63 protein-coding genes (2 of these 63 running past the window's edge) are annotated in these 53,904 nt (G+C 62.2%); 28 read left to right on the top strand and 35 right to left on the bottom strand.

The window, feature by feature from the left end; genetic code table 11:
* A protein-coding gene (gene ppk1 / locus DXY33_RS01195; RefSeq protein ID WP_115131403.1) for a polyphosphate kinase 1 crosses the window boundary here: on the bottom strand, positions 1-227 show its start. The gene continues 1,912 nt to the left of window position 1, outside the view; 227 of the gene's 2,139 nt are visible here — the first part of the coding sequence; its start codon is at positions 225-227; the stop codon falls past the left edge of the window.
* 45 nt (positions 228-272) lie between these two features.
* Complete coding sequence (locus DXY33_RS01190) at positions 273-1,526, bottom strand: MFS transporter (protein WP_244272346.1); 1,254 nt, start codon at positions 1,524-1,526, stop codon at positions 273-275.
* Positions 1,527-1,559: 33 nt separating this feature from the next.
* Between DXY33_RS01190 and DXY33_RS01185 the strand changes: the two genes are divergently transcribed.
* Positions 1,560-2,027, top strand: coding sequence for a GNAT family N-acetyltransferase (locus DXY33_RS01185; protein ID WP_115131402.1), 468 nt, complete (start codon positions 1,560-1,562; stop codon positions 2,025-2,027).
* Here DXY33_RS01185 and DXY33_RS01180 read toward each other — a convergent pair.
* Positions 1,988-3,058, bottom strand: a complete 1,071-nt coding sequence (locus DXY33_RS01180) for an anthranilate phosphoribosyltransferase family protein (protein ID WP_115131401.1) — start codon at positions 3,056-3,058, stop codon at positions 1,988-1,990. The two genes, DXY33_RS01185 and DXY33_RS01180, sit on opposite strands and share 40 nt — an antisense overlap.
* A gap of 72 nt (positions 3,059-3,130) precedes the next feature.
* On the bottom strand, positions 3,131-3,301 hold the full coding sequence (locus tag DXY33_RS01175; protein ID WP_114988783.1) for a cyanate hydratase: 171 nt from the start codon (positions 3,299-3,301) through the stop codon (positions 3,131-3,133).
* A gap of 228 nt (positions 3,302-3,529) precedes the next feature.
* Here DXY33_RS01175 and cynS point away from each other — a divergent pair, with 228 nt between their 5' ends.
* A complete protein-coding gene (cynS, locus tag DXY33_RS01170) occupies positions 3,530-3,982 on the top strand; it encodes a cyanase (protein WP_115131400.1) in 453 nt (150 codons plus the stop codon).
* Between the two features lie 51 nt (positions 3,983-4,033).
* On the opposite strand, the gene DXY33_RS01165 is transcribed toward cynS, so the two are convergent.
* From DXY33_RS01165 to DXY33_RS01145, 5 genes are all read right to left on the bottom strand, one after another.
* A complete protein-coding gene (locus tag DXY33_RS01165; protein ID WP_115131643.1) occupies positions 4,034-4,756 on the bottom strand; it encodes a HEAT repeat domain-containing protein in 723 nt (240 codons plus the stop codon).
* 7 nt (positions 4,757-4,763) lie between these two features.
* Positions 4,764-5,651 (bottom strand): formate/nitrite transporter family protein, encoded by an 888-nt coding sequence (locus DXY33_RS01160; RefSeq protein ID WP_115131399.1) that lies wholly within the window; start codon positions 5,649-5,651, stop codon positions 4,764-4,766.
* A gap of 35 nt (positions 5,652-5,686) precedes the next feature.
* Positions 5,687-5,821: a hypothetical protein gene (locus tag DXY33_RS01155; RefSeq protein ID WP_006851080.1), complete on the bottom strand. Its 135-nt coding sequence runs from the start codon at positions 5,819-5,821 to the stop codon at positions 5,687-5,689.
* 70 nt (positions 5,822-5,891) lie between these two features.
* Positions 5,892-7,433: a ferredoxin--nitrite reductase gene (locus tag DXY33_RS01150; protein WP_115131398.1), complete on the bottom strand. Its 1,542-nt coding sequence runs from the start codon at positions 7,431-7,433 to the stop codon at positions 5,892-5,894.
* A gap of 258 nt (positions 7,434-7,691) precedes the next feature.
* Positions 7,692-8,009 carry a hypothetical protein gene (locus DXY33_RS01145; RefSeq protein WP_136975403.1) on the bottom strand — a complete coding sequence of 106 codons (318 nt, stop codon included), beginning with the start codon at positions 8,007-8,009 and terminating at the stop codon, positions 7,692-7,694.
* Between the two features lie 42 nt (positions 8,010-8,051).
* Between DXY33_RS01145 and DXY33_RS01140 the strand changes: the two genes are divergently transcribed.
* Positions 8,052-8,699 (top strand): DNA mismatch repair protein MutS, encoded by a 648-nt coding sequence (locus DXY33_RS01140; protein WP_244275799.1) that lies wholly within the window; start codon positions 8,052-8,054, stop codon positions 8,697-8,699.
* Positions 8,696-9,484, top strand: a complete 789-nt coding sequence (gene cobA, locus DXY33_RS01135; RefSeq protein ID WP_115131395.1) for a uroporphyrinogen-III C-methyltransferase — start codon at positions 8,696-8,698, stop codon at positions 9,482-9,484. Before DXY33_RS01140 ends, cobA begins: the two co-directional genes overlap by 4 nt.
* A 20-nt stretch (positions 9,485-9,504) precedes the next feature.
* Here the strand turns inward: cobA and moaB are convergent, their stop codons facing one another.
* Positions 9,505-10,002 carry a molybdenum cofactor biosynthesis protein B gene (moaB, locus tag DXY33_RS01130; protein ID WP_115131394.1) on the bottom strand — a complete coding sequence of 166 codons (498 nt, stop codon included), beginning with the start codon at positions 10,000-10,002 and terminating at the stop codon, positions 9,505-9,507.
* 45 nt (positions 10,003-10,047) lie between these two features.
* Here moaB and DXY33_RS01125 point away from each other — a divergent pair, with 45 nt between their 5' ends.
* Complete coding sequence (locus DXY33_RS01125; RefSeq protein ID WP_115131393.1) at positions 10,048-10,284, top strand: MoaD/ThiS family protein; 237 nt, start codon at positions 10,048-10,050, stop codon at positions 10,282-10,284.
* Between the two features lie 3 nt (positions 10,285-10,287).
* Positions 10,288-10,716 carry a molybdenum cofactor biosynthesis protein MoaE gene (locus tag DXY33_RS01120; RefSeq protein WP_115131392.1) on the top strand — a complete coding sequence of 143 codons (429 nt, stop codon included), beginning with the start codon at positions 10,288-10,290 and terminating at the stop codon, positions 10,714-10,716.
* Here the strand turns inward: DXY33_RS01120 and DXY33_RS01115 are convergent.
* On the bottom strand, positions 10,680-11,543 hold the full coding sequence (locus tag DXY33_RS01115) for an NAD-dependent epimerase/dehydratase family protein (RefSeq protein ID WP_115131391.1): 864 nt from the start codon (positions 11,541-11,543) through the stop codon (positions 10,680-10,682). The genes DXY33_RS01120 and DXY33_RS01115 overlap by 37 nt on opposite strands.
* 59 nt (positions 11,544-11,602) lie before the next feature.
* Between DXY33_RS01115 and DXY33_RS01110 the strand changes: the two genes are divergently transcribed.
* Positions 11,603-12,412, top strand: a complete 810-nt coding sequence (locus DXY33_RS01110; RefSeq protein ID WP_115131390.1) for a hypothetical protein — start codon at positions 11,603-11,605, stop codon at positions 12,410-12,412.
* Here DXY33_RS01110 and glp read toward each other — a convergent pair.
* Genes glp through DXY33_RS01090 form a run of 4 tightly spaced genes read right to left on the bottom strand, consistent with a single transcriptional unit; the run spans position 12,397 to position 15,166 of the window.
* A complete protein-coding gene (glp, locus tag DXY33_RS01105) occupies positions 12,397-13,647 on the bottom strand; it encodes a gephyrin-like molybdotransferase Glp (protein ID WP_115131389.1) in 1,251 nt (416 codons plus the stop codon). The two genes, DXY33_RS01110 and glp, sit on opposite strands and share 16 nt — an antisense overlap.
* Positions 13,631-14,107, bottom strand: coding sequence for a cyclic pyranopterin monophosphate synthase MoaC (gene moaC / locus DXY33_RS01100; protein ID WP_115131388.1), 477 nt, complete (start codon positions 14,105-14,107; stop codon positions 13,631-13,633). The genes glp and moaC overlap by 17 nt, the downstream gene beginning before the upstream one ends.
* On the bottom strand, positions 14,104-14,802 hold the full coding sequence (locus tag DXY33_RS01095) for a carbonic anhydrase (protein WP_115131387.1): 699 nt from the start codon (positions 14,800-14,802) through the stop codon (positions 14,104-14,106). The genes moaC and DXY33_RS01095 overlap by 4 nt, the downstream gene beginning before the upstream one ends.
* Positions 14,803-14,854: 52 nt before the next feature.
* Positions 14,855-15,166, bottom strand: coding sequence for a hypothetical protein (locus tag DXY33_RS01090; protein ID WP_115131386.1), 312 nt, complete (start codon positions 15,164-15,166; stop codon positions 14,855-14,857).
* A gap of 278 nt (positions 15,167-15,444) precedes the next feature.
* On the opposite strand from DXY33_RS01090, the gene DXY33_RS01085 reads away from it, so the two are divergent.
* Positions 15,445-15,912: a nitrate reductase associated protein gene (locus DXY33_RS01085; RefSeq protein WP_115131385.1), complete on the top strand. Its 468-nt coding sequence runs from the start codon at positions 15,445-15,447 to the stop codon at positions 15,910-15,912.
* Here the strand turns inward: DXY33_RS01085 and DXY33_RS01080 are convergent.
* Complete coding sequence (locus DXY33_RS01080; RefSeq protein ID WP_115131384.1) at positions 15,893-18,124, bottom strand: nitrate reductase; 2,232 nt, start codon at positions 18,122-18,124, stop codon at positions 15,893-15,895. The two genes, DXY33_RS01085 and DXY33_RS01080, sit on opposite strands and share 20 nt — an antisense overlap.
* A gap of 82 nt (positions 18,125-18,206) precedes the next feature.
* The gene (locus DXY33_RS01075) at positions 18,207-19,748 is read right to left on the bottom strand and encodes a NarK family nitrate/nitrite MFS transporter (protein ID WP_006852085.1); all 1,542 of its coding nucleotides are present in this window, start codon (positions 19,746-19,748) and stop codon (positions 18,207-18,209) included.
* 262 nt (positions 19,749-20,010) lie between these two features.
* Here DXY33_RS01075 and DXY33_RS01070 point away from each other — a divergent pair, with 262 nt between their 5' ends.
* The 3 genes from DXY33_RS01070 (at position 20,011) to DXY33_RS01060 (ending at position 22,218) form a co-directional block, all read left to right on the top strand.
* Entirely contained in the window at positions 20,011-20,607 is a 597-nt protein-coding gene (locus tag DXY33_RS01070; RefSeq protein ID WP_256377182.1) for a molybdenum cofactor guanylyltransferase, read from the top strand.
* Positions 20,604-21,647 (top strand): GTP 3',8-cyclase MoaA, encoded by a 1,044-nt coding sequence (locus DXY33_RS01065; protein ID WP_115131382.1) that lies wholly within the window; start codon positions 20,604-20,606, stop codon positions 21,645-21,647. Before DXY33_RS01070 ends, DXY33_RS01065 begins: the two co-directional genes overlap by 4 nt.
* A gap of 79 nt (positions 21,648-21,726) precedes the next feature.
* Entirely contained in the window at positions 21,727-22,218 is a 492-nt protein-coding gene (locus DXY33_RS01060) for a redox protein (RefSeq protein ID WP_114988886.1), read from the top strand.
* Here the strand turns inward: DXY33_RS01060 and DXY33_RS01055 are convergent.
* The 3 genes from DXY33_RS01055 to DXY33_RS01045 are packed head-to-tail and all read right to left on the bottom strand — an operon-like array spanning position 22,206 to position 25,542.
* Positions 22,206-23,105, bottom strand: coding sequence for a transglutaminase family protein (locus DXY33_RS01055; RefSeq protein WP_115131381.1), 900 nt, complete (start codon positions 23,103-23,105; stop codon positions 22,206-22,208). The two genes, DXY33_RS01060 and DXY33_RS01055, sit on opposite strands and share 13 nt — an antisense overlap.
* Positions 23,078-24,073, bottom strand: coding sequence for an alpha-E domain-containing protein (locus DXY33_RS01050; protein ID WP_115131380.1), 996 nt, complete (start codon positions 24,071-24,073; stop codon positions 23,078-23,080). Before DXY33_RS01050 ends, DXY33_RS01055 begins: the two co-directional genes overlap by 28 nt.
* Complete coding sequence (locus DXY33_RS01045) at positions 24,067-25,542, bottom strand: circularly permuted type 2 ATP-grasp protein (protein WP_115131379.1); 1,476 nt, start codon at positions 25,540-25,542, stop codon at positions 24,067-24,069. The genes DXY33_RS01050 and DXY33_RS01045 overlap by 7 nt, the downstream gene beginning before the upstream one ends.
* A 316-nt stretch (positions 25,543-25,858) precedes the next feature.
* On the opposite strand from DXY33_RS01045, the gene DXY33_RS01040 reads away from it, so the two are divergent.
* The 6 genes from DXY33_RS01040 (at position 25,859) to DXY33_RS01020 (ending at position 32,798) form a co-directional block, all read left to right on the top strand.
* Positions 25,859-27,289 carry a sodium:solute symporter family protein gene (locus DXY33_RS01040; protein WP_115131378.1) on the top strand — a complete coding sequence of 477 codons (1,431 nt, stop codon included), beginning with the start codon at positions 25,859-25,861 and terminating at the stop codon, positions 27,287-27,289.
* A 17-nt stretch (positions 27,290-27,306) separates the two neighbouring features.
* Positions 27,307-27,435, top strand: a complete 129-nt coding sequence (locus tag DXY33_RS12785) for a hypothetical protein (RefSeq protein ID WP_255477651.1) — start codon at positions 27,307-27,309, stop codon at positions 27,433-27,435.
* A 161-nt stretch (positions 27,436-27,596) separates the two neighbouring features.
* Positions 27,597-28,712 carry an aspartate carbamoyltransferase gene (locus DXY33_RS01035; RefSeq protein ID WP_115131377.1) on the top strand — a complete coding sequence of 372 codons (1,116 nt, stop codon included), beginning with the start codon at positions 27,597-27,599 and terminating at the stop codon, positions 28,710-28,712.
* A 9-nt stretch (positions 28,713-28,721) separates the two neighbouring features.
* A complete protein-coding gene (asnB, locus tag DXY33_RS01030) occupies positions 28,722-30,746 on the top strand; it encodes an asparagine synthase (glutamine-hydrolyzing) (RefSeq protein ID WP_115131376.1) in 2,025 nt (674 codons plus the stop codon).
* Positions 30,747-30,840: 94 nt separating this feature from the next.
* On the top strand, positions 30,841-32,127 hold the full coding sequence (locus DXY33_RS01025) for a Zn-dependent hydrolase (protein ID WP_115131375.1): 1,287 nt from the start codon (positions 30,841-30,843) through the stop codon (positions 32,125-32,127).
* Entirely contained in the window at positions 32,124-32,798 is a 675-nt protein-coding gene (locus DXY33_RS01020) for a DUF1028 domain-containing protein (protein ID WP_115131374.1), read from the top strand. The genes DXY33_RS01025 and DXY33_RS01020 overlap by 4 nt, the downstream gene beginning before the upstream one ends.
* A gap of 84 nt (positions 32,799-32,882) precedes the next feature.
* On the opposite strand, the gene DXY33_RS01015 is transcribed toward DXY33_RS01020, so the two are convergent.
* The 7 genes from DXY33_RS01015 to DXY33_RS00985 form a co-directional block, all read right to left on the bottom strand.
* The gene (locus DXY33_RS01015) at positions 32,883-33,059 is read right to left on the bottom strand and encodes a hypothetical protein (protein WP_244275797.1); all 177 of its coding nucleotides are present in this window, start codon (positions 33,057-33,059) and stop codon (positions 32,883-32,885) included.
* A 122-nt stretch (positions 33,060-33,181) separates the two neighbouring features.
* Positions 33,182-33,349 (bottom strand): DUF4278 domain-containing protein, encoded by a 168-nt coding sequence (locus DXY33_RS01010; protein ID WP_114988753.1) that lies wholly within the window; start codon positions 33,347-33,349, stop codon positions 33,182-33,184.
* A 191-nt stretch (positions 33,350-33,540) separates the two neighbouring features.
* On the bottom strand, positions 33,541-34,281 hold the full coding sequence (locus tag DXY33_RS01005; protein WP_305791050.1) for a type 1 glutamine amidotransferase: 741 nt from the start codon (positions 34,279-34,281) through the stop codon (positions 33,541-33,543).
* A 14-nt stretch (positions 34,282-34,295) separates the two neighbouring features.
* Positions 34,296-36,005, bottom strand: coding sequence for an urease subunit alpha (ureC, locus tag DXY33_RS01000; protein WP_115009788.1), 1,710 nt, complete (start codon positions 36,003-36,005; stop codon positions 34,296-34,298).
* A gap of 3 nt (positions 36,006-36,008) precedes the next feature.
* On the bottom strand, positions 36,009-36,329 hold the full coding sequence (locus tag DXY33_RS00995; RefSeq protein WP_115131372.1) for an urease subunit beta: 321 nt from the start codon (positions 36,327-36,329) through the stop codon (positions 36,009-36,011).
* 10 nt (positions 36,330-36,339) lie between these two features.
* Positions 36,340-36,642 carry an urease subunit gamma gene (locus DXY33_RS00990; protein ID WP_115131371.1) on the bottom strand — a complete coding sequence of 101 codons (303 nt, stop codon included), beginning with the start codon at positions 36,640-36,642 and terminating at the stop codon, positions 36,340-36,342.
* A gap of 18 nt (positions 36,643-36,660) precedes the next feature.
* A complete protein-coding gene (locus tag DXY33_RS00985; protein WP_115131642.1) occupies positions 36,661-37,596 on the bottom strand; it encodes an urease accessory protein UreD in 936 nt (311 codons plus the stop codon).
* A 105-nt stretch (positions 37,597-37,701) separates the two neighbouring features.
* Between DXY33_RS00985 and ureE the strand changes: the two genes are divergently transcribed.
* The 8 genes from ureE to urtE all read left to right on the top strand — a co-directional run bounded on the left by ureE (position 37,702) and on the right by urtE (position 44,678).
* Positions 37,702-38,154 carry an urease accessory protein UreE gene (gene ureE / locus DXY33_RS00980; protein ID WP_115131370.1) on the top strand — a complete coding sequence of 151 codons (453 nt, stop codon included), beginning with the start codon at positions 37,702-37,704 and terminating at the stop codon, positions 38,152-38,154.
* Positions 38,151-38,822, top strand: a complete 672-nt coding sequence (locus DXY33_RS00975) for an urease accessory protein UreF (RefSeq protein ID WP_115131369.1) — start codon at positions 38,151-38,153, stop codon at positions 38,820-38,822. Before ureE ends, DXY33_RS00975 begins: the two co-directional genes overlap by 4 nt.
* Positions 38,822-39,427, top strand: a complete 606-nt coding sequence (gene ureG / locus DXY33_RS00970) for an urease accessory protein UreG (RefSeq protein WP_115131368.1) — start codon at positions 38,822-38,824, stop codon at positions 39,425-39,427. Before DXY33_RS00975 ends, ureG begins: the two co-directional genes overlap by 1 nt.
* 119 nt (positions 39,428-39,546) lie before the next feature.
* Positions 39,547-40,839, top strand: a complete 1,293-nt coding sequence (gene urtA / locus DXY33_RS00965; protein ID WP_115131367.1) for an urea ABC transporter substrate-binding protein — start codon at positions 39,547-39,549, stop codon at positions 40,837-40,839.
* Positions 40,840-40,932: 93 nt separating this feature from the next.
* The gene (locus tag DXY33_RS00960; RefSeq protein WP_115131366.1) at positions 40,933-42,087 is read left to right on the top strand and encodes a branched-chain amino acid ABC transporter permease; all 1,155 of its coding nucleotides are present in this window, start codon (positions 40,933-40,935) and stop codon (positions 42,085-42,087) included.
* 4 nt (positions 42,088-42,091) lie between these two features.
* Positions 42,092-43,219, top strand: coding sequence for an urea ABC transporter permease subunit UrtC (gene urtC / locus DXY33_RS00955; protein ID WP_115131365.1), 1,128 nt, complete (start codon positions 42,092-42,094; stop codon positions 43,217-43,219).
* Positions 43,216-43,971, top strand: coding sequence for an urea ABC transporter ATP-binding protein UrtD (gene urtD / locus DXY33_RS00950; protein WP_115131364.1), 756 nt, complete (start codon positions 43,216-43,218; stop codon positions 43,969-43,971). The genes urtC and urtD overlap by 4 nt, the downstream gene beginning before the upstream one ends.
* On the top strand, positions 43,968-44,678 hold the full coding sequence (gene urtE, locus DXY33_RS00945) for an urea ABC transporter ATP-binding subunit UrtE (RefSeq protein WP_115009797.1): 711 nt from the start codon (positions 43,968-43,970) through the stop codon (positions 44,676-44,678). The genes urtD and urtE overlap by 4 nt, the downstream gene beginning before the upstream one ends.
* Positions 44,679-44,711: 33 nt before the next feature.
* On the opposite strand, the gene DXY33_RS00940 is transcribed toward urtE, so the two are convergent.
* Positions 44,712-44,966: a DUF1830 domain-containing protein gene (locus tag DXY33_RS00940; RefSeq protein ID WP_115009798.1), complete on the bottom strand. Its 255-nt coding sequence runs from the start codon at positions 44,964-44,966 to the stop codon at positions 44,712-44,714.
* A gap of 169 nt (positions 44,967-45,135) precedes the next feature.
* On the opposite strand from DXY33_RS00940, the gene DXY33_RS00935 reads away from it, so the two are divergent.
* Positions 45,136-45,414 (top strand): hypothetical protein, encoded by a 279-nt coding sequence (locus DXY33_RS00935; RefSeq protein WP_371634539.1) that lies wholly within the window; start codon positions 45,136-45,138, stop codon positions 45,412-45,414.
* Positions 45,415-45,431: 17 nt separating this feature from the next.
* On the opposite strand, the gene DXY33_RS00930 is transcribed toward DXY33_RS00935, so the two are convergent.
* Positions 45,432-46,682 (bottom strand): glycosyl transferase, encoded by a 1,251-nt coding sequence (locus DXY33_RS00930; RefSeq protein WP_115131641.1) that lies wholly within the window; start codon positions 46,680-46,682, stop codon positions 45,432-45,434.
* A gap of 69 nt (positions 46,683-46,751) precedes the next feature.
* On the opposite strand from DXY33_RS00930, the gene DXY33_RS00925 reads away from it, so the two are divergent.
* Together DXY33_RS00925 and DXY33_RS00920 are read left to right on the top strand one after the other, a co-directional pair.
* A complete protein-coding gene (locus tag DXY33_RS00925) occupies positions 46,752-48,479 on the top strand; it encodes an alpha-amylase family glycosyl hydrolase (RefSeq protein ID WP_115131362.1) in 1,728 nt (575 codons plus the stop codon).
* Complete coding sequence (locus tag DXY33_RS00920; RefSeq protein ID WP_115131361.1) at positions 48,476-49,267, top strand: HAD-IIB family hydrolase; 792 nt, start codon at positions 48,476-48,478, stop codon at positions 49,265-49,267. The genes DXY33_RS00925 and DXY33_RS00920 overlap by 4 nt, the downstream gene beginning before the upstream one ends.
* Positions 49,268-49,286: 19 nt before the next feature.
* Here DXY33_RS00920 and DXY33_RS00915 read toward each other — a convergent pair whose 3' ends face one another.
* The 6 genes from DXY33_RS00915 to DXY33_RS00890 form a co-directional block, all read right to left on the bottom strand.
* The gene (locus DXY33_RS00915) at positions 49,287-50,099 is read right to left on the bottom strand and encodes an aminotransferase class IV (protein WP_115131360.1); all 813 of its coding nucleotides are present in this window, start codon (positions 50,097-50,099) and stop codon (positions 49,287-49,289) included.
* Entirely contained in the window at positions 50,096-51,394 is a 1,299-nt protein-coding gene (locus DXY33_RS00910) for an anthranilate synthase component I family protein (RefSeq protein ID WP_115131359.1), read from the bottom strand. The genes DXY33_RS00915 and DXY33_RS00910 overlap by 4 nt, the downstream gene beginning before the upstream one ends.
* Positions 51,391-52,071 (bottom strand): 7-cyano-7-deazaguanine synthase QueC, encoded by a 681-nt coding sequence (gene queC / locus DXY33_RS00905; protein ID WP_115131358.1) that lies wholly within the window; start codon positions 52,069-52,071, stop codon positions 51,391-51,393. Before queC ends, DXY33_RS00910 begins: the two co-directional genes overlap by 4 nt.
* Entirely contained in the window at positions 52,068-52,922 is an 855-nt protein-coding gene (locus tag DXY33_RS00900) for an NAD(P)-dependent oxidoreductase (protein ID WP_115131357.1), read from the bottom strand. Before DXY33_RS00900 ends, queC begins: the two co-directional genes overlap by 4 nt.
* A gap of 68 nt (positions 52,923-52,990) precedes the next feature.
* Positions 52,991-53,608 carry a 7-carboxy-7-deazaguanine synthase QueE gene (locus tag DXY33_RS00895; protein WP_115131356.1) on the bottom strand — a complete coding sequence of 206 codons (618 nt, stop codon included), beginning with the start codon at positions 53,606-53,608 and terminating at the stop codon, positions 52,991-52,993.
* Positions 53,609-53,617: 9 nt separating this feature from the next.
* Positions 53,618-53,904: the final stretch of a CTP synthase gene (locus DXY33_RS00890; protein WP_115131355.1), read on the bottom strand. The gene runs 1,363 nt beyond the window's last position; the window shows 287 of its 1,650 coding nt (coding positions 1,364-1,650); its start codon lies off the right edge, out of view; it ends in the stop codon at positions 53,618-53,620.

Raw genomic sequence — 53,904 nt, 5'->3', positions numbered from 1 at the left:
CCATCCTCACTTGGCTTGCTGACGCCCGCCTCCACCTGAGACTTCAGTGACGCCACGCGAACCATGAAGAATTCGTCGAGGTTGTTGCTGAAGATGGCGCTGAACTTGGCTTGATCGAGCAGAGGTGTGCGCAGATCCAGGGCCTGGGCCAGCACTCTTTCGTTGAAGGCGATCCAGCTCAGCTCCCGGTTGATGTAGTGCTCCGGGGCTAAGGCTGCTGCGCACATGGACTGAAGGGCTCGGCGCTGGTGTCGTTAGCCGAAACGTAGCAATCAGGACTGGCTTGGTTGTGTGTCGGAGATGTCCGGCAGAGGGCTGCCGGCCACCAGGCCGATCACAATAACCAGCACGGTTGCCGCAGCTGCAAACGGGCTCACTGGACCCAGCAGGTCGTAGCTGAATCCCGCCAGGGGAGGGCCGAGGAAACTGCCCAAACTTTGCAGGGCCTGCAGGCTGCCGAGGGCACTGCCTTGCCCTTCGCGACCCAGGCGCCGTGACACCAGGCTGCGCAGGCTTGGTGTGACCAATCCGGTGCCCAGGGCCAGGATGCCGACGGCAGTGAAGATGGCGCCCGCCCGATCGGATGCACCGACGCTGGGGATCAGCAGGCACCCAATGATCACCAGGCCGAGGCCCAGCAAGGTCAGACGCCATTCGCCAAACCGTTTCACCAGCGGTCCGATCAGCCCTCCTTGGACCACGGTGGCGACCACCCCCACCACCAGGAAGGCGGTGGTGGCGAGCTCAGGGCCCCAGCCGAAGCGCTGCTTGAAATAGAGCACCAGGATGGCGGTGAAGCCGTTGAAGGCCAGGAAGAAGAGGAAAAAAGCTCCGCACAGTCGCCCCACGCTGGGGTTCATCAGCACCTGGCTCAGCCGTGCAAACGGATTGAGGTCGCGTTTTCTGGGCAGGTTTTTGCGGGATTCCTGGGGGTGGGTTTCCGGCAGCAGATTGAGCACCACCAAGAGGTTGAGTGCAGCGAAGCCTGTGGCCACCCAAACGGGAAGGGACACGGCCACCCGGGCCAGTTGTCCGCCAACGAAGGGGCCAAGGATGAACCCCAAACCAAAGGCCACGCCGATCAAGCCGAAGGCACGGGCTCGCTTGTCGGGAGGCGTGATGTCGGCGAGCACGGCGCTGGCTGTTGCTGCCGTACCGCCACTGATGCCGTCAATGATCCGTGCTGCGAACAACAGCAGCAGGGGCAGCAGGCTTTGGCTGGGCCATGGCAGTGAAACCGTCACGGCAAACAGGCCGAGCCCCACCACGGATCCTGCGACGCAGATGCTGATCACGGGGCGGCGGCCGTAGCGATCACTGAGTGCTCCGATCAAGGGAGTGACGAGGAACTGCGCCAGGGCATAGCTTCCCGCCAACAGTCCCAGGGTTCGTCCGTCTGGGGCGAACTGGGCTAAGAGAAAGGGCAACAGCGGAAAAACAATGCTTTCGCTGAGCCGGTCGTTGAGCAGCGTGAGAAACGCGCTGAGCAGTGTGGGAATCCGAGGACGCTGCAAGCTTGCTGCCACGCAGGAGAGACTCACATTCCCACAGGCGGCTCCATGGCTTTGCGTCCGATCGCTCCGGAAGATCACCCGCTGTTGCGGGAGATCTATGCCGATGCGATCGAATCGCTGGCTCCCCTCCTTTATTCCGAGGAACAAGTCAGGGCCTGGGCGGCTCTGGCCTGGTTGCCCGGCGTGCTCGATGCGAGTTTTCGGGAGGGCTCGGGATGGCTCACCACTGATGGTTCGGCCTTTGCGATTCGCCATCCGGAAGATCGTCTTTCGTTGCTCTACTGCCGTGGTTGTGCCTCGAGGCGGGGGCATGGCAGTGCCCTCCTGAAACGGATTGAGGCGGATGCGCTGGAGTCCGGCGTTCAACAATTACGAACGGAGGCCAGCCAGTTCAGCCGACCGTTGCTGGAGCGACGGGGCTGGTGTGTGGAAGCGCCAGAGACGATCCTTATTGGAGGCGTTCCGTTCGAGCGCTATCGGATGGTCAAGCTGTTTCGCCAAGCGCAGAGTTGATCGAGCTTGGCTTGGGCCTGGCCCATCTCCAGAACGGATGCTGCCCGTTGAATGCCCTGTTCCAGGGAATCACTGCAGCCGGCGAACCACAGATAGGCGCCGGCGTTCCAGCGCAGGGCGTCGCAGAGAGGGCCTTTGTTCTGAAGGGCGTTTCGTGCCTGCTCCGCCCAGGTTGTGTCGTCAGCCCATTCCACGTCGGCGTCGTGACAGCCATGGTCACGGGGGTGCAGGATCAACCGCTCCGCTTTGCCGTTCCGCACTCGGGCTGTGATGCAGGCTCGGCCGATGGGCAGGTCGGTGCCTCCTTCCAACCCCTTCACGGTGAGTACATCGGTTTCGCCGGCTTGCTTGAGGGCTTCCCAGGCGCGGGCTTCTGTTGGTGGGTGGACAAAGCCACTCACAAGGAGGTGGTCGCCTTGGTGGGGTGTCCAGAGCAGTTCCAGGCTGGCAACCGGGGGACGCTTGCCCAGTTCCTCGCGGTAGCCGATCAGGGTTTCCGCGATGGGGAAATGATCCGGCTGGTGAATCAGGGCGAAGCCGTTCTGCTGGAACCCGTTTGCAACGGCGCTGATCGGTAGACCTGTGAGGTCGAGATCGAGAAGGCGGAACAGATCAACAGCGGTGACGCCGTATTTGATCGGCATCCGGTCACCGCCCTGCAGAACCACCGGCTGACCACAGGCCAGCAGCACCAGCGCGGTGAGCGGGTAAATCGGCGCTGTGCGCGTGCGCCCGTCGTAGGGCATGCCGAAACACAACGGTGCTCGACTGCCAGCAGTGGATTGCAACACCGGGCCATGGGCCCGGTAGGTGTCGAGCATCCCGGTGAGTTCCTGAGGTTCGGGCCGTCGGATGCGATGGGCAATTAGGAAGGCGCCGATCTGTGCGGGCGTCGCTTCGCCCTGCAGCATCAGCTCCATGGCATCAGCCGCTTCCTCGCGACTCATGCCTTTGCTGGTGTGTTCACCGCTTCCCACCTTGCGCAGGTGCTGCTTGAAGCGGTCGCGGCCGGAGAGAACTGCGCTCGTCAAAGGTCCGGCCTCTAGATGTGATCAGTCTTCAGGAGTGACTGACCCGGCAGGGGTAGCAATTGCTACGAAAGCTCAGGGCCTGCTCAGACGGGATAGCCCCTCGAAACTGCCATGGCGTGGGTGCTGCGGGTGGTGGCGTCCTTCGGCGTAATAGAGCCGCTCCAGCATCAGTTGGGGAGCAGTGGTTGGCGGAAGGAATTGCGCCTGCAGCAGGTTCGCCATCGATTGGAAGAATTGGCTCATTGCAAATTTCTTCTGTAAAACAAATTTCCCCGATCAAGAGCCTGTCGGCTGTGCTTGTTGCTTCAAAACAGGCTGTTGTTTTGTAGTTGATGCTTCATTGTTCAGTCAGCGTTTGCGCAACAGTTTCCAAGCTGCTGAGACGTTCCAGCTTGGAACGCTGTTTTTGAAGCGGCCATAACAATTTTTCGTTCAATCATGACTGTTTCAGCTGTTCCCTCGACCCCGTCGTTGGCAGCTCCTTCCCAGGAGACCGTCACCGCCACCTTGATGGCTGCCAAGAAGGCCAAGGGCATGAGCTTTGCTGATCTGGAAGCAGCCCTGGGCCTCGATGAGGTCTGGATTGCATCCTTGTTCTATGGACAAGCCACAGCTTCAAAAGAAGAGGCTGAAAAGCTGGCTGATCTGCTCTCCCTTGACCCAGCCATCACCGCCGCTTTGCAGGAGTTCCCCACCAAGGGAAGCCTCGATCCAGTGATCCCCACTGATCCCTTGATCTATCGTTTCTACGAGATCATGCAGGTCTATGGCATGCCCCTGAAGGATGTGATTCAGGAGCATTTTGGTGACGGCATCATGAGCGCAATCGACTTCACGCTTGATGTCGACAAAGTGGAGGATCCCAAAGGTGATCGCGTCAAAATCACCATGTGCGGCAAGTTCCTGCCTTACAAAAAGTGGTGAACATTCAAGTGTCTTGATTGAAGACATTAAGCCCCGCAAGTGCGGGGTTTTTTATTGGCGGAATTGTTGGCTCAGTTGGGTGCTGGCCATTTTCCGCCGAACGTCGTCATTCAGCTCCTGGCTTAACTCCAGCAGGCAGCGCTGACTGGAAGGTGTGGCGATGCAACCGAGCGCGCGGAAGGCGGCCTCGGCAACAGGCAGGGAACCGCTGCGACACAGCTCTGCCAGCTTTTCGCTGATCAACACGCCATCGCGGCGTTGCAGAACCCGAATGGCGGCCACAACGACTGGATCGCGAAAATCATTCAAAACCTCTTGGCAGAACTGCAGCAGTTCACCGTCGTCGAGGCAATGGGATCGGAAGCTGAGCAGTTGAAGACCGGCAAGTCGGTGCAGTTGGCCCGGGTGATGCAGGCAATTCACCACCACCGATTCGGGAACTTCGGCACCCCAGCAGGCGAGAGCCTGAACCACCATCAGGTTGGCGTCCTCATCGTCTGAGGTTTGCTCGAGTTGAGCCAACAACCAATCGCGGGCTTCGCTCTGGTGGCAGAGCCCTGCCGCCATCACCAAATCGGGCAGAACCCCGTGATTGGCGAGGAGGTCTTGGATCACGGGCCAGCCGCGCTCGGCCTGCATCCCCAGTTTTTCGCAGAGGGCTCGCCGCAGATCAACAGAAAGGCTGGGGGAGTAGACCTCCCCCAGCCAAGCGGGCTCCAAAGGAGCACGTCGAGATCGGGCGAGCCGTTCCCAGAGAACGGCTTCGTCGTTCATGGATGGATCAGCGGGCACCCAGTTCAGCAGCGAGCTCACGCTCCAGCTTTTCATCGTGCTCGGTGGGCAGCACGTTATCCATCGGAGTGCGATGGGTGCTGTAGAAGAGCATGCCGATGAACACCATGCCGCCCACGATGTTGCCGAGGGTGACAGGCAGGAAGTTCCAGAAGATCACCTTGGTGAAGGGGACGCCTGAACCGAGGATCGGGCCAGCGGTGTGGAGGAACTGGTTCACCACGATGTGCTCCATGCCCATCGATTGGAAGGCGGTGATCGGAAGCCAGCAGGCCAGGATCTTGCCGGGAACGCTCTTGCTCACCAGAGCCATGGTCACGCCCAGGCAAACCAACCAGTTGGCCACCAGTCCGCGCAAGAAAGCGAGGAAGAAGCCCATGCTTCCCAGGGCCTCGTACTTCTTCTCAACGTTGATTTGATTGAGGGCCATGATCTTTTGGGCCACGGCATCCCAGATCGGCGGGCCGACGTTGTCAGCAGCGCCATCCATGGTGCCGCTGGTGAGGCTGATGGCCATGATCACGGCCACAACGGCGGTGCCGATCCAGTTGCCGATCCACACCCAGACCCAGTTGCGGAACGTGGCACCCCAGGTGCTCTTGCCGGCCCATGTGGCCATCGGCAGCAGGGCGAAGTTGCCGGTCACAAGCTCCATGCCGAACAGCACGATGCTGGCGAAGCCGAAGGGGAACAGCAGCGAGCCCACGAAGGGGGCTTTGACGGTGATGCCCACGGTGAGGGCCAGGATCACTGCCAGTCCAAGGATGGCTCCGGAGTAAAAGCCACGGATCAGCAGGTTCTTCACGCTGACCGTTGATTTTTTGCCGCCGGCGGCAATCATGCCGTCGACAAGCTCATTGGGTAGGACGTAGTCCATCAGATGAGATTGAGAGTTGGACGAAGGTTTTGATGTCAGCCGCTGATGCGGTTCATCAGGCGGGAGAACAGATCAGGGCTGCCGCCCTGACGGTTGATGGCGGCTCCGTCGCGACCACTGGCGCTGAGCCAGTTGACGAAACGAGAGAACACGTCGTTGCGGTTGGCCATGACGGTGAGGGGAAGTGGTCGATGCGGGGAGCCGTGACTTCAAAAGGAAGCGTCACGGCAACCACAGCGATCAGGCCTTCGGGGTGGCCCCGAACTTCTCGATCAACACCTCTTTGAGAGCGGTCTTGATCTCATCGGCCGGGATCGCCTTGCGGTGGATTTCGCCGATGCTCGGGTTGGCGCCTTGGGAACCACCGATGGTCATCGTGTAGCCCTCTCCCATCACGCCTTCACTGTTTTTGGCCTTGGTGCCGGTGAGGCCGATGGCACCCATGTAGGCCTGGCCGCAGGTGTTGGGGCAACCGGTCCAGTGGATCTTCAGCTCTTCAGGAAGATTGAGCTCTTGGTCGAGTTCCTTGGCTGCTTCCAGGGCTTGGTCTTTGGTGTTGGTGAGGGCGAAACCGCAGTAGGTGTTGCCGGTGCAGGACACCGTTCCTGCGGAGATGTGACCGGGCTCCAGCGGGAAGCGTTGCACCAGGGCGTCTGCCTTCAGGGCGTCGAGCTTGTCGTTGGGAAGGCCAACGAGGATGACGTTCTGATCTTCGGTGAGACGCACTTCACCACTGCCGTAGTTGAGGCTGGCGGTTGCGAGATCCTGCAGATCCTGGGCGGTCAGGCGACCCACCGGAACGTGCAGACCGGCGAAGGAGAGCCCTTCCTGTTTCTGAGGATGGAAGCCGTAGTGGGAGCGGGGCGTGGTGTTGAAAACAGAGCCCGGGTCGGGGGTCAACGGACCGAAGAGTTCTTCCACCTGGCTGCGGAACACGTCGTGGCCCAATTGATCCAGGTAAAGGCGGAAGCGGCCTTTGGGGCGCTTGTCGCGCTCACCGTTGTCACGCCAGAGCCGGATCACGGCATCAGTCATCTTGCAGATTTCCTCTGGCTTCACCCAGGCGTTCAAGGGAACGGCATAGGCGTTCATTTGAGATGACAGAACCCCGCCGATCCAGACGCCGAATCCCATCACCCCGTCCCGTTCCACGGGGTGGAAAACGATGTCGTTGTGAAGCAGAAAATTGTCTTTCGCACCGGCAACGGCGGTGTTCCACTTGCGGGGCAGGTTCGAATACTCCGGGTTGCCCTGGCAGTTGTTGGTGAGGAAGTTCTGCAGCTCGGTGGTGTAGGGCCGCGTGTCGACGATCTCGTTGGGATCGATGCCGGCGATGGGGTTGCCGGTGACGTTGCGGGGGTTGTCGAAGCCGGATTGGATCGTGCTCAGGCCGGCTTCCTTCAAACGCTTAAGGATTTCAGGCAGGTCGCCCAGCAGCACGCCGCGCAGTTGCAGGTTCTGACGGGTGGTGATGTCGCAGCTGCCGTTTTCGCCGTAGCGCTCAACGATGGAGCCAACCACCCGCAGCTGATCGGCCGTCAGCACGCCATTGGGCACCCGCAGGCGCAGCATGAATTTGCCTGGCGTTTTCGGACGCCAGAACATGCCGTACCACTTCAAACGCAACTGAAGGTCGGTTTCATCCACCTGCTCCCAGCCGAGCTCGGCGAATTTTTCGATTTCGCTGCCGACCAACAGGCCATCTTTGGCCGCCTTGTTCTGCTCGATCTTGTTGAGCTTCTTGCCATCCAGGTAAGGCCTGGAGGGAGAGCTAATGGTCATAAGTCGATTAACGAGTGGGCGGATTGATTGCTCAGAGACGAGGCGCGAATCAATCGAGATGGCCCGAAGACCGGCAACGCTTCAAAACGAAGGGGAGCGTTGGGTTGACTGAATAAACACTGCGACGGTGACCCTGGTCCGTAACAAAGAAAACACTTTTGGTGTTGGTCAATGCCAGGGGCTTTGTCCTCTCGGATTTGTAAAACCGGCTACATCTGACGGTTCCCGCGAGGCCGTAAAAGGCAACTTGTTTCCGCCTCAGTATTGGCGTCCAATTTCGCCAACCATGCGCACCGCTCCGGCCCGCAGCATCTGCCAAACCCGCTTCATCGCAGCGAAGTCTTGGTCGAGTTCGGAGGGTCCGGTGGGGCGGTCGAAGCTTCGGTCGTACCGGTCGTAACGAGCCTCCCTGGCGTTGTACCCCCGGCTGTAAGTGTCTTCTCGGACGTCGTACCGGTCGTCCCGGGCGTCGTACCGGTCGTCTCGGAAGTCGTACCGCTCAATCCGTCCGTCCAACGGCTCCCGGTAGGAGCGGCTGTCCAATGGGGCACGATCAAAACGACGGCGGGGCGCCATGACTCATCCAACGTTCACAACAACCCGATGACATCAGCCGGCATGGTCATCAATCCGTGGCCATTGCTACGGAATGACGCTTCCGATGGGGGGAGGCAAGGGTTGCATCTGGTGGTGCATGGCCGCAGTGGCGGTGTTGTTCCTGAGTGTTTGGCCTCTCTGCCAGAGCTTCTGGCTCAGCGGCGCTCAGCGCCCGTGCAGTTGGAGGTGCTGACGGCTGAACAACCCGTATCGGCGCTTCCCCAATCCTCTTGGATCGTTCCGTTGCTGCTGCTGCCTGGGGCGCACGCCCGCACGGATGTGCCGGCGATTCGCAACAGGCTTCGTGGTGCCGGAGCCAGTGTGCGTCTGCTGCCCTTTCTGGGCTCTTGGACCACGTGGTGGAACGCTGTGCTCTCAGCACTTCCGTCGTCTGAGCGCGCTGATGCCGTGCTGGTGCACCACCCCTTGCGCCCGGGGGTGGCGGATCGCTTCCTCGCGATGCTGGCGTCTCGCCTTGCTTTGCCGTTGGTTCCCTTTGATGCCTGGCCCGAGTTCCAGCAGCGCCACCCCAGGGCTCGGCCACTTCCACTAACCCTTGCGCCCAACCGCATGACGGATGCGTTGAGCGAAGCTGGTGGATTGCCTCCGCTGTTGGAGCATCCCCCCACCCGTCAGGCCCTGATCGATCTGCTTGTTTCTCTGCCGTGACCACCGCTGAACAAACCGGAACCGTTTATCTGGTGGGAGCCGGTCCCGGCGATCCCGAGTTGCTCACGCTGAAGGCGCATCGGCTGTTGAGCCAGTGCGATGCCCTGGTGTACGACTCGCTGGTGCCCGAGGAAGTGCTGGATCTTGTGCCGGCAACATGCGAACGCCGTTTTGTCGGCAAGCGTCGCGGACATCACTCGGTGCCCCAACCAAGCACCAATGCAGTGCTGGTTGAAATGGCCCAGAAGCACAGCACCGTGGTGCGCTTGAAGGGGGGTGATCCCTTCCTGTTTGGCCGTGGAGGGGAAGAAGCCGCTTACCTGGCGGAGCGAAACATTCCTGTTCAGGTGGTGCCTGGTGTCACCGCTGGCATTGCTGCCCCTGCCTACGCCGGAATTCCCGTCACCCACCGGCGGGCGGGGTCATCGGTGACCTTCGTCACCGGTCATGAGGAAATCGACAAGCGCCGTCCTTCCGTGGATTGGCGTGCCCTGGCTGCGGCCAGTGACGGATTGGTGATCTACATGGGGCTGCATAACCTGCCCCGGATCGCAGAGGAGCTGATGGCGGGCGGTTTGGCTGCGACAACCCCCGTGGCGGTGATCCAGCAGGGCACGGTGGCGGGGCAACGCTGCCTCAAAGCCACCTTGGTTGACGTTGCCGATCAATGCCGAGCCGAAGCCTTCAAGTCACCCTCGATCGTTGTGGTGGGTGAGGTGATTGATCAGCAAGTTGAGGCCTGTAGGCCCACACCGGCAGCGGTCACGATGCCGATTCCGTTCTGAATTGCTCCGCTCGTTCCGCTCTATTCCTTCAAGCGAGCCCGGAGCTGGGCCAGGTTGCACGGTCGGGTGTCGGCATCGAGTTGAGCCCGGATGAGCCGGTTCCAAGCGGTGGTCACCGCATCCAGAGATCCCGGCAGCACAAACACGAATGTGCCGTTGGCCACGCCGGCGTGGCAGCGGCTTTGCAGGGTGCTGGTGCCGATGCTCTCGAAGGAAAGCACACGGAACAGTTCACCGAATCCTTCGATGGTTTTGTCCAGCAGCGGTGCCACCGCTTCGGGGGTGCCATCGCGGCCGGTGAGCCCGGTTCCGCCGCTGGTGATCACCACATCAACCGCAGGATCGGCGATCCAGCGGCTCAGTTCACGGCGGATTTGATAGCGATCATCCGGGCAGAGTTGTCGCTCCTGAAGGCGATGCCCCGCGTCTTCAAGGCTGCGCTGCAGTTGATCTCCGCTGCTGTCGTCCGCCAGGGTGCGTGTGTCGGAGATGGTGAGCAGGGCGATGGAGAGGCCCATGGCACAGCGGCGGAGCCCTCGGACGCTAGAACCACTCCAGCTGCCATGGACGTGGTGCTGAAGGTGCTGCTGTTCGCTTCCCTGCGAGAACGCGCCGGTTGGGCCGATCGTTCCTTTCCCTTCACACCAGGCGTCTCGACGGCTCGTGAGGTCTGGAATCAGTTGGATCTTGGTCCGCTGGAGGGCATCAGCATTGCGGTGAACCAGGAGTTGGTCGGTGCCGATCAGCCGTTGCAGGCCGGTGATGAGCTGGCCTTTCTTCCACCGTTCACGGGGGGGTGAAGCGTGACTGATTGCCGTGTGGAGGTGTGCCCGGATCCCTTTGATCCTTGGCAGCAACTGGCGCTTTGGAGCGGGGATGCCGCGGCCGCGGCGATCTTCATGGGTCGGGTGCGTCCCTCCACGATGGATGGCCGGCCTCTTGAGGTACTTGAGCTGGAGCACTTCCCCGGCCTTTGCGAACGTCAGATCACGGCCATGGCGCAGCGCCTGCAGCAGGAGCACCGGACGGGGCCGATTCTGGTGCTGCATCGGGTGGGCAAGCTCACCCCCGGTGAGCCGATCGTGCTGGTGGCGGTGCAGGCCGATCGTCGTGGGGCGGCGCAGCGCTGCTCGGCCGCCTTGTTGGAGCAACTCAAGCACCAGGCCCCGTTCTGGAAGCGGGAGTGGTGCGCTGGTCAGGGCACCTGGCTGGAGGCCAACACGCCACTCTGATCAAGGCGTGGGTGCTGCAGCTGGTAGCCCAGCTGTTTGAGCCGGTTGTTGCGGATCCGCCGGCCCCCTGAACCCGGTTCGTCCTGCCCAAGCCAGCGCACGGGGGCCAGACCCTGGCGCTGCAGGCTGCGCTCCACCAGGTCCCGCAGCCGAATCGGCTCGTCGTTGACCACATTCACCAGACCGGCCCATTCAGCATCGAGAGCTGCTTCCAGGGCACCGGCGGCATCCGCCACATGCAGCCAGTTGCTGTAGGTCGCTCCGCTGCCAGGGCGTTCCTGTCCGGCGAGCCCGCGCAGGCGTCGGTCGAGATCGCGGCCAGGGCCATAGAGCGCCCCGAGGCGCAGGATGCACACCCGCCGGCCGCTGATGCCGCTGAGCAGTCGTTCGCTTTCCAGCAGAACATCGCCATGGCCGCGGCCTGGCGCGGGAGGCGTTTGCTCATCCACCCAGTCCCCCGCGGCATCGCCGTACACCGAGCAACTGCCCGTGTAGACGATCTGCCGCAGTTTCGGCAGTTGTGGCAACAGCGACGTCAGGCAATGGAAGCTGTCGACGAAGGTGCGGCGGTAGCCGTTGGCATCCACTTGGCGATCTCCCTTAGGCCCGAGGCAGAACACGGCGCTGCTGCTCTGCCGCAGGGCGTTCCGCAATTGCACGGGGTCTGTGGCGTCGCAGAGCTCCACCCGATCGGCCATGGGGCTGAGTTGCTCCAGCCGTTCGCTGCTGGTGGTGGTCAGCGTCAGCTTCAGCTGGGGGCGTCTTGGTTGCAGCCGCTCCGCCAGAGCGAGCCCCACGTAGCCGCAGCCAACGATCGTCAGGTCCATGGCGGGGATGGCTGCTCGGGCGACCCTAAGGAGATCGACCGTTCCATGCCGTCACGGACATGACTGATCAATGGACCCTCAACCGCCGCAATTTTGCGGGCCATTGGCAAGGCTGTGGTTCTTGGTTTGAGCGGGACGGCAGCGGTCGGCTGGATCTGCAGCATCCGACCCGTCGGATCGACCCCACCACCTACGCGATTTCCTTTTCCGATGACGACCACGGGGTGTGGGATGGATCGGGTCTGGCTTTTGCCCCCGGGGGTAAGGCCACCTACCCGATAAGTCGAGACACCTACAACGCCGGCGGAGGCTGCTGGCAGTTTCCCGGGGCGGGCGGTCAGTCCAGCCGGGGGTTTGATCCCGATCGCCCCCGCTTCGGCCATGAGATCAACCTGTTCTGCGGTCGTTCCCGCTCGATGCTGGTGCTGCTCTGGGAACCGCTTGACGGCGGCTGGCGTTTGCAGCGTGTTGGGGCGGTGGGTTTCCGTTGCTTGAACAGCACCGATGCCGAATCCGACCGTCCCGCATGCGGGACACCCGAGGCCCTGCTGGCGCCGGTGCAGGGATGGAGTGGCGAGCGGCAGATGCTCAGACCGCAGGCGGGGGTGAACGGCCAGGCGGAGGACGCCACTCCGCTGGTGTTCGATCCAAGCCAGCTGTTGCACAACGACTGCTCAGCTGTGATGCCCGACGGCTTGGTGTTCTCGGTGCCCAGTGAGCTCCCCAGTGCGCCCTTCAGCCTCGAGATCGGTGGCCGTCTCGGCGCTGACCTGTTTCAGCAGATCAGCATCCATTTCGATTCATCCGGCCAGCTCATGGCCTGGGAGCGCCGCTGCTTTCAGCCTGATACGGCTCAGAAAATCCGCTGACGAATCAGCTGGGCCCAGAGACGGGTGCCGCTTTCGAGCGGGCCGGCTTCCGCTGGCAGTTCCAGCAGCAGATCGGCCTGTTGCAGGGAACCGATCCTGGACGAGGCCTGCGAGCCATCCACCCGTGCCAGCAGCGTTCCTGCGGCGTTGGTGTCGAGGCGGGCCCGAGCTAATTCCGGCCGTCCCGGTCGGCGGGACAACGGGTCGGCCAGTTCCACCATCACCCGGGGGAACAGTTCCGGTTCGCTCTGGCCCTCCAGAACCTGCAGGGCGGGCCAGAGCAGTTGCAGGGCGGTCACCGCCGCCGCCACGGGATTGCCCGGCAGTCCGAAAAACGGCACGCCCTCACCGATGCTGCCGAAGGCAAAGGGGCGCCCCGGGCGTAGGAACAGTTTCCAGAAGTCCACGGCACCCATCTCCGCCACCAGCGGTCGGATCCAATCGGTGTCGCCAGCGGAGACGCCGCCGGTGCTCACCACCACGTCGCAGTCATGGGCCAGATCCAGCAGGGCCTGGCGCAGGGCGTCGGGTTGATCGGCCACCACCCGTCGCTGGGTCACCGATTGCCCGAGGGCCCGGAGCATCGTCTCCAGCAGCGTGCCGTTGCTCTCCCAGATGGCACCGGGTTGCCGCGCTGTTCCGGGTGGCACCAGCTCGTCCCCGCTGATCAGCAGCCCGATGCGGGGTTGCTGAGCAATGGTTAGGTCGGCAATGCCGCAGCCGGCGAGGCGTGCGAGATCGGCCGCACCGAGGCGCTCTCCAGCGGCCAGCAGCAGGTCTCCCGGTCTGCATTCCTCATCCTCGGGGCGAATCCAGGGACGATCCGACGCCTCTTTCACCAGTTGGAGGTTGGTGCCGTCCACGCTGATCAGCTCCTGGGGCAGCACCCAGCCGGCACCGTCCGGCAGTGGAGCGCCGGTGAGGATGCGGATTGCATCGCCGCTGGCCAGGCTTCCGTTGAACGGCTGGCCGGCAGCGGAGCGTCCCGTCAGCTGCCAGGTGTCCCCAGGTTTGGGCTGGTGGCTCTGCCCCAGGGCGTAGCCGTCCATGATCGAGGCCCGGAACCCCGGAACTGCCGCGCTGGCCAGCACATCCGCAGCGCTCACCCGGCCGAGGGCCTGCTGCAGCGGCACTGTGTTGCTGGCTGTGATCGGCTGAAGCGCCGCCAGAACCCGTCGACGTGCCTCTTCGAGGGGTAGCCCTTCGCGTCCGTAGGGCTCAGCGTTTCCAGACACCGTTCCGCCCTCCTTCCTTGAACTCCAGCTGGATCGCCTCGATCGTCATGGCTGGATCAACCGCCTTGAGCATGTCGTAAAGGGTCAGCAGCCCCACGGACACAGCCGTCATCGCTTCCATTTCCACCCCGGTCTGACCTGTGGTGCGGCAACGGCAGTGGACCACCAGGCCAGGCAGGGAGGCGTCGGCGTCGATCGACACATCCATGCCACTGAGTGGCAGCGGATGGCACAGGGGAATCAGCTCCCAGGTGCGTTTGGCGGCCTGGATCGCTGCCACCCGGGCGACCGCCAGAAGATCTCCTTTCGGTGTCTCGCCCCGCTGGATCAGGCCGAGGGTTGAGGCGTCCATGCGAATGGCGCCACGGGCATGGGCTTCGCGGTGGGTGGTCGGCCGGTCCCCCACGTCCACCATGTGAACCTCGCCTTGCTGGTTCAGATGACTCAGGTCTTGCGTCATTCGATCAAGCTCACAACACCGCTGCTGAGTTGGAAACAACCCACCACCAGTTTCAGCGCACCGCTGGCTTTGGCCTCAGCCAGAACGGCGCTGCGTTGAATCAAGGTGGAGGCGCTGGCGAGGGCGTTGCGCCTCACGGCGTCCTCGAGATCGCTGCTGCCGTTGATGTTCTCCCGGATGGGTTGGATCAGTCGGTCCAGGGAGGGGGTCAGCGGGTTGGTGTCCATCGCCGCCGTCACGGCTCCGCAGCCGCTGTGTCCCATCACCATCAACAGTGGCGTCTTGAGAACGCTGACGCTGTATTCAACCGAGGCAATGGCTTCGGTGAAGGCGGTGTTGCCGGCGTTGCGGATCACGAACAGCTCGCCAGGCGTGGTGTCGAACACCCAGCTCGGCGACACCCGTGAATCAGAGCAGGTGAGCACGGTGGCCCAGGGATGTTGGCTGGTGGCCAATGCCCTGGGGGAGTTGAAGCAGCGCGGGTCAGCACCCGCCGTTCGGGGTGTCGTTCCGTCGTCTTGTTTGCCCTGGCGCCAGGCCTCGGCAAATCGGCGGTTCCCCGCCATCAGGGCCTCGAGTGGATCATTCGGGCTGCAGAACCCCTCCTCTGCTGCCTCAACGGGGCGCGCTTGCATCAGGGCGGCCAAGGCCAGACCGCCCGTTTGCTGGAGGAAGTGACGGCGCTGAATCCCCATGCCGGCACCTTATGCGGGCCGGCTGGTGGGATGTGCCACGTGGGTAGTGCGATCAGCGCTCGCCGAAGGCAGACCAGAGGGTGGCTTCGGAGCCCAAAACAGGCTCAACGGCGGGCTGGATGGCAGCAGTGGGTTGGGCTGTTGCGCCTGTGGTGGCACTGGCGATGTCGCGATCGGCCAAGGGAGCCCAGAGAGCGGCAGGACCGGCGATCACCGGCTCCACGCCAGCGGCACCGGCCTGAACGGAAGCCGACTGGCTGCGCACCAGTTGCACGGCGAGGGAACCAACGATGAAGGCACCCAGGAAGCCGGCGGCCAGGGTGATGGGGCTGCGGCCGGAAGCGGACGAGATGCTGCTGGTCACGGCAGAAACTCTTTGGACAGAGCTTCAGTATGGAAAAAATTGGTGTGAACGACTACTAAATGGGTTGAATTGTGTAGCGGAATTAACAGTTTCTATGGGATCAAAGCCCTGCATGGGCTGCTGTTGGAGTGCATCAGCCGTGACCCATCCATGGGACATTCCCAGCAGCATTCCGAGGGAGAGGGCGAAGCGCACTGACCAACATTTGTATCGGGTTAAACATCTCTGTTTCCGTGGTCTTCCGTTGTCATCATTGACACCGATCAAGGCTTTGGTTGATGTCCAGCCGTCGTAATTCCGCCAGCCATTGCTTTGCCTTTGAACAGGATTTCATCGGCAACTGGCGCTGCATCCCTCTTTGTGTGCGACGCAAATTGGATCTGTGTGGGGTGAAGTTGAAGCTCAACCACTGGCTTGAACTTTCCCAGGAGCAACGTCAAGCCCTGGTGGATTGGCCGGATGGGGCCGATGCTCTCGAGCAGCTGCGCCAACACCTGCGCGATTGCACGCGTTCCATGGCCGATGGCATGGCCAAGGATCTGCCACCGGTGAGTGGTGCCCTCTGGCAACAGCAGGCGGAGCTGCCCGCTGTGGTGCAGGAGGCGGCCACAGTGCGGGGTGTGGCGCTGACCCTGGAGCAGTGGACCCAGCTCAGTGAGCTGGATCGCTTTGCCTTGTGCAAGTTGGTTCGGCCTGGGCACGACCACCACAACCTTGAGGCAGCCTTCAGCGAAGTGCTGGTGTGAGCAGCCGGCGCAGGGCCTCTAATCGTCCTTTCTGCTGTTCAACGGGCTTCACCACCGAGACGGCGGGAGCCACGATCACCGCGCAGGCCTTGAGTTCAGGCTGCTTTGACACCGGGCAGGCCTCGTCGTGCATGAGGGTGTTGGCTTCGCAGGCCTTCTCCTGGGTGAATCCCCAGTGCATCGGCAGGAAGACCGACCCACGCCGGATGCGATCGGTGACTTTCACCGTGGCGGTGAGGTGGCCGCGGCGTGAGCTGATCGCCGCCAGTTCACCGTTGCGCAGTTTCAACTCCTGCGCGTCACCGGGGTGAATCTCCAGCAGCGGCTCGGGATGCTGTTTCATCAGCCGTTCCACCTTGCCGGTTCGGGTCATCGTGTGCCACTGGCCCAGGTAGCGACCCACCGTCAGCACCAACGGATAGGTGTCGCAGGGGGGTTCCGCCAGTCCCAGCGGTTGATCGGTGCTGAAGCGGGCGCGTTTGTTGGGGGTGGCGAATTGATGGTCTGCGTAGAGGCGTTTGGCCTCTGTGGTGGGGGTGCTGCCGCTGGGATAGGGCCATTGCTGCGGTCCTTCGCCTTCCAGCAGTTCATGGCTGAGGCCGCTCACATCGCAAAGCCTGCCCTGGGTGAGAGCCGTGAATTCGGCGTACACCTCAGCTGCTGATTCGAAGTTGAACTGTTCGCTGTAGCCCAGTCGCCGGCCCACCTCGGCAAACACCTCCCAGTCGGGACGGCTCTCGCCGAAACGACGCCGGTAGGCCGGGCAGTAGGTGACCCGTCGTTCGGAATTGGTCATGGCGCCGGCCTTCTCGCTCCACTGGGCTGCGGGCAACAGCAGATGGGCGTAGTGGGACGTTTCCGAGTCGGCGTAGGCCTCGCTCACCACCACCAGCGGGCACTTCTGCATGGCTGACTTCACCCGGTCGAGATCCGGGAGGCTCACCAGGGGGTTGGTGGCGGCCACCCACCACAGATCCAGCGCCTCCTGTTCCATGGCTTCGATCTGCTGCCAGGCTGCCAATCCGGGCTTGGCGTTGATTCGTCCTGCCGGCAGCTGCCAGGCCTGCTCCACTTCGGCGCGGTGTTCGGCGTTGGCCACTAGGCGGTAGCCCGGCAGCAGGTGGGCCAGGCCTCCGGCTTCACGTCCGCCCATGGCGTTGGGTTGGCCGGTGAGGGAAAACGGGCCCGCTCCTTGCTTGCCGATCTGGCCGGTGAGCAGATGCAGATTGATCAACCCCTGCACCACGGCCGTTCCTTCACGGCGTTGGTTCACCCCCATCGACCAGAGGCTGAGCACCTTCTCGCGCCGGTGGAACAGAGCCGCCACTTCCCGCAGGCGTTTTTCGGGGATGTTGCAGAACAGGGCCACCCGTCTTGGGGTCCAGCGGGCGGCGACGTCAAAAAAGGCGTCGTAATTCTCGGTGTGGTCGTCGATGAAGGCCGGATCCTGGCCGTTTTCGCGCAGCACCAGGTGGGCAATGCCGTGCAGCATGGCCAGGTCGCTGCCCGGTGCAATCGGAAGGTGGATATCGGCGGCCTTGGCGGTGTCGGTGCGGCGTGGATCCACCACCACGATCTTCACGCTGCCAGGGTTTTTGCGTTTCCGCTTCAGCAGCCGCTGGAACAGCACCGGGTGGCATTCGGCCGTGTTGGTGCCGATCAGAAACGCCACTGTGCAGTGGTCGAGGTCCTCATAGCTGCAGGGGGGACCATCGGAGCCCAGGCTGCGGGTGTAGCCCGCCACCGCTGAGCTCATGCACAGCCGCGAGTTGGCGTCGAAATTATTGGTGCCCAGGGCGCCTTTGAGCAGCTTCTGGGCGAGGTAGTAATCCTCGGTGTGGAACTGACCGGAGCCATACATGGCAATGCCATCGGCGTTGCCACGCCGGGCCACGCTCGCCTGGATCTGGCCGGTGATTTTGTTCAGGGCGTCGTCCCAGCTGATCGGCGCGAAGTCGTCCTCCAGGGTCGGGCGGAACAGGGGTTGGCGCAGGCGGCCTGGGGCCAGGGTTTCGCCGACGGTCGCGCCCTTGATGCAGACCTGGCCAAGGCTGGAGGGGTGTTCGCGGTCGCCGCGGGCGGTCCACATCGGGTTGCCCTCGGCATCCCGTTTCACGGCCTCACCCTTCACGGCAGGAGGCAAAAGCTCCAGGCCACAACCCACGCCGCAGTAGGGGCACTGGCTGCGCACGCTGCGGCGTGGGTTGGTCATGTAGGAACCAAAAAAAGAACAAAACCCGGAGCCGAAGCTCCGGGTCGTTATGCAGCGACAGGGTGCTGCGGAAGGAGATGGATCAGGCGGTTTCGCCTTCGTGCAGGTCTGCGAAGGATCCCTTGGGCTCCTTCAGGAAGAAGAAGCAGAAGAAGGCCACGATCAGACCGGCCACGCCCAGGATCTGGAAGAAGGCACTGTTGGAAGCCGCGATCACCTCGGGGGTGGGCTCGCCGCCGCCGCCCATCCACATCGGCAGGAGGCTGAAGATGGTCAGGTAGGTCACAGCGCCAACGTTGCCGTAGGCACCCACCAGGCCGGCCACCTGACCGGTGACGCGACGCTTCACCAGGGGCACCAGCGCGAAGGTGGCGCCTTCACCGGACTGCACGAAGAAGGAGGCGAGCATGGTGATCACCACGGCAACGGCAATGCCGGTGGTACCGGTGAAGGTGCCGGGCTTGATCATGCTCATCACCAGGTAGCCCACGCCGAGTCCGGCGGTGAGGAAGCCCATGGTGTTCTTGCGGCTGCCGACGCGGTCGGAGATCAGACCGCCAGCAGGACGGGCGACCAGGTTCACGAAAGCGAAGCAGGACGCCAGGATTCCGGCGGTGGCCTTCGGCAGATCGAAGGTGGTTTCAAAGAAGGTGGGCAGCATCGAAACCACGGCCAGTTCGGAGCCGAAGTTCACGATGTAGGTGAGCTCGAGGATCGCCACCTGGCGGAACTCATAGCGATCTTCCTTGGGATAAACCTTGTTGCCGAGGATCAGGTCGCGGTTGGTGCGGATGATTCCCCAGGTCTGGAATGCAAACCAGACTGCGACGGCGCCGAGGGCCAGGGGGTAGGTGCTTGCGGTGAGGAAGCCCACCTTGGTCAGGCGCCAGCAGAGCACGCAGAGGATGGCTGCGAAGGGCACGTTCATGCCCAGCAGACCCCAGAAGTCGCGCATCGAGGTGACTTCCAGACCTGCGGTTTTCGCAGGGCGCTGATACGTCTTGCCGGGGGGGGTGTCGGTGACGTTGAAGAAGTAGAAGCAGCCGTAGACGGCGGAGACGATGCCGGTCAGAGCGATTGCACCGCGCCAGTTCAGAACTGCGCCGGTGGGCAGTTCGAAACCGCCGGAGAAGGAGAGGAAGCCAGCGAGGGCCACCATGGTGAGGGCGGAGAAGGCGGAGCCGAAGTTGCCCCAGCCGCCATAGATGCCTTCTGCCAGGCCGATTTCCTTGGGCGGGAACCACTCAGCCACCATGCGGATGCCGATCACAAAGCCGGCGCCAACGATGGAGAGCAGCAGACGGGCCACCACCAGCTGGTTGAAGTCCTGAGCGGACGCAAACAGCAGGCAGGGAATCGCCGAGAACACCAGGATCGAGGAGTAGGTGATCCGGGGTCCGAATTTGTCCAGCAGCATGCCGATCAGCACGCGCGCCGGAATGGTGAGGGCCACGTTGCAGATGGCCACTGTGCGGATCTGACCAACGGTCAGACCCAGGTCCGCTTTCACGGTGGTGGCCAGAGGGGCCAGGTTGAACCAGACCACGAAGGTCAGGAAGAAGGCGATCCAGGTCAGGTGAAGGGTTCGGTACCTGCCCTGGAACGACCAAAGGTCGCCAAGCATTGAGGAGAAGAGAAGGAACCTCGGGCTTCAAAAGGAAAGGTGCCCGGGGATGGCAAAACGGTCGAAAAGAGAATCCGTTTAACCCGCGCAGTTAATCAATTCGTCGGGCCCGTGTTTGGTCGGATTGGTTACCAATTTGTGTTTTTGTGTTTCCAGGCAAACATCAATGGGGCTGATTGATCGGATCAGGTGATCTTGTGCCGCAGCGGTTTGGTAGCGGTTGCAACTTTTGTGGGTTGTTGGACTTTGCTGGTGCAGATTGTTGGTCGACGATGTGAACCAAGGCTTGCGGGTTTGTGTGCTCAGTGGCGGAAGCAGCCGTCGCATGGGGCGTGACAAGGCCCTCTTGCCGCACCCCTCCGGTGGTGTCTGGCTCACGGCCCTGGTCGACCAGCTGTTGCCCCTCGGTTATCCGGTGCAGGTGTTGAGTCGTCATGCCGCCCATGCAGAGCTGCTGGCCCACCGGCCGGGATGTTCCTTGCTGCTGGAGCCCCCTCCCTGGAATGGTCCTCTGCAGGCGCTGGCCAGGCTGTTGCCGTCTCGGCCTGGGGAGGCTTTGTTGGTGCTGCCGGTGGACATGCCCCGTTTGCGCACCGCCGTTGTCCGGCAGCTGATCGCAGCCTGGAATCGTGCCCCCGATCAAGCAGCGGTGGCCCATGACGGGCAACGGCTGCAGCCGTTGCTGGCGGTGATCCCCTCCGGTTCTCCCTTCCGCTCCTGCCTTGATCAGCAACTGCAACGCGGAGAGTTGCGCTGGATGGATTGGTTGACCTGCGTTCCCCATCAGGCGGTGCGCTTGCCTCAAGAGGCGTTGGTGAATGCCAATTGCCCTGCAGATCTGGCAGCGTTGGAGGGATGAGCACGTCGTTGCCGCTCGCAGACCGCCTCAACCGGCCCATCGGGGTGTTGCGGTTGTCGCTCACGGCCCGTTGCAATCTCGCCTGTCCGTACTGCTGTCCGGATCTGGAGGAGCCCCCTGGCCTGCTCACGCTGGAGCAGCAGATGCGCGTGATTCGTGTGGCCACGCGCCTGGGGGCACAAACGCTGCGGCTCACCGGTGGAGAGCCGTTGTTGAGCCGGCGCTTGTTGCCGTTGTTGGAGGCGGTGGCCCAGGCCCGGCGGGATCGTTCGGATCCGATCGCTGGTTTGCAGGCCGTGGCGCTCACCAGCAACGGGGTGCTGTTGTCGGAACCGATGGCGCGGGCGTTGCGTGCCGCAGGGCTGGATCGCATCACGATCAGCCTGGATGCGGCGGAAGGGGAGGCAGCGGCGCGCATGGCTGGTCTCAAGGGTGGTGCCGTGGCTGGAGACCGCCTGGTGCGCCAGGTGCAGGACGGTATCGCGGCGGCCTGCGCCGCTGGCTTTGATCCCTCATGCGGCGAGCTCAAGCTCAATGCCGTGATCCAACGGGGGATCAATGACGATCAACTGTTGCCCTTGGCCGGTTTGGCCCGGCAGCAGGGGATCGAGCTGCGTTTGATCGAATACATGGATGTGGGCAACCGCAACCAGTGGACGCTGGATCAGGTGCTGCCGGCGGCGCAGATGGTGGAGCACATTCATGCCCGTTGGCCCCTGGAGCCTTTGGGTCGCCCGCGGGGTGGGACGGCCCGGCGTTGGCGTTATGGCGATAGCGCCGGTTCCATCGGTGTGATCGCCTCCATCAGTGAGCCGTTCTGCGGGGATTGCAACCGCTTGCGTGTCACTGCCGATGGGCAGGCGTTCACCTGTTTGTTTTCTGCTGAAGGCACCGATCTCAAGCCCGCGCTCGCCTCGGAGCGTCAGCTTGAGCAGGCCATGCGCCAGCTCTGGCAGCGGCGTCAAGACCGCTACAGCGAGGAGCGTGATCCAGCCGCCGTTGCGTCAACCCATGCGGAAATGGCGTATTTGGGGGGCTGAACCGTCGTGACCGTCACCGTTTTTGCCTGATGCCCTCGGTACAACGGGGCAGCTGAAGGATCCCGAAGGGTCCATCGACATGTTTGAACTGCTGGCCTACGAGCGCTTCCGCGACACTCCGTCGGTTCGTTTTTTCGACGTCACCGTGAACACCTCGAACGCGCGCGACCTGGTGATTCACAGCGGCCCCGCCGTGTCGCCCCCCAACGATCCGGAGAGCGGAGCCTGGCAGTTCTATCTCCATCCTCATCAAGAAGACAATCTGCTCGCGGCAAGCGGCGGCAGAACCTTCTTTCTGGTGAACCTGGCCTGGGAACAGCCGTTCCACATCGTTCGGCTTGAGAGCGGTGGTGACATCCTTCGCATCCCTCCTGGCACTTTCCACCGCTCGATCTCCGATCCCGATGGTTCCGTCGTTCTGAACCAGGCGGTTCGTGAGGAGGGCGCTTCTCTGGTGAGGGAATTCCGCGTCTACAACAGCGCCGAGATCCCGGCCTTGATGGCAGCCACCCACAGCTCAGCGCCGAAGCCCCAGTTGCACGGTGTGGAACCGTTGCTTCAGGCGGCCTGAACCAGGTTGCGTGAGGGGGTTTCAGATGCGGAGGCGTCCTCGCTGATCTGAATCTGCCAGTTCAGTTCACTGTTTGTTCCTGCCGGACCGTTGAAGCTGCCGCTCACGGCTGCGGTGAGTTCTGGCTTGGAGGAGGTGGCCAGCACCACATAGCGCTCGTTGACTTCTATCCCGGCACTGGGGTCAAAGCCCCGCCAGCCCGCCCCCGGCAGGTAAACCTCTGTCCAGGCATGCAGGTCGTACTCCTTCGGGGGAGGTTCCTGCAGTTGATAGCCGCTCACAAATCGGGCCGGAAGACCCACCACGCGGCAGCAGGCCACCATCAGCATGGCCAGATCACGGCAGGAGCCGATCCGTTCGCGCAGGGTTCGGCCCGCCGGCCAGGCGGGTCCCACATGGCGTTGGGTGTATTTCACCCGCTCTTGAATCAGTTCAATCAGTTGCTTCAGAAAGGCCAGGGTCTGCTGGTTGCTGCCCATCAGGGCTTCTTGGGTGAGGTCGATGGCCGAGGGTTCGTGTTGGCCGTTGGGCAACCAGCCCTCCAGGGCGCCCTGCAGATCGCTGTTGAGCTGGCCGCGTGGGTAGGGCAGGGGTGGTTCCAGTCCGTTGAAGCAGCTCTCCAGCGGGGTTGCCGGTCGGGTCTCCACCAGGCTGCGGGCCTCAAAGATCAGTTCATCAGTGCTGCCGAGAAAGCGGAGCCGTTGGATTTCATCGCCGCTGGCGGCCACCAGTTCCCGACGTTGCTCCGGTTCCGGCAGCACGTTGAGTTGGTGCTCCAGCAGGGTCTGAAACCCCTGCCCTCGAGGCCTCAGACAAAGGCGATGTTCCCCGAGGAACACCGGGGCGTCATACCGATACGTCAGGCGGTGAACGATGAGAGCGCGCATGCGGGATCGGTGGGGATGGAACGGAGGTCGGCGCTGGTGAAGTAGCGGGTCTGGATCAGGTTGTGGAGTTGGTTGAGGTCCTGCTGAAGCTGATCAATGGCTTCATGTAGACCGGCTTCAATCAGGTTGTCGATCCGCACGTAGCTCCAGCGGGCCAGGAGCTGTCCGCGCAAACAGTCGAGGTCATCCGGCGTGTCTTGGCTCGGGAGCTGCTGGATCTGTTGCAAGGTGTCGCTGATGCCCTGCAGGCAGTACCGCACCGATCGAGGAAAGCTGGGATCCAGCAGCAAAAAGCGGGCCACCGAGGCAGGGCTTATCGCGTGCTGAATGCTCTGGCGGTACATCTGATAAGCGCCCGCTGTGCGCAGCAGGGTGATCCACTGCAGTTCATCCAGCACGCCGCCCACCTCCTCAGGGGAGGGCAGCAGCAGGAAGTATTTGACGTCGAGGATGCGCGAGGTTTTGTCGGCGCGTTCGATCAGACGTCCCAGCTGGCTGAACAGCCAGCTCAAATCACGGCTCAGGGTGGTGTCGGTGATCCCGTACACGAGCTGGCAGCCGCGGCGGATGATCCGCAGTTGTTCCTGCACCGGTTCCCGCCAGATGTCTTCGTCGTCCTGCAGGCTCCAGTGCAGATCATTGATCTGTTCCCACATCTCCGTGGTGATCACATCCCGGATCTGGCGTGCGTTCTCCCGCGCCACCGCAATGCAGCTCACGATGCTGTTGGGATTGCTGCGGTCCCGCAGCAGGAAGTGCACCACCTGTTTGGGCGTGGCATCGGGGTAGGCCCTATCGAAGCGGTGGCGATCCCCCGTCACCTCCACCAGCGGCAGCCACGGTTCGGCGCTGCCCGGAGGACAGTCCAGTGCCATCGCTTCACTCACTTCCAGAAATCGCGAGATGTTTTCGGCGCGTTCCAGATAGCGGTTGATCCAGTAGAGCGAATCGGCAACGCGGCTCAGCACGGCACCGCCTCCTGGGGTTGCGGTGCCGCCATCCGTTGGTTGTCGACGATCCAGGTGTCCTTGCAGCCGCCGCCTTGGGACGAATTCACCACGAGCGAGCCGCGCTTCAGGGCCACGCGCGTCAGCCCCCCTGGACTTACCCAGCTGCTTGCGCCGCGCAGCACGTAGGGGCGCAGATCCACGTGGCAGGGGTAGAGCTCACCGTCACTGAGGGACGGCACGGTGGAGAGTTGCAGCGTGGGCTGCGCGATGAAGTTGCGGGGATTCGAACGGATCTTTGTATCGAAGTCCGCCAGCTCCGTTCGGCTGGCCTGGGGGCCGATCAGCATTCCGTAGCCCCCGGCTTCCGCCACCGACTTCACCACCAGCTGCTCGAGGTGTTCGAGCACGTAGCGCTGGTCGTCCGGTCGGGCACAGAGATAGGTGGGAACGTTCTCGATGATCGGCTCCTCATCGAGGTAGTAACGGATCATCGCCGGCACGTGGGCGTAGATCAGCTTGTCGTCGGCGACGCCGGTGCCCGGGGCGTTGGCGATGGCGACCCGTCCTTGACGCAGCACGTCGATCAGGCCCGGCACCCCCAGCATCGAGTCCTGGCGGAACACGGTGGGATCGAGAAAATCGTCGTCGATCCTGCGGTAGATCACATCCACGGGCTTGAGGCCGTTGGTGCTGCGCATCCACACCCGGCCGTCTTCGCACACCAGGTCGCGTCCCTCCACCAGAGGAATGCCCATCTGCTGAGCCAGATAGCTGTGCTCGAAATAGGCGCTGTTGAACACCCCGGGCGTCAGGATCGCCACGCGGGGGGTGTCACTCCAGGGCGCCAGGTCCTGAAGGGTGCGCAGCAGATGGGAGGGATAGGCGTCGATCGGTTGAACGGCACGGCCTTCGAACAGGCCAGGGAACAACCGTTTCATCACCCGACGGTTCTCGAGGAAGTAGGCCACACCGGATGGGCAGCGCAGGTTGTCTTCCAGCACCCGCCAGGTGCCATGGCCGTCGCGGATCAGGTCGAGCCCGGAGATGTGGCACCAGCGGTTGAGGGGCAGGCTGATGCCCTGCATCTGAGGTCGCCAACCGGAGGAACTTTCAACGTCTTCCCTCGGGATGACACCGTCGTTGAGAATCTGCTGGGGGCCATAGATGTCGGCGAGGAAGCAGTCGATGGCTTCCAGGCGTTGCAGCAATCCCCGCTCCAGGGTCATCCAGTCGCTGCGGCCAATCAGCCGGGGCAAGGGATCGAAGGGGAGGATTCGTTCGCTGCCTTTGAGCCCGGAATCGTTGAGGCGGAATGTGGCGCCGAGGCGACGCAGCAGCTGACTGGCCGAGGCATGGCTGCGGTTGAGCTCGGGCAATCCCATCTGCCCGAGTGATGTGAGCAACGTGGCCAGTTCGTCACGCGGCCTTGCCGTTTCACCGCAGAAATATTCGTCGAAGCCGACCGTCGGTTTGTAGTCGGTGAACATCCTGATCGCACAAGCGAGATGTATCCAAGGCGTCGCCCCACTCCACTTCGGGTGGTGGTTGCTACACATTCCGCAATTTCAGGCAAGAGGACGCTGATCGCCTGTTGTTTGGGTATCCGTAGGCACCTGAATCGAGGGCACAGGGCCAGGGCAGGCTGCCTCCTTTGCTTATCTGTTTTTTGAGTTCAAACGCTCTTCGCCTTGGATGAATTGCTCTGGGCGCGACTGATCTTTGCCCTTGGTGCCGTTGTGACTGCGGCGACGGTGGTGATGATTCTGCGCGGACACCTGTATTGGAACCGCAGGGGGTCGACGGATGTCCGCTGACTCGGTTCCCTTCCTTCAGCCCGGGATCGCCTGGGCGTTGGTGGTGCTGTTCTCTGTTCTCTGGGTGGCGCTGGGGATTGCCTGGGGCCGGCGTGGTCAAGGCAATGCCGACGACTACATGCTGGCGGGGCGCAACATCGGGCTGGCCTTGAGCACGGCCACGTTGATGGCCTCCTGGGTCACCGGCAACACCACCCTGCTCGCTCCTGAATTCGGCTACAAAACTGGCCTCTGGGGCATGTTCAGCTATGCCCTGGCCGGGCTTGGCCTGATTCTGTTCGCCCCCCTGGCCTCCCGGATCAAGCAGTTGATGCCCAACGGTCGCACCAGTGGCGACTTCATCCGATTGCGCTACGGACGCTTGGCCTGGTGGGTGTTCATGCTGATCACCGCGATCTACACCCTGGGCTTTCTGATGACCCAGGCGATGGGTGCTGGCCTGCTGCTGCAGGCCCTTTCAGGCTTCAATTACCACGTGGGAATGGTGGTGGTAATTGGTGTTGCCACCGTCTACACCCTGTTCGGCGGAATGCGGGCCGTGATCGGCACCGATTTCATCCAGTCGCTGTTGATCATGCTGCTGCTGGCGGTGGTGGCGGTGCTCGCCTTCCGTCAATTCCCGATGCCCGAGGTGCATGCCTCATTGCTGGCCCGGCATCCCGATCGGCTTGATCTGCTGCTGCCGGCGGGCTTGTTGATCGCCTGGAATTCCGCCCTCTTTTCGATGGGCGAGGTGTTTCACAACAACATCTGGTGGTCCCGGGTGTTCGCCAGTCGGCGCTCGGTGGTGATGACCTCTTTTGTTTTGGGGGGCATCGCCTGGATGAGCGTGCCGATGGTGACGGGCTCCATTGGCCTGGTGGCCCTGGCCCGTGAGTTGCCCCTTGAGCAGGTGAACATGGTCTTTCCTGTGATGGCGGCCGATCTGCTCGGGGCGGGTGGGGCGGCCTTGGTGTTTGTGGTGGTGTTTGCCTCGCTCACCTCCACCCTCGATTCCCTGTTGGCATCCACCGCCGATCTGTTGGCGGAGGATGTGTACTTCCGCCTGTTGCGGCCTCAGGCCAGCGACCTGCAGCTCAAGCAGGCGGCGCGGCTGATGGTGGTGGGACTGGCCGTCGTCACCCTGGCGCTGTCTTGGCCACGGCTGGATTCGCTGGCGTCGGTGCTGTTCTTCACGGGTGCCCTGGTGGCCTCCACGGTTTGGCCTGTGGCGTGTGGGCTCTACTGGCGCACGGCCAACCGCACGGCTGCCATTGCGGCCATGCTCGCCGGCAGCGTTGTGGGCCTGCTCGCCTATGTGCTGATCGCGCCTTACTGCGCTGCTGTGTTTTCGGCGGCCGTGTCGGCGATTGTGATGCTGATGGGCAGTCGCTTCTGGCCGGAACGCTTCGACTTCACCTTGTTGCAGGAGGAGGGATGATTCAAACGCTTCCTTTGATGGCCGGCCTTGTTGGTCTGTCGGGCTTTCAGGCTCTGCTGGTGGCCAGTCAGTTCGCCCTGGTGCTGTCGGTGCTCGTGTTGCTGCTGATCTGGTGGGTGGAGTGGCGCAATGGCCGGGTTTGGTGATGTCTCCTTTGGCCGTCCACCCCAGCACAATCCTTTCCGGATCTTTGCTTAAGAAGCTGCTTCTTCGTGGACGCAGCAGTGTGGTTGTTGTTACCGGTAAAAGATGTAGTTCCTGGCTTTAGCACTCGGTTTGGCAAACAGAGTGTTGATCCGATCCCGCTATGGCACAGGCCAAAACAGCAGTTGTGGACGCGTCTTTGGTTCAGATTCGGTTTGAGCCGATGGGGCCCGATGTCTACGGGCAGAACCAACCCCAGGAGCTGCTGGCTGCCATTGCCGAAGACGTTGAGCCTTTGAAGGATTTGGTGGATCAGCACGTGGTGTCGATCCAACCGTTTCGCCCCGAGGTTTTGTTGCAGGTGTTTCGCCTGGCGGCGAAGTTTGAGAGCAATCCAGATCGCTATTGCCGTCACAACACGCCACTCACCGGCAAGATTCTGATCAACGCGTTTTACGAACCAAGCACGCGCACCCGGCTGTCCTTTGACAGTGCCTGGCACCGACTCGGCGGTACCTCCATCAACATCACCGACAGGGCCACCACAGGGATCGCCAAGGGCGAGTCTCTCGAAGATGTCGCCCATATGTTCAACAACTACGGCGATTGTGTGGTGCTTCGGGATAGCGATCCCGGTGCCGTCTACGCGATGACGTCAACCCTTCGGATCCCGATCATCAACGCTGGAAATGGGATCGATGAACATCCCACCCAGGCGATGGCCGATCTGTACACGATCTTCAAGTGGCGCCCCAAGCTTGCTGAAGCTGAAGTGGCACCCGCTGATCGGATTCGCATTGGGATCGTCGGAATCCCTTCGCGGATGCGAACGGTTCGCTCCCTGTTGAGGATCCTGGCCAAATTCCCGCAGACCGTGGACGAGGTGGTGGTGATTCACGCCCCCGAGTTGGAGCCGGATCAGCCGCTGTTCGACCCAGGACAATTGGAGGAGCTTGAAGCTTGTGGGATGAAGGTGCGCTCCAGCACGGATCTTCAGGCTGAAGTGCCCGACTTGGATGTCGTTTATATCAATGCCATTGCCTGGGTCGGCGACTCCTATGAAGTACACGGCGGAGGATTCCGCCTCACCCGCGACATGCCGTTCAAACCGGAAGCGATCGTGCTCCATCCCTTGGCGCGGGGAGCGGAACTCAGCACCTGCTTGGATGACACGCCCCACAACTGGTATTTCAGCCAGGCCAGGGGGGCCGTGTTCCTGCGGATGGCCCTGCTCACCTGCATGGTGGATCGAGCCGAACGCGTGATGGATGTGATCTGAGGTGGACTGATGTGTGGAATCGGGGGTGTTTTCAATGCCGACCGTCAGCAGACGGTGGATCGCCAGCTGCTGGTCAACATGGCGGCGATTCAGGCCCATCGCGGGCCCGATGGCTTCGGTGTTGAGGTGCTCGATCAGGCCGGCGTCGGCTTCTGCCATGCCCGCCTTTCGATCATTGACTTGAATGAGTCACGGGCCCGGCAGCCCTTCCTCACCGATGACGGTGAGGTGCTGATGGCCCACAACGGTGAGTTCTACGACTTCCAGCGGATCAGGGCTGATCTCACCTCCCAGGGGGTGCGCTTCAGCAGCAAGAGCGATTCCGAGATCCTGCTGCGGCTGTACCAACGCCAGGGTTTGGAGGCGACCCTGCCTCTGTTGCGCGGTGAGTTCGCCTTTGCCTTGTTTGATCGGTCCGAAGACTGTCTTTACCTGGTGCGGGACCGCTTCGGCATCAAACCGCAGTACTGGGCGATGACGCCTGAGGGTCTGGTGTTCGGTTCCGAATTGAAGGTGCTGTTCGCCCATCCGGCGGTGGAGCGACGTTTTACCTCGGAGGGTCTGTTCCACCAGTTGATGCAGACCATGGTTCCCGGGACCACTGCCTTCGCCGGGGTGCATCAGGTGAAGCCCGGCCATGTGCTGAAGGTGCAACGGGTGAATGGGCATCTGGAGGTGTCGGAGTCGACCTACTGGGACGTCGACTTTCCGCGCAAGGACGAGCGGGACCCCAAGCGAACCGAAGCCGACCACATCGCTGCCGTTCGTGCGGCATTGCTGGAGGCCGTTGAACTGCGCATGGTGGCCGACGTCCCGGTGGGTTGTTACCTCTCCGGCGGCATCGACAGCTGTTCGATCCTCGGCTTGGCCTCAGCCGTGAGCCAGGCACCGGTGAAGGCGTTCACGATCGGATTTGACGATGCCCGTTACGACGAGTCGCCGATTGCCCGCGAGATGGCCGAAGCCACCGGCGCTGAACAGGATCTGATGCGTCTCTCGGGTCAGGAGCTCTATGGCCACATGGAGCGCACCATCTGGCATGCGGAGCGAACGATCTACAACACCCTGGCGGTGGCCAAGTTCTTGATGAGCCGCCATGTCAATGATGTGGATTACAAGGTGGTGATGACTGGCGAAGGCTCAGACGAGCTGTTCGGTGGCTATCCCGCCTTTCGCCGCGACATGTTTCTCCATGGTCTGGATGACCTGCCGCAGGAGGAGCGCGCCAGCTGGGAAAGCCTGTTGCAGCGGTCCAATGCCCTGGTGAAAGGGGCGATGTTGGCTGAAAATCAGGTGGATGACCCCGATCTTGATGCGGTGGTTGGCTTCACCCCCAGCTGCCTTCAGCCGTGGCTGGCCTGCGCGCCCTTGGTGCCGGAGCTTCTGGCGCAGTCCCATGCCGAAGCCCTGAAGGGTTACTCACCGGGCAAGGCGATTGCCGCGCAACTGGATGCGGATCAACTGGACGGGCGCCATGCCCTGGACAAGGCCCAGTACGTCTGGATCAAGACCATGCTGGAGGGCCAGATCCTCACCTGGGGTGGCGATCGGGTCGACATGGCCAATTCCATGGAGGCGCGACCTGCCTTCCTCGATCACCATCTGGCTGCGGTGGCGGTGCAGGTGCCGCCCGAATTGCGGATCAAGGGGAAAACCGAGAAATACGTGCTGCGGGAAGCCATGGCTGGCCTGTTGCCGGAGGTGCTGTACCGGCGTGAGAAGTTCGCCTTCATGGCCCCGCCAGCCCACACCGAGCCTGAGAAATGGGAGCAGATGAAGCAGCTCGCCGACGACTACCTCAGTGATGAGGCGATCGATGCCGCTGGTTTGTTGAGCAAAGCCGGTGTGCGCGCCTTGTTTGCCCGTCATGAGGACCCGGCCACCACCGATGCTGAGCGTGTGCAGATGGATGCGGTGATCAATCACCTGCTGGGTGTGCAGATGCTGCACCGCATGTTTGTGGCGGAAGACGTGCCCGCGTTGGCCCGCCGCGAGGCGGACCGACTGGGCTGGCGTGTGCTGATGCCCGTTTGAATTCTTTGGTCAGGATTAAATCGTTGCGCTAGCTACAAGGTTCCGCGGTCTTTCAGGTGACTATTGACCTCCGTTTGAAACGAAGGTCACGGCATTGCCCACGCTCATCTCGGCTTCTCCGACCACCCCTACTGGGATCGAGCCAAGCAAAGTTGTCGCACGTCCGAATCGTGACCGGCTGATCGGAACGATTGAGCAGCTGGCCAGTATTGGTGCCAAGCCCGATGGCAGCGTCTGTCGACGCGGGTTCTCGCCCGAGGATGTGCAGGGCCGTGAGTTGCTGGCCCACTGGATGCAGCAGCTCGGCATGCAGGTGCGTGTTGATGCCGCTGGCAACTTGATCGGACGTCTGGAAGGCCTCGATCCCCACCGCCCTGCCCTGGTGACCGGGTCGCACCTCGACACGGTTCCCACCGGTGGACGCTTTGACGGTGCTCTGGGGGTGTTGGCCGGTCTCGAAGCCTGCCGCGCGCTTCAAGACCAGGGCCTGCGTCTGCGGCATGGCATCGAGTTGATCGCCTTTGCCGACGAGGAGTCGACCATGGTGGGTTGCAAGGGCTTGGCGGGCACGGCCTGCGATGACCCGAAGAGTTATGCCACCAGCAACGGCCAGCCGATTCAGGACAACCTGGCGCGCATCGGCGGCCATTGGCCCTCCCTGGCTTCGGCCCGACGCTCCGACGAGGCCTATGCCGCTTTCCTGGAGTTGCATGTTGAGCAGGGTGGCGTTCTTGAGCAACGCGGTGATGCCATTGGTGTCGTGGAGGGAGTTGTTGGTCAGCGACGGTTCAGCATCAATGTGCAGGGCCAGGCCAACCACGCCGGCACCACACCGATGGGGCTGCGACAGGACGCCCTCGTGGCGGCCTCGCGGATTGTTCTTGCCGTCGAGGCCATGGCCTCCCGTCATCCCGGAGATCCGGTGGCGACGGTGGGTCGACTGGAGGTCTGGCCCAATGCCGCCAACGTTGTTCCTGGCGCTGTCGCCCTGACCGTTGACCTCAGGGATGTGGATCCCACTGTTCTCGATCAGTTGGTGGAGGAGTTGATGCAGCAGGTGGAACGAATCGGTGTTGAAACTGGCTGCCCGATTGTGGTGGACCCCCAGTTCAGCGTTGATCCCACCCCTGCTGATGCGGTGGTGATGGCCACGATCGCTGAGGCCGCAGCCGATCTCGGCTTGTCCCACAGCCATCTCCCCAGCCGCGCCAGCCACGATGCCCAGGAAGTCGGCCGCCGCTGGCCAATGGGCATGATTTTTGTGCCCAGCCGGGGTGGTCTGAGTCATTCCGCGGCGGAGTTCACCAGCGACGAGCAGTGCTGGGCAGGCACCGCGGTGCTGCTGGAAACGTTGCAGCGGCTCGACCGTCAGCTGCCGTGACCTTTTCGATCCTTGCTCGAGACCCCAGCAACGGCCGCTTTGGCGTGGCTGTTGCCACCTGTCACCTGGCCGTTGGATCCACCGTGCCCCACATCCGCGCCGGTGTAGGTGCCGTCGCCACCCAGGCCCACACCAATCCGTATCTGGGGATTTGTGGTCTTGAGCGCCTTGAGCAGAGTTCCGATGCCGAGAGCGTTCTGGCCAGCTTGCTGACGGATGACCAGCACCGAGACCGGCGTCAGTTTCACCTGATCGACCTGGACGGTCGCACGGCCTGTTGGACGGGACAGGATTGCGGCCCTTGGGCAGGGCATCGCCATCAGCGTGATCTGTCTGTTGCCGGTAATTGCTTGGTGGATGAGGGCGTGCTGGCAGCCATGGAGCAGGCCTTTCTCACCAGCGACCCCAGCTTGAAACTGGGCCGCCGCCTGATGATGGCTCTCCAGGCCGGGGAAGCGGCTGGTGGTGACCATCGTTCTCCCTTCTGCACGTCAGCGGCGGTGCAGGTGAGCGGTGAAGCGGCTTTTCCGCTGTTGGATCTGCGCGTTGATTTCCACGAGCGCGCCGTGGAGCAGTTGATGGAGGTGTATGAGCGCAGTCAGGCTCTCTGGGCCCAGGAGTGGCGGGATGAACTGTCGGAATTGCCGATGCTCAACCGCTTGGTGGCTTGAGCCTGCTGCTTCGTTGACGCTTTTAAAAAAGCCCTGCAACACAGCCGTGTGCAGGGCTTTGTTAGGGATTCAATTCAGGCGTGTTCAGCTAGGGACGGATGCTTCCCACTCCACGTTCAGGCCGGCCTGACGGGCGTCGGTGATCAGGTCATCGATGCAATCCATGCCAAAGGCGGCTTGTCCAGACAGCAGGGCATCCCATTCCTGAGACGGAAAGTGGGTCTGCAGCCAGAACACTCCATGCACGCTGGAAGGACTCACTTGCACGAGGCCTTGGTCGAGGCGAGAGGTGATGAGATCCAACGTCTTGGCTGAAGCTGGACCTATTACGCCTCAATCCTCGGAACTGGAATGTTCGAGTTGCTACGGATTAAGAAGTTGGCCTAGCGCGTGTAGCCCACGCCGCGGTAAACGAGCTGCACCGGAGTGCGGTGGTTGTTGATCTGGCGGGCTTGGTACACGTTGCGGCGGTAAACCAGCTGCACCCCGGGCTTGCCCTGAGTGGCGTTGTTTTGCTGGTACTGATGCCCGCGATAGAGAAGGGTTGTCATTGGATGGTCCTCGAAGCAAGCTCAGGTCCCCGTTCCATGGCCTGAGGCGAACTGCGCTTCGCGCGATGCGAAGTGAACGATCGGTAGCTGTTGCTACAGAAATATTGAAGCTCCTGCAAACGCCGAAGTGGTGTTCAGGTTGATACCTCTTCAGAAAAGTTTTTGGTTTTGTTTATTTTTGTGCGTAGGAATTAGTGGGTCTGGCTGATCTCAATCAGTTGATTGAGCACAGCATTGAAGAAGTTTCGGCCTTGTGCCTGAAGCGTGGTGCCCAGCCTGCGCCAGTCCTGGGTCAGGCGATCGGGCCCTTCAGCTCCAAGGGCGTTCACCACGTAGTCGTGGTCGTTGGCGATCCAGCGTTCCAGCGCATCGCCATCGATCTCGAGGTGGCATTGCAGGCCAATGGCGTGGGCTCCGATCCGAAACACCTGTTCGGCGCAGTGCAGTGAAGAACCCAGCAGGGTTGCATCAGCCGGGAGGTGGATGCGATCACCATGCCAATGCAGCACCAGAGTGCTGCTGGGTTGCCCTTTGAGCAGAGCCTCATCACTGGGATTCGCGACCCAGTGGATCGCGCCGAGCCCCAGTTCCTTCAGTTGCTGCGGTGGTGCTCCCACCTGCAGCGCTTGAACGCTGCCCCCTGCAGCCACAGCCAAGAGCTGCGCCCCGAGGCAGATGCCCAGCACCGGTTGGCGTTGCTGGTGCCAGGCCCTCAACCAGTCCAGTTCCTGCTGCAACCAGTCCATGCCTGGTTGGTCGTGATCGTTCACGCTCATCGGGCCACCGAGCACAAGGGCGATGCTGTTGGCACACGCCCTGGGGTCCGGCAGTGGGTCGCCCCGGTCGGGCCTCAGGATCTCGAGTGTCAGGCCCCGCTGCCGCGCCAGCTCTCCCACCAGTGCGGCGTCTTCGTGGTCCACGTGTTGGACCACCAGCAGCGTGGGGCTCAAAGCAGCAGGTAGCGCTGGGCGAGGGGCAGCACCTCGGCGGGCTCACAGGTGAGCAGCTCACCGTCGGCGAACACCTCATAGGTCTGTGGGTCCACGCTCACCTTGGGCAGCGCTGAATTCAGCTTGAGGGCGCTCTTGCCCACGCTGCGGGTGTCCTTCACCGCCATGCAGGTGCGCTCCAGCCCCAGCTGGCGTTGGATGTCGGCATCCATCGCCGCTTCGCTCACGAAGGTGAGACAACTGGGCGCGAGGGCTTTGCCGAAGGCGCCGAACATCGGCCGGCCGTGCACCGGGCCTGGGGTGGGAATCGAGGCGTTGGCATCGCCCATCTGGGCCCAGACGATCGAACCGCCCTTCACCACCAGTTCCGGGCGAATGCCGAAGAAGCCAGGCTTCCAAAGCACCAGATCGGCGAGCTTGCCGGTTTCGATCGACCCCACCTCGGTGCTGATGCCGTGGGCCAACGCCGGGTTGATCGTCACCTTGGCGATGTAACGCTTGAGGCGGTGGTTGTCGTTGCGAGCGGAGTCTTCCGGCAGGGCACCGCGCTGCACCTTCATCTTGTGGGCGGTTTGGAAGGTGCGGGTGATCACCTCGCCCACGCGGCCCATGGCCTGCGAGTCGCTGGCGATGATTGAGAAGGCGCCCAGGTCGTGAAGGATGTCTTCGGCGGCGATCGTTTCGCGCCGGATCCTCGATTCGGCGAAGGCCACATCCTCGGGGATCTTCGGATCGAGGTGGTGGCACACCATCAGCATGTCGAGGTGCTCCTCGAGCGTGTTGCGGGTGTAGGGCCGGGTGGGGTTGGTGCTGCTGGGCAGCACGTTGGCCTCGCCGCAGATCTTGATGATGTCCGGGGCATGGCCGCCGCCGGCGCCTTCGGTGTGGAAGGTGTGGATGGTGCGTCCCTTGATGGCGGCGATCGTGTCTTCCACGAAGCCGGCTTCGTTCAAGGTGTCGGTGTGGATGCACACCTGCACATCCATCCGATCGGCCACAGACAGGCAGGCATCGATGGTGGCGGGCGTGGTGCCCCAGTCTTCGTGCAGCTTCAGGCCGCAGGCACCGGCGCGCACCTGTTCTTCCAGCGCTTCCGGGGTGCTGGCGTTGCCTTTGCCGAAGAAGCCCAGGTTCACCGGCAAACCTTCGGCGGCCTGGAGCATCCGTCCGATGTGGAAGGCGCCGGGGGTGCAGGTGGTGGCATTGGTGCCTGTTGCCGGTCCGGTGCCGCCGCCCATCAGGGTGGTAACGCCGCTGGCCAGGGCCGTTTCGATCTGCTGGGGGCAGATGAAGTGGATGTGGGTGTCGATGCCACCGGCCGTGAGGATGTGGCCCTCCCCAGCGATGGCTTCGGTGCCTGGGCCCACTACGATCGTCACCCCTTCCTGGGTGTCGGGGTTGCCGGCTTTGCCGATGCCAACGATGCGGCCGTCCTTGAGGCCGACATCGGCTTTGACGATGCCCCACCAGTCGAGGATCAGGGCATTGGTGATCACCGTGTCGACGGCGCCCTCGGCTCGAGGGGTCTGGGATTGGCCCATGCCGTCGCGGATCACCTTGCCGCCGCCGAACTTCACCTCATCGCCGTAGACGGTGTAATCCTTTTCGACTTCCAGAATCAGATCGGTGTCGGCCAGGCGAACCCTGTCGCCGGTGGTGGGTCCGTAGGTCTCGGCGTAGGCCTGGCGGGAGATGCGGTAGGGCATGGGTCAGGCGTCGAGGGGTCCGTTGATCTGGCCGTTGAAGCCGATGACGCGTCGCGAACCGGCGAAGGGAATCAGGTTCACGTCGCGGTTGTCGCCGGGTTCGAAGCGGATGGCGGTGCCGGCGGGGATGTCGAGCCGTTGACCGCGGGCCGCGGCCCGGTCGAACTGCAGGGCGGCATTGGCTTCGGCGAAATGGAAATGGGAGCCCACCTGTACTGGCCGGTCGCCGCTGTTGGAGACGTTCACCGTGGTGAAAGGCCGGCCTGCATTCAGCTCCAGTTCACCCGGTTCGGGAAGCAGTTCGCCTGGAATGAGAGGTGCCATGGGTTCTGCCTCAGCGAATCGGGTCGTGCAGGGTGACGAGCTTGGTGCCATCGGGGAAGACGGCCTCGATCTGCACCTCATGGACGAGCTCGGGCACGCCCTCCATCACCTGGTCCTGACGCAGCCAGGTGGTGCCTTCCTGCATTAGCTCCGCCACGCTCTTGCCGTCACGGGCGCCTTCCAGCACCAAAAAGCTGAGCAAAGCCACCGCTTCGGGGTGGTTGAGCTTGAGGCCACGGTTCAAGCGCCGCTCGGCCAGCAGTGCGGCGGTCACGATCAGGAGCTTGTCCTTTTCCTGGGGACTGAGATGCATGGCGAAGCTCGGTCTTCTTCAGTGTGTCTCCGCTGCGGCCTCGAAAGCGTTCACGGTGGACGCTTGTCGGCGCAGAGGCTGTTCCTGCAGTGGCCAGACCCTGGGGATGCGAGGCCGTGCCAGCTCCCGGATCTTTCGCGTTCGCTCCCAGATCCGACTGAACCAGAAGCGGGCATCACGGCTTGACTCACCGGAATAGCGGGCGATCAGGCCCTGATTTAGGGCGCCGCAGCGCATTGTGCCCGTCAGGCCTTCGCGGTCGGCCCGCGCTCCCTCCAGCAGGGTTGCTGTTGTTTCGGCACCCATGGCCATCGGTGCGGCCCAAACCAGTGTTCCGAATACTGGGGCGCCTCCCAACCCATGCGGGCTGTCCAAGTTGGCGCCGCCGAGCTCCACCCGATCCGCCAGCTCCCAGGTTGAGCGGTTGCCTGCAAGGCGCTGAATGGTGAGGCTCGAGCGCCACCGTCCCTGCTGCAGGGTTTCGCCGGCGGCGGTTCGGCCCAAGCGCACGATCTCTGCGCTGAGAAAAGAGGCGTCCTGCGGCAGGGTCACCGTCAGCTGCTGCTCGAACAAAGCATCGGCGTACAGCACCAGTTCCTGCGGCAGCCATTCGAAGTCACTGCCGCTGGCCAGTGAGCAGCGCACCTGTTGATGGGCAAAGCACCCCTCGGGTTGCAGGCGGCTGCGGCCGATCGATCCGTAAACCTTCTGCGCCGCCACGCTGGTGATCAGGCCGCGGCTGTTGGCCTCAAGCTTGAAGTCCAGGCTGAGTTGATCGCCGCCCACCAGGCCTCCGGCGGTGTGCAGCACCGGCAGCTCGCAGCGTCCGTCATCGCCGCGTTCACTGCGAAGCAGCTTGAACGGAGCCGTGCAGCCCCCCTGGTGTTTGGTGCTGCCGTTGGTGGCAAAAAACTGCAGGTCGCAGCGGCCGTGCCAGGGATCGAGACGTTGCATGGCCTCACGCTCCGCCGCCACCGGCTTCAACTCTGTAGCAATGCACACCAAACTGCTGCTGATTGATCGGCACGCTTTTGTTGTGGAACTGGAGAGGAGCTGCTGGTGACGGATGCGGTGGTCGTGTTGGAGCAGCGCCTTCAGAAAAGCAGTGCCACGGCCACTCTGCAGTTGCCGTTAACGGCCGAAGAGCGCACGGTGCTGCGGGGCCGTCGCACCACCTCCTGCGGTCGTCCGGTGCTTCTGCAGTTGCCCCGTGAGGGTTCTCTCCAGCCCGGTGACTTTTTGGGGGATGAGTCCGGCTCGACCGTTGTGGAGGTGACGGCAGCGCCGGAGGCGTTGCTGCGGGTGCAGGGATCGCATCCCCTGGAGCTGTTGCAGGCGGCTTATCACCTGGGCAATCGCCATGTCGCCCTGGAGCTGCATGAGCAGGAGCTGTTGCTGCCGGAGGATTCCGTTCTCGCCACGATGCTGGAAGGCCGTGGATTGACGGTGAGCCGCTGTCTGCAGCCGTTTGCCCCCGAAGGCGGTGCCTATGGAGGCCATCAGCACGGATGACGTCCCTTGCGTTGCTGCAACTGGTCAGCCCTGCCCTGCCCGTGGGTGCCTTCAGCTATTCAGAGGGGCTGGAGGTGGTGATTCAGGCGGGCTCCATCGCCGATGAGCAGGCCATCCAGGCTTGGTTGGAGGCTGAACTGCAACGGGGCGTGGTGCGGCTGGAAGCCGCGGCATTAGGGCCTCTGGCGGAGGCTTTGTTGGGGTGGTCCACCCAGGCCGATGCGGCGGCCAAGGGGCGCCTGATCGATCTTGATGGTTGGCTGATGGCCACCCGCGAGGCCGCGGAGTTGCGAGCGCAGCAGCGTCAGATGGGGATGTCGCTGCTGCAGTTGATGTCGGATATGGGGCACGACCTGCCTGAACCTGTGGCCCTGAGCTGGCCAGCGGCCTGGGCCTGGGCCGCTGTGCGCTTGTCGGTTTCAGAGGGAGACATGGTGGAGGGGTACCTCTACGGCTGGGTTGCCAATCAGCTCAGTGCCTCGGTGCGGCTGCTGCCGTTGGGTCCCTCCCGAGCGCAGGTGCTGCAACAGCGGCTGCTGCCGCTGATTGCCTCCCAAGCGCAGCAGCTCCAGGCGGCCGATCCCAAGCAGCTCTGGAGCAGCGGTGTGGGTGCGGGCATGGCGCAGCTTGCCCATGCTGAGCTGTATTCACGCCTGTTTCGAAGCTGATGAGCAGCAAACTGCGCCTGGGGGTGGCGGGCCCTGTGGGATCCGGCAAGACCGCACTGGTGGAGGCCCTCTGTCGCCGCTTGCGCGACGAGCTCCAGCTCGCGGTGGTCACCAACGACATCTACACCCAGGAGGATGCCCAGTTCCTCACCCGTGCGGGTGCCCTGGATCCAGAGCGGATCCGTGGCGTGGAGACCGGTGGTTGCCCTCACACGGCGATCCGCGAAGACTGCTCGATCAACAGAGCTGCCGTGGCGGAGCTGGAGACGCAGTTTCCGAATCTCGATCTTGTTCTGGTGGAGAGCGGCGGCGACAACCTGGCGGCGAGCTTCAGTCCGGAACTGGTGGATCTCTGCATCTACGTGATTGATGTGGCGGCCGGCGACAAGATCCCCCGTAAAGGAGGCCCTGGCATCACCCGCTCTGACCTGCTGGTGATCAACAAGATTGATCTGGCTCCCCAGGTTGGTGCCGACCTTTCAGTGATGGAACAGGACACCCGGCGGATGCGGGGAGACCGGCCTTGGTGTTTCACCAATCTCCACAGCGGCGAAGGCCTGGAGCAGGTCGTGGAGTTCCTGTTGCAACAGCTACCAAAATCATGAAAACACAAGCTTTTGAGGGCAAAAGTGTTCCCGTTGTTACGTTTCAAATCCCCACCTGTAGCGATGGTCGAATTTCAGGACGTTTCGCGCGTCCAAGCTTTTAAGTGCCCTCTCATTCCATGAGCACCCCTCTCTCCAAGCGCCTTTTCGCCGGCATGGCCGCGGCTTCGCTGGGTCTTGCCGTGACCGCATGCGGTGGCGGTGACAAGGCTGCCAACGTTGACTACGACGACAGCGTCACCGTCGGCATCCTGCACTCGCTGACCGGCACCATGGCCATCTCCGAGTCCACCCTGGTGGACACCGAGAAAATGGCGATCGATGAGATCAACGCCGCCGGTGGCGTTGAAGTTGATGGCAAGAAGTACAAGATCGAGTACATCGTCGAGGACGGTGCCTCCGATTGGCCCACCTTCGCTGAGAAGTCCAAGAAGCTGATCGACCAGGACCAGGTGCCCGTGGTTTTCGGTGGCTGGACCTCCGCCAGCCGCAAGGCGATGCTGCCTGTGTACGAGTCGAAGAACGCTTTCCTCTACTACCCGATTCAATACGAGGGTCAGGAGTGTTCCAACAACATCTTCTACACCGGTGCCACTCCGAACCAGCAGTCGGAGCCTGCCACCAAGTTCATGTATGAGAAGTCGCCTGCCGCTGGCAAGCCCTTCTTCCTCGTGGGTTCGGACTACGTCTTCCCCCGCACCTCCAACACCATCACCAAGGAACAGCTCAAGTCCCTGGGTGGCGAAGTGGTCGGTGAGGACTACCTGCCCCTGGGCAACACCGAGGTTGCTCCGATCATCGCCAAGATCAAGAAGGCCCTGCCTGACGGCGGTGTGATCATCAACACCCTGAATGGTGACCAGAACGTCGCCTTCTTCAAGCAGATCCAGGACGCCGGCATCACCCCCGATAACGGCTACTACGTGATGAGCTACTCCATCGCGGAAGAGGAGATCAGCACCATCGGTTCTGAGTTCCTTGAGGGCCACTACGGCGCTTGGAACTACATGATGTCGATCGACACCCCGGCCTCCAAGAAGTTCGCTGCTGACTTCAAGGCCAAGTACGGCGCCGACCGCCAGGTCGCTGACCCTCAGGAGTCGGCCTACAACATGGTCTACCTGTGGAAGAAGGCTGTCGAGAAGGCCAACAGCTTCGACGACGACAAGGTGCGTGAGGCCCTGGTCGGCATCGAGTTTGACGCTCCTCAGGGACCTGTGAAGGTGATGCCCAACCACCACCTCTCCCAGACCGTGCGCATCGGCCAGATCACCGCTGACGGCCAGTTCGAGATCCTCGAATCCACCGATGGCCCCGTGGCTCCTCAGGCCTGGAACCAGTTCGAGCCCAGCTCCAAGGGCTTCGCTTGCGACTGGACCGACGCCGCCAAGGGCGAGAAGTACAAGCTCTGATCTTCTGATCACAGCCTGATTGCTCTTCAGGGAGGAGCCCGGTGACGGGCTCCTCCTTTCGTCGTTTCATTGAACGCTTCGTTTCACACGTCTGTGCAACTGCTTCTCGAAAGCCTGTTCAACGGTGTCGCCATCGGCTCGGTGCTGCTGATGGCCGCCCTCGGACTGGCCATTGTCTTCGGCCTCATGGGCGTGATCAACCTCGCCCATGGTGAGCTGATCATGCTTGGGGCCTACACCACTTACGTGGTGCAGCTGATCTTCAAGCTGCCTGCGCTGCAGCCGGTTTACAACGCCTACGTGCTTGTGGCGCTTCCCCTGGCTTTCATCGTCAGCGGTGTGGTCGGCATCCTGCTGGAACGTACCGTGATTCGCCGGCTCTACGGCAACCCGCTGGAGACCCTGCTCGCGACCTGGGGCGTCAGCTTGATTCTTCAGCAGTTCGTGCGGAGTGTTGCCCTGGCCCACGCCGCCGGCCTGATCCTTGCGCTGGTGCTGGGCTTTGGCCTGCCGCTGCTGCTTCCCTCCTCTCTCCTCTCTGGACCTCGAGCTCGCTTGGTGCGTGCGGGGAGTTGGGCTGTTTCAGCCCTGGGCGGTGTGCTGCTGGCCGGTGGCCTGGCCTCACAAATCAGTCGCATCGCCAGGGCCACCTCCCGCAATGTGGATGTGACGGCACCCAAATGGATGCGCGGCGGGATCGAATTCATGGATATCACCTTTCCTGTTCCGCGCCTGGTGATCATCGTGATCACCATCGTTGCGGTGGTTGGGGTGACGTGGTTCCTCAACAAAAGCGTGTGGGGAATGCGCATTCGTGCCGTCACCCAGAACCGTTCGATGAGTGATTGCCTTGGCATTCCCACCGACACCGTTGACGTGCTCACCTTTGGCATCGGCTCCGGTTTGGCCGGTGTGGCGGGGGTTGCTGTTTCCCTGCTGGGTTCGGTGGGCCCCAACGTGGGCGGGTCCTACATCGTGGGCTGCTTCATGGTGGTGGTGCTCGGTGGCGTCGGAAACCTCTTGGGCACCGTGCTCGCGTCCTTTGCCATTGGCCTGCTCACCGACCTGATCGGTGCTGGACGTCTGCTGACGATCTGGCCTGATATGCCGGCCCCCCTGGCCGGTGCGGTGAATTTCTTCGCCACCACGAGCATGGCCCAGGTGATGGTGTTCGCTCTGATCGTGGTGTTCCTTCAATTCCGTCCCGCGGGTCTGTTCCCGCAAAAAGGACGCATGGTGGAGGCCTGATCTGATGTTCCAAGCCTTTCAACAACGCCGTTGGCCCTTGATCATCCTTTGGGTGGTGATCGTTGCGGCCATCGTTGCCGCGCCCGCTGTTTTGCCGGTGTTTCGGCTGAATCTGTTGGGTCGCTTCCTCTCTTTGGCGATCGTTGCCCTGGGCATCGACTTGATCTGGGGCTTCACCGGTTTGCTCAGCCTTGGCCAGGGCATCTTTTTTGCCCTCGGCGGCTACGGCGTGGCGATGTACCTGCAGCTCAACAGCTCGGGTGATCTGCCCAACGGCATTCCCGAGTTCTTCAGCCTGTATGGCGTGGATCGGTTGCCCGCCTTCTGGGAGCCGTTCCATTCCCCGCTGTTCACCTTGGTGGCGATCTGGCTGGTTCCAGCCGTGCTGGCTGCCGTGCTCGGCAACCTGGTGTTCCGTAACCGGATCAAGGGGGTCTATTTCTCGATCCTCACCCAGGCGGCTCTGCTTGTTTTCTTCAATTTCTTCAACGGCCAGCAGAAGCTGATCAACGGCACCAACGGTCTTAAAACCGATGTGACCCAGCTGTTCGGCCAGATGGTGGGTTCCCCGGAGATGCAGCGGGGATTCTTCTGGTTGACCTCTGTGGTGGTGATCCTGGCCTGGCTGTTTCTGCGCTGGGTGGTGCGGGGCCGGTTTGGAGACGTTTTGATCGCTATTCGCGATGACGAACCCCGGCTGCGCTTTGCCGGTTACAACCCCACCCTTTTCAAGACGATCGTCTTCGCCATCGCTGGTGGTTTGGCAGGCATCGGTGGTGCGCTTTACACCGTTCAGTCGGGCATCGTTTCGCCGCAGTACATGACCGTTCCCTTCTCGATTGAGATGGTGATCTGGGTTGCTGTGGGTGGTCGAGGCACGCTCGTGGGAGCGATCCTTGGCGCTGTGGCTATCAACTACGCCAAGAGTTTGGTGAGCGAAGCTCTCCCCCAAAGTTGGCTGTTCATCCAAGGGGGCCTGTTCATCCTCGTGGTGACGGCCTTGCCGGAGGGCGTCATTGGCTGGTTCCGAGGCGATGGCCCTCGCAACTGGCTCAACCGATTCGGCATTGCCCGTCGGAGTGAGACCTATCCACGTCTCGATCTTGAAGGTCAGGAAGAGGTTCAGTCATGAGCACGGCTTTATTGGAGTTGCGCCAAATCACCGTCAGTTTTGATGGCTTTTTGGCGTTGCGCGATCTCAACCTCAGCCTTCAGCCTGGGGAGCTGCGCGCAGTGATCGGCCCGAATGGCGCCGGCAAGACCACGTTCCTGGATGTGATCACTGGCAAGACCGCTCCCACGGAAGGGGATGTGGTCTTCAAAGGACGCTCCCTAGTGGGAACGCGCGAGCACCGCATCGCGCGCTTTGGCATCGGCCGCAAGTTTCAGAGCCCTCGTGTTTTCGAGAAGCTCAGCGTTCAGGAGAACTTGGCTTTAGCGGTCAGCCAGCCGAAGCAGCCTTGGTCATTGCTGGTGGGGGGCCTGAATGGGGAGCAGCGCGATCGTGTTCATCACTTGATGAGCATCGTCAATCTGCAGAACCGTGCCGATTGGGCAGCTGGGTCGTTGTCCCACGGTCAGAAACAGTGGCTTGAGATCGCCATGCTTGTGGGTCAGGATCCCGACCTGTTGCTGGTGGACGAGCCGGTGGCTGGGCTCACGGATGAGGAGACCGATCTGACGGCGGATCTGCTCAAGTCGTTGGCCGGGGATCACACCGTGCTGGTGATTGAGCACGACATGGAATTCATACGGCGACTTGAAAGTCCGGTGACGGTGCTGCACCAGGGCCATGTCCTCTGTGAGGGCACGATGGATCAGGTGCAGGCCGATCCCCGGGTGATTGAGGTTTATCTCGGCACCACTGAGGAGGAGAACCAATGACGAACCTGCTGGAGATCCAAGGCCTCAACACCTTTTACGGCGAAAGTCACATTCTTCGGGATGTTGATCTCAGCGTGAAATCGGGGGAGATGGTTTGTCTGATCGGCCGCAATGGTGTGGGTAAAACCACCCTGTTGAAATCGCTGATCGGTCTGTTGCGCCCCCGCTCCGGAACCATGGCGTTCGACGGTGCTCAATTGGATCGTCAGGCACCGCATCAGCGGGCTCGGGCCGGGATTGGTTATGTGCCGCAAGGTCGCGAGATCATCCCCCAGCTCACGGTGGAAGAAAACTTGCTTTTGGGGATGGAGGCGTTGCCGGGTGGATTGGCCCGGCATCGCCACATTGATCCATTTGTGTATGAGCTGTTTCCGATCCTTCAGGAGTTTCTACCGCGTAAGGGCGGTGATTTGAGTGGGGGTCAGCAACAACAATTGGCCATCGCCCGTGCGTTGCTTGGCAAGCCAAAGTTGCTGCTGTTGGATGAGCCCACGGAGGGCATTCAGCCCAACATTGTTCAGGATATTGAAGCGGCTGTTCGGCGGATCATTGCCGACACCGGGATCGGGGTGTTGCTGGTGGAGCAACATCTCCACTTCGTTCGCCAGGCTGATCGCTATTACGCGATGCAGCGGGGCGGCATTGTTGCCAGTGGCTCAACCAGTGAACTCAGCCAGACGGTTGTTGATCAGTTCCTGAGCGTGTAGATCTTCGCTCGTGATGGCTTCTTCTGGGTCAGTTCAGCTGGCCCAGATTGATTCTGTTGCAGGCTCTTCATTCATGGCGTAATCGCTCACGTCGGCACGCACATGCAGCATCTGCCCTGTCATCGACATTTTCCAGATTTCCAGGCGCGCATCCTCGGGGGCTTCGAACCAAAAGACCTCTGTGGGCATCACCACCTTCTCTCGGTAGAAGTGGTCAGCACCAATGCATTTCACGATCACCATTCGGCTGGTGTCGTTTTGATAAACACACTCAATCATCTTGAGCATCTGGAATGATGCCAATCTCGTGGTCTTAAGACAAGAGGAGTGTTTGATTGGTCACCGAATCAGCACGCCTTTAGATTTGATACAGATGAGTTGATACAGAGTTGGTCGATTGTGTATCGACCGTCACGATTTTGCTCTGGGCTTTGAGAAGTAAGCTCCCACTAGCGTTTTGAAGATCGCACAGAGTGGCTCTTTCGTTTCAGCTGAAACAATTCTTTTTCGCCGCTTTTTGCATGATTGCTTTGTCGATCATGGGGATTGCAGAATGGAGAAAGAAATCGGTTTGAGTGTTTCTCAGCAATTCGATGTTGAGCGGATGAATCGCGCGATCGAATCAACAATCGATCCACAGCAGCTGCAGGTTTTGGCCAAGCAATTGCTTCAGGCGTGGCATTCCCAGCGCGCTGCAACAGTTTGGATCACGCGAGAGCGGGAGCAGCTGGGCTGAGGCTCAATGCGTTGGCTTCAAGCAGCGAGTTCAGAGGCGATGCGTTGCGGGTTGTGATTCGGCCGTTTCAGGGATGTGCGATCTGCCTGCCCTGCTGCGGCCAGATCAGCTTGAAGGGCTGAATTGCAACTGCGCAGTCGCGACCAGCTGGGCAGCTGATGGGCAATCGGCGCCTGCATCAGTTTGGCCAGGCCGGGTCGCAGCAGGCCCGCGAAGTTTTGAACCGCCAGTTCTTCGCCATGGCGGTCGTAAGGCAACCGATTGATGGCTGAGTCAAGGCCGAACTGCCTTACGCGATCCTCACCAACCCGCCGATACAGCACCTCAAGGGTCGGCAGTTGATCCATCGACATCACGCAACCTTCGTGTTCCATCAGGCCGCGCAACACCGTGCCGAAAATTTCGCCCGCCATGCGCTGCAGGCCTTCGCTGGGTTGTTGGCCCAGCTCCTTGTGTTTGTGGTCGAACAACCCCAGATCCACTTGAGCGATTCGGCTGGAGGCCACATGGCGATACACCTCAGACAGCAGGCCCACCTCCAGCCCCCAGTCCGATGGAATGCGCAGATTCATCGCCAAATCGGTGGTGAAGGCGAATTCACCAGCCAGGGGATAGCGGAAGGATTGCAGGTAAGACAGGTAGGGCAGAGGTCCGAAAATCTGCTCCAGGCTGGCCAGCAGTGGGCCAACAAACAGACGGGTGGCTCGGCCCTGAAGCGCTTGGGTTTCGAGGGAAAGGCGGCTGTAGAACGCCTTCACGTAGGCAATGCCGTGGGACCGATCCAGCAGGGGGCGGAGCATGCGCTCTGGATACGCCGATCCAAAGGTTCTGATGTCGGCATCGAACAGGCCAACAACTTCAGCGTTCTGGCAGGCCACCCCGAGCCCCTGCCAGACGGCCCAGCCCTTGCCTGGTGGTCCGGTCACGTCGAGCCCCAGTTCGCCGACGGATTCGAGCAACTCCCGCACGGCGGGGCCGTTGGTCCAGTGCACCCGAACGGAGAAGGGCATCCCTTCGAAAAATTTTTCCGCCGCTTTGACGTCCTCGGCGCTCGTGGCTGCCAATGCCACCACCAGTTCGTTGAGTCCCTTCAGGCCCGAAAGTGTGTCGCGAATCAGGCCGAGGGCCGGGCGGCTGAATTCCTCCATCAGGCAGGGGATCAGCAGGGTTGTGGGTCGCTGACTCAGCTCCCGGTTGAAGGCAACCGCATCGAGATTGCCCAAGCTGTAGTCATGGACGGTGCTGATCAGGCCCTGCTGAAAATCCATGTGGTGTTCGATGCAACAACAGAGGTCAGAGTCCTGCCCCATACCTGAAAGATCTGGAGGAGGAAGGTGATGCAGCCCCCGCGCGACGAGACGCTGCGGACCCTGCTTGGCGATCTGTACCCGCATGATTCTTCCGGGGATGGCAAGGAGTTGTCGTCGCAATTGCTGCAGATCTTGAGCCAATCGTCAGGAGATGGCGATATGGCAGAACACATCGACCGCTGGGACGGTGGCGATGTGGTCTTGATCACCTACGCCGACACCATTGGTGAGCAGGGTTTTCCTGGGCTTCAGGCCTTGAAGACGTTTGTGAATCGCCATCTGCAGCCCTTCGCAGCTGTGATTCATGTGCTGCCGTTTCTTCAATCCACAAGTGATGGCGGTTTTGCGGTGGCAAGCCACACGACGCTTGAGCAGCGTTTCGGTGATTGGCATGATCTCGCCGCCTTGGCCCAGGGCCGACGGCTGATGGCCGATCTGGTTCTGAATCACGTGTCGGCCTCTCACCCCTGGGTGCAGCAGTTCATGCGGGATGAGAAGCCCGGCCGCTCCTGTGTGCTCGAGGCAGCCCCTGATGCCTGCTGGGCGGATGTGGTTCGTCCGCGCAGTTCCAATCTGTTCACGCAATTGAGGGGCCCCGTTGGTGCGCGTCAGGTCTGGACCACCTTTGGACCCGATCAGGTGGATCTCAACTGGCGAAGTGCGGAGGTGCTGCTGGGCTTTGCCCGACTGATGCAACGCATGGCTCGGCATGGGGTGCGTTGGATCCGTCTGGATGCCGTGGGTTTTGTCTGGAAGGAACCCCACACCTCATGCATTCACCTGCCGCAGGCCCATCAACTGGTTCGGGTGCTGCGGCTGCTGCTCGATCAGGTGGGACCCGATGGCGTTGTGGTCACCGAGACCAATGTTCCGGAGCAGGAAAACCTCTCCTATCTGAGGAGCGGTGATGAAGCGCATCTCGCTTACAACTTTCCCCTGCCGCCTCTGCTGCTTGAGGCCAGCGTCAGTGGTCGGGCCGATCTGCTCAATGCCTGGCTGAGTCATTGGCCCGACTTGCCGCCGCAAACGGGGTTGCTCAATTTCACTGCCTGTCATGACGGCATCGGTTTACGGCCGTTGGAGGGCCTGATGCCCCAGAAGCGCTTGCTGCAGCTATTGATCGGCTGTGAGCAACGGGGTGGACTGGTCAGCCACAGGATGCTCAGTTCCGGTGAGGAGGTTCCCTACGAGATCAACATCAGTTGGTGGAGTGCCATGGCGGATGGGGGGATTGATCCCACGTATCTCCAACGGGAGCGCTTCCTGCTCACCCAACTGTTGATCCTGGCCTTGCCAGGGGTCCCCGCTTTCTATCTGCCGGCGTTGTTGGCGGCTCCCAATGATCTGACCCGCTTTCGTCGCACGGGCCATCGCCGGGATCTGAATCGGCCCCAGTTCACGGCTCAGGCCCTGGAGCGCCGCCTGGCGGATCCCGATTCAGATGTCTCTGCGCTGTTGCCGGCGCTGCGGCGGGCTCTGGCCGAACGGGCTGTTCATCCGGCCTTCCACCCGGATGCCCCGATGACGGTTCTGAGTGCGGACCGGAGTGATTGCGTCATCCTGCGGCGCTCCCGTGGGGGGGGAACGCTGGTGGCTGTTCACAACATCACGGCGGCGCGCCTCAGCTTTCGCCTCAGTGGCTTGGGTGGTGATCTGAACCAGCCCTGGGCCGATTGCCTGAGCGGTCATGTGTTCGAACCACATCAGTCGCATTCGCTAGAGCCTTATGCGGTGCATTGGTTGGTTCAGCCATGACCGCGAGTGTCGAGCCGGCGTGGTGGGTGGTGACTGATCTCGACGGCACCTTGCTGGATCACAGCTACGACTGGTCGCCGGCCAAGGATCTGATCCATCAGCTGCAACAGCACCGGATTCCGGTGATTCCCTGCACCAGCAAAACGGCCGAGGAAGTGCGCGGCTTTCGCGCCGAGGCGGGGCTGCATGACCCTTACATCGTTGAAAACGGTGGCGCCGTGCATGGGGAAACTCCGGAAGGGGAACCCTGGGAGCTGCCGTTGGGTCCGGATTGGACGGCGCTGAAACCTCAGTTGCAGCGACTTCAGGCCGAGTTGGGTGAGCCCCTGCGTCCGTTGGATGAACTCAGTGAGGCGGAAGGGCAGCAGTTGTTGGGGCTTGGTGGTGAAGCCTTGCGCCAGGCGCAGCGGCGCTGCTGCAGCGTGCCTTTTGTGCCGCCTTCGGCAGAGGGGCGTCGCCGGCTTGAGGCCCTGGTCCAGCGGATGGGCCTGACTGTGGTGAAGGGCAACCGCATGGGTCACCTGCTGGGCCCAGACATCAGCAAAGGCAAGGCGCTGGCCACCCTCAAGCGACATCTGGGTGCTGAGCAGGTGAAGGTTTTGGCCTTGGGGGATTCCCCCAACGATCTGCCGTTGCTCGAGGTGGCCGATATTGCTGTTGTGGTGCCCGGGCCCGATGGCCCCCATCCCGAGTTGCGTTCCGGGATCGCTGCCGGGCGTTTCCAGCTGGCGGCAGCCCCCCATGCCCATGGCTGGGACGAGGCTGTGCGCCGGATTCTTCGCATCTAGGCCATCGCTGGACCCTGGCTCAATCCAGCAAGGATTGCCAGAGCTCCACTGCAGCAGTGGTTGCCGCCATGGGCTGACCGTTGTGGGATGCGATCGGTCGACAGCTGAGGCTGTTGATTAGAACGGCCTGATCGTCGGCATCGAAAGTGGCCGCGAGCTCGGTTTCCACCGCGATGCCCTGGGCCAGTGCACGGCCCCGCATCACCCCCGGGAGGCAGCCGCTGTTGAGGGGCGGTGTCAGCCACTGTCCGCGACGCCGGACCAGCAGATTCGCCGCTGTTCCGCAGCACAGGGCTCCAGCCGTGTTCAAGAGCAGAGCATCGTCAGCCCCTTGGTCCTGGGCTTCCCTGCGGGCTTGGATCGATTGCCCGTAGGCAAAGGTCTTGCAACAGCTCAAGCGGCTGGAGGCGTTGCGGCGCTCATGCCGACTGGTGATGGTGCTGACGGCTGAAAATGTTGGTGTGGTGGCCTGGAGCGTGAGCCAAAAGCGGTGGTGCCCTGGGGCCGGCAGTCCGATTCCGCGCTGAGGTGAGCTGCCTCGGCTCCAGTTGAGGCGCAGGGCTCCATCGGCTTCGCTCAGCTGGCTGCGTTGAATCGCGTCTTCAATCAGAGGCTCAAGCGCGTCTCGCTGCGGTGGTGGGTCCATGCCCAGCAGAGCTGCACTGTCGCTCCAGCGCTGCAGGTGCTCCTGCAGGAGTTGCGGCGCACCGTTGCGGATCAGCACCGTTTCAAAGAGGCCATCGGCCAGGAGCAGGGCGCGGTCGTTGAGGGGAAGCTGCAGGCTTGCTGCTGTTCCCCACTGACCCTCGATCCAGGCGATAGCGGTGCTCATGCCAGCGCCTCCAGCAAGGGCTGCAGTTTCCACATCAACTCCTCTGCTTCGCCAAGGGGATCCGAGTCGGCGACGATTCCGCAGCCGGCATGGGCCCGCAGGGTGTCGCCTTGGCGCAGTAAGGATCGGATCAAGATGTTGCTGTCGAAGCTGCCATCCCAGTCAACCCGCAGCAGTGATCCGCAGTAAGGCCCTCGGCTGGTGGGCTCGAGCTCATGCAGACGTTGGCAGGCCCGCAGTTTCGGCGCCCCGCTGATCGACCCCCCAGGCCAACTGGCTTCCAGAAGATCGACCCAGCTCAATCCGGCCTGAAGTTGTCCCTCCACGACTGAGGTGAGGTGATGTACGGAGGCATAACTTTCGAGACCCACCAGTTGGGGAACCTGAATCGAACCCGGCTGGCAGGCACGACCGAGGTCGTTACGCAGCAGGTCGACGATCATCACGTTCTCGGCCCGGTCCTTGTCGCTGCACACGAGTTCCGCGGCGAGATTTGCATCCTGTTCGGGGTCGCCATGGCGCGGCCTGGTGCCTTTGATCGGCCGGGTTTGTACAGCTCCATCAGCACTCACCTGCAGAAAACGCTCCGGAGACGATGACAGCAACGCCTCGTTCTGGTCGCTGATGATCAGCCCTGCGAAGGGGGCAGGACAGGCCTGCCTCAGGGTGAGAAACAGCTCGAGGGCACTGCCTCCCTGGGGCCAAGCTGTGCTGCAACAGGCCGTGAGATTGGCTTGGAAGAGATCACCTGCAGCGATCAGATCACGGATGCGCTGCACTCCTGCGGCGTACTGCTCGGGTGTGGTGTGGTGACTCCAGGCCGTTAGGGGGATTGATGGGGGCTCGTCGTTGGGCTGCTCAGGGCTGGAGGCCAGTTGTTGGGTGAGGCGTTCCAAAGCAGCCGTGCTGCTGGCTTCGATCCACAGCCTGCGCTTTTGCAGATCAAAGCGAAGCACCGGATCGTGGCGGGCGATCCAAAGCGTGGCCATGCCGTCGCTGGCCCAGGGGTTTCCCGGTTCCACCCAGGCGGCGGCTTCATAGCTCAGCCAGCCGCACCAATGCCCTGGGGCAAGCCCCCGCAGTGCCTCGAAGGGATTGCTTGCTCCGGGCTCTCCAGGGAGACCGCGGCAGCAGATGATCTCCTGGGGTGCCACCGCCAGGGTGGCCCATCGGCCCAGGTTGCTGCCGTCGCCATCCAGCCAGACCAGTCCTTCTTCGCCGTAGGCATGGGCCAGTTGGTGCGCGAGCGCTTGGGGCTCCTGCCAGGGCAGTTCAAGCCGTTGGGGGCGGATCATGCCGCTGTTGAACTGCAGAGGTCAGGCCGGCCGGCCTCGCGGAGCGCTGCATCACGGATGCGGCAGCTGTCGCAGACGCCGCAGGGGTGCGTGCCGCCGCTATAGCAACTCCAGGTTGTTTCGATCGGAACACCCAGGCGAAGGGCTTCCTCAACGATGCGTAGCTTGCTCCACTGCACAAGCGGTGCCCAGAGTTGGGCGCCATGGCCCTCCCGACCGGCTTTGCTGGCCAGGTCGGCCAGGGTCTGAAAGGCGTTGAGGTAGTCGGGCCGGCAGTCGGGATACCCCGAGTAATCGACAGCATTCACCCCCAGCACCAACCTCTCGGCTCCGCGGGCCTCAGCCAGGCTGAGGCCAATGGAGATGAACACGGTGTTGCGCCCGGGCACATAGGTGGGCGGAATGCGGCCTTCCTCCACGCCATCGGTGGGGATTGAGATGCTGGCGTCGGTGAGGGCTGAGCCCCCCCAGCTGGCCAGATTCACGCTGATGCAGTGATGCTCTGCCAACCCAAGCTGCTCAGCAACGGAAGCGGCGGCGTCCAATTCGCGGCGATGGCGCTGGCCGTAGTCAAAGGACAGGCCGATGACGCGGTCGCCCTGCTCAAGGGCAAGGGCCGCAGCAGTGGCGGAATCCAAACCTCCGGAGAGAAGCGCGATGGCAGTGCGTTGACTCATCTCAGAAGCGTGAGTTCGTGCAGGGCGCAGTAGTCCTGCTCATCCAGCTCGGTGCCCTTGGCTTGTTCGAGGAGGGACAGCAAACCGCTCAACCCCTGATCCTGGAGCCCAGCTGTGGTCGCCTCCTCCAGGAACAGGCGCAGGTCTTTGCGTAGCAGGGCGGTGCTGAAGTTGGGATCGGCGTAGCTGTGATCCAGCATCCGTTGCAGCTTCTTATCGAAGGTGGGGGCGTAGAGCGCAGACGGCCGCAGGATGGCCATGAACGTTTCCACAGGAACGCCGGCCTGCTGAATCAGTTGCAGGGAGAGGGAGAAGCTGTGGGTGAGGCTGGCGATCAACTGATTGAGGGCCAGCTTGGTGGCAGCGCCGCTGCCAACGGGGCCTACGAGCTGGGGCTCTTGGCAGAGATGAGAGAGGAGTGGCCGTTGTGCTTCGAAGACCTGCTCTTCGCCGCCGGCCATCACCAGCAGCGATCCGTTCAGCGCCTGTGGTTTGCTGCCGAGCACCGGGGCTTCCAGATACCGCCCTCCTTGGTCCGCAACCTGTGTGGCGAGCTTGCGGCTTTCCTCCACTCCCATGGTTCCCATCGGGACCACCGTTGAGCTCTGCAGATCCCCAATCGTGCCGATCACGGATGCAGTGGCAGTCCCGTCACGCAAGACGGTGATCAAGACGCTGTTGTTTTTGCCGGCTTGCCCCAGATCGTCGATCGCTATTGCACCCTTCTCCACGAGCGAGGCGGTGCGGGAGGGGTCGCGATTCCAGACGTGGACGTTGAGACCCTGCCCCAGCAATCGCGTTGCGATCGCCGTTCCGAGGAGGCCTGTGCCCAGAACGGCCACTGAGGTCATGGGCTCAGGTGATCAAATTCTGCTCAACCTCAACGTAGTGGAGCAGACCCTGCCCTCAACGGCCTCGTTCAGTGGATTCCAAGCCATTTGTGGCTTTGCAGGCTGAGGCGCCATTGGGCATGTTGACGCACATGCTCCACAGCCAGGGCTTCTCCGATGCTGCTCTCCCAGCCCGGCTGCAGCAGCCGCTCTGTGTCGTCCTCACACTTGGACGCCATGGCTGCAGCGAAGCTGATGTCTTCCGGGCCATGCACCACAACTTTCAGCTCATGGCAGGCCTGCAAAAGCTCTTGCCGTGGGGGGCGGTGGCGTTTTGGCGAGAGGGTGATCCAATCGAAGCGTCCGCTGAGTGGATCCACCCCGCTGGTTTCCAGATGCAGGGGGAGACCGCATCGCGCATCGAGGGCCTGGGTGAGGGGCTGAAGATCGTGATGCAACGGTTCTCCACCGGTTATCACAACGAAGCTGGCCCCGGCTTCAGCAGCCATCTGGGCGGCATCAGCCAAGGCATGGACGGGCTGCTCAGGGTGCCCTTGGGCCGGCCATGAGTGCTTGGTGTCGCACCAGGGACAGCCCACGGTGCAGCCCGCGAGCCGAATGAAAAATGCACTGCGTCCGGCATGGTGGCCCTCTCCCTGCAGGGAATGGAATGTTTCCACCACCGGGAGACGCTGGGAGTCAGCCATCGATGCGGTTCATGGGATCGCAATGTCCCCCTGTTGACGCAGGGCCTGAGCCGGTGAATCCGGAAGGCGTTGTTGGGCCGCTTCGATCAATCCCCGGAACAATGGATGGGGTTGTCCAGGCCGGGAGAGGAATTCGGGGTGGTATTGGCAGGCGGTGAAGAACGGATGCCCTTTCAGTTCGATCAACTCCACCAGGCGTCCATCCGGGGACGTGCCGCTGACCACATATCCGGATTCCAGGAAAAGATTGCGATAGGAGTTGTTGAATTCGTAGCGGTGGCGGTGGCGTTCATAGA

This window comes from Synechococcus sp. N26, assembly GCF_900473975.1.
Lineage (GTDB): Bacteria > Cyanobacteriota > Cyanobacteriia > PCC-6307 > Cyanobiaceae > Parasynechococcus.
Note: the sequence above shows the minus strand (reverse complement) of the source record. Positions and strands in the feature narration are given on the sequence as shown.

What these genes read in the sequence shown, in the direction of transcription:
- DXY33_RS01185 (WP_115131402.1), top strand. Translation starts at nt 1,560, where the DNA reads ATGGCTTTGCGTCCGATCGCTCCGGAAGATCACCCGCTGTTGCGGGAG.
- DXY33_RS01175 (WP_114988783.1), bottom strand. Translation starts at nt 3,301, where the DNA reads ATGAGCCAATTCTTCCAATCGATGGCGAACCTGCTGCAGGCGCAATTC.
- DXY33_RS01165 (WP_115131643.1), bottom strand. Translation starts at nt 4,756, where the DNA reads ATGAACGACGAAGCCGTTCTCTGGGAACGGCTCGCCCGATCTCGACGT.
- DXY33_RS01160 (WP_115131399.1), bottom strand. Translation starts at nt 5,651, where the DNA reads ATGGACTACGTCCTACCCAATGAGCTTGTCGACGGCATGATTGCCGCC.
- DXY33_RS01155 (WP_006851080.1), bottom strand. Translation starts at nt 5,821, where the DNA reads ATGGCCAACCGCAACGACGTGTTCTCTCGTTTCGTCAACTGGCTCAGC.
- DXY33_RS01150 (WP_115131398.1), bottom strand. Translation starts at nt 7,433, where the DNA reads ATGACCATTAGCTCTCCCTCCAGGCCTTACCTGGATGGCAAGAAGCTC.
- DXY33_RS01145 (WP_136975403.1), bottom strand. Translation starts at nt 8,009, where the DNA reads ATGGCGCCCCGCCGTCGTTTTGATCGTGCCCCATTGGACAGCCGCTCC.
- DXY33_RS01140 (WP_244275799.1), top strand. Translation starts at nt 8,052, where the DNA reads ATGGTCATCAATCCGTGGCCATTGCTACGGAATGACGCTTCCGATGGG.
- moaB (WP_115131394.1), bottom strand. Translation starts at nt 10,002, where the DNA reads ATGGGCCTCTCCATCGCCCTGCTCACCATCTCCGACACACGCACCCTG.
- DXY33_RS01125 (WP_115131393.1), top strand. Translation starts at nt 10,048, where the DNA reads ATGGACGTGGTGCTGAAGGTGCTGCTGTTCGCTTCCCTGCGAGAACGC.
- DXY33_RS01115 (WP_115131391.1), bottom strand. Translation starts at nt 11,543, where the DNA reads ATGGACCTGACGATCGTTGGCTGCGGCTACGTGGGGCTCGCTCTGGCG.
- DXY33_RS01110 (WP_115131390.1), top strand. Translation starts at nt 11,603, where the DNA reads ATGACTGATCAATGGACCCTCAACCGCCGCAATTTTGCGGGCCATTGG.
- moaC (WP_115131388.1), bottom strand. Translation starts at nt 14,107, where the DNA reads ATGACGCAAGACCTGAGTCATCTGAACCAGCAAGGCGAGGTTCACATG.
- DXY33_RS01095 (WP_115131387.1), bottom strand. Translation starts at nt 14,802, where the DNA reads ATGGGGATTCAGCGCCGTCACTTCCTCCAGCAAACGGGCGGTCTGGCC.
- DXY33_RS01085 (WP_115131385.1), top strand. Translation starts at nt 15,445, where the DNA reads ATGTCCAGCCGTCGTAATTCCGCCAGCCATTGCTTTGCCTTTGAACAG.
- DXY33_RS01080 (WP_115131384.1), bottom strand. Translation starts at nt 18,124, where the DNA reads ATGACCAACCCACGCCGCAGCGTGCGCAGCCAGTGCCCCTACTGCGGC.
- DXY33_RS01075 (WP_006852085.1), bottom strand. Translation starts at nt 19,748, where the DNA reads ATGCTTGGCGACCTTTGGTCGTTCCAGGGCAGGTACCGAACCCTTCAC.
- DXY33_RS01065 (WP_115131382.1), top strand. Translation starts at nt 20,604, where the DNA reads ATGAGCACGTCGTTGCCGCTCGCAGACCGCCTCAACCGGCCCATCGGG.
- DXY33_RS01060 (WP_114988886.1), top strand. Translation starts at nt 21,727, where the DNA reads ATGTTTGAACTGCTGGCCTACGAGCGCTTCCGCGACACTCCGTCGGTT.
- DXY33_RS01055 (WP_115131381.1), bottom strand. Translation starts at nt 23,105, where the DNA reads ATGCGCGCTCTCATCGTTCACCGCCTGACGTATCGGTATGACGCCCCG.
- DXY33_RS01045 (WP_115131379.1), bottom strand. Translation starts at nt 25,542, where the DNA reads ATGTTCACCGACTACAAACCGACGGTCGGCTTCGACGAATATTTCTGC.
- DXY33_RS01040 (WP_115131378.1), top strand. Translation starts at nt 25,859, where the DNA reads ATGTCCGCTGACTCGGTTCCCTTCCTTCAGCCCGGGATCGCCTGGGCG.
- DXY33_RS12785 (WP_255477651.1), top strand. Translation starts at nt 27,307, where the DNA reads ATGGCCGGCCTTGTTGGTCTGTCGGGCTTTCAGGCTCTGCTGGTGGCC.
- DXY33_RS01035 (WP_115131377.1), top strand. Translation starts at nt 27,597, where the DNA reads ATGGCACAGGCCAAAACAGCAGTTGTGGACGCGTCTTTGGTTCAGATT.
- asnB (WP_115131376.1), top strand. Translation starts at nt 28,722, where the DNA reads ATGTGTGGAATCGGGGGTGTTTTCAATGCCGACCGTCAGCAGACGGTG.
- DXY33_RS01010 (WP_114988753.1), bottom strand. Translation starts at nt 33,349, where the DNA reads ATGACAACCCTTCTCTATCGCGGGCATCAGTACCAGCAAAACAACGCC.
- ureC (WP_115009788.1), bottom strand. Translation starts at nt 36,005, where the DNA reads ATGCCCTACCGCATCTCCCGCCAGGCCTACGCCGAGACCTACGGACCC.
- DXY33_RS00995 (WP_115131372.1), bottom strand. Translation starts at nt 36,329, where the DNA reads ATGGCACCTCTCATTCCAGGCGAACTGCTTCCCGAACCGGGTGAACTG.
- DXY33_RS00990 (WP_115131371.1), bottom strand. Translation starts at nt 36,642, where the DNA reads ATGCATCTCAGTCCCCAGGAAAAGGACAAGCTCCTGATCGTGACCGCC.
- DXY33_RS00985 (WP_115131642.1), bottom strand. Translation starts at nt 37,596, where the DNA reads ATGCAACGTCTCGATCCCTGGCACGGCCGCTGCGACCTGCAGTTTTTT.
- DXY33_RS00975 (WP_115131369.1), top strand. Translation starts at nt 38,151, where the DNA reads ATGACGTCCCTTGCGTTGCTGCAACTGGTCAGCCCTGCCCTGCCCGTG.
- ureG (WP_115131368.1), top strand. Translation starts at nt 38,822, where the DNA reads ATGAGCAGCAAACTGCGCCTGGGGGTGGCGGGCCCTGTGGGATCCGGC.
- urtA (WP_115131367.1), top strand. Translation starts at nt 39,547, where the DNA reads ATGAGCACCCCTCTCTCCAAGCGCCTTTTCGCCGGCATGGCCGCGGCT.
- urtC (WP_115131365.1), top strand. Translation starts at nt 42,092, where the DNA reads ATGTTCCAAGCCTTTCAACAACGCCGTTGGCCCTTGATCATCCTTTGG.
- urtD (WP_115131364.1), top strand. Translation starts at nt 43,216, where the DNA reads ATGAGCACGGCTTTATTGGAGTTGCGCCAAATCACCGTCAGTTTTGAT.
- urtE (WP_115009797.1), top strand. Translation starts at nt 43,968, where the DNA reads ATGACGAACCTGCTGGAGATCCAAGGCCTCAACACCTTTTACGGCGAA.
- DXY33_RS00940 (WP_115009798.1), bottom strand. Translation starts at nt 44,966, where the DNA reads ATGCTCAAGATGATTGAGTGTGTTTATCAAAACGACACCAGCCGAATG.
- DXY33_RS00930 (WP_115131641.1), bottom strand. Translation starts at nt 46,682, where the DNA reads ATGGATTTTCAGCAGGGCCTGATCAGCACCGTCCATGACTACAGCTTG.
- DXY33_RS00925 (WP_115131362.1), top strand. Translation starts at nt 46,752, where the DNA reads ATGCAGCCCCCGCGCGACGAGACGCTGCGGACCCTGCTTGGCGATCTG.
- DXY33_RS00920 (WP_115131361.1), top strand. Translation starts at nt 48,476, where the DNA reads ATGACCGCGAGTGTCGAGCCGGCGTGGTGGGTGGTGACTGATCTCGAC.
- DXY33_RS00915 (WP_115131360.1), bottom strand. Translation starts at nt 50,099, where the DNA reads ATGAGCACCGCTATCGCCTGGATCGAGGGTCAGTGGGGAACAGCAGCA.
- DXY33_RS00910 (WP_115131359.1), bottom strand. Translation starts at nt 51,394, where the DNA reads ATGATCCGCCCCCAACGGCTTGAACTGCCCTGGCAGGAGCCCCAAGCG.
- queC (WP_115131358.1), bottom strand. Translation starts at nt 52,071, where the DNA reads ATGAGTCAACGCACTGCCATCGCGCTTCTCTCCGGAGGTTTGGATTCC.
- DXY33_RS00900 (WP_115131357.1), bottom strand. Translation starts at nt 52,922, where the DNA reads ATGACCTCAGTGGCCGTTCTGGGCACAGGCCTCCTCGGAACGGCGATC.
- DXY33_RS00895 (WP_115131356.1), bottom strand. Translation starts at nt 53,608, where the DNA reads ATGGCTGACTCCCAGCGTCTCCCGGTGGTGGAAACATTCCATTCCCTG.